General features: G+C 51.2%; 45 protein-coding genes, 4 tRNA genes and 1 pseudogene (2 of these 50 cut by a window edge). 30 read left to right on the top strand and 20 right to left on the bottom strand.

Annotated features, from left to right (window positions below; all coding sequences use genetic code 11):
* From AB1611_09875 to AB1611_09845, 7 genes and pseudogenes are all read right to left on the bottom strand, one after another.
* On the bottom strand, positions 1-852 hold the 5' portion of the coding sequence (locus AB1611_09875) for a hypothetical protein (GenBank protein ID MEW6379899.1). Its footprint begins 771 nt before the window's first position; the window shows 852 of its 1,623 coding nt (coding positions 1-852); its start codon is at positions 850-852; the stop codon falls past the left edge of the window.
* A 266-nt stretch (positions 853-1,118) separates the two neighbouring features.
* Positions 1,119-1,649 (bottom strand): transposase, encoded by a 531-nt coding sequence (locus AB1611_09870; GenBank protein MEW6379898.1) that lies wholly within the window; start codon positions 1,647-1,649, stop codon positions 1,119-1,121.
* Between the two features lie 158 nt (positions 1,650-1,807).
* Positions 1,808-2,041: pseudogene (locus tag AB1611_09865) on the bottom strand (hypothetical protein).
* Positions 2,042-2,364: 323 nt separating this feature from the next.
* Positions 2,365-4,914 (bottom strand): hypothetical protein, encoded by a 2,550-nt coding sequence (locus AB1611_09860; protein ID MEW6379897.1) that lies wholly within the window; start codon positions 4,912-4,914, stop codon positions 2,365-2,367.
* A 66-nt stretch (positions 4,915-4,980) separates the two neighbouring features.
* Positions 4,981-7,896 carry a CHAT domain-containing protein gene (locus tag AB1611_09855; GenBank protein MEW6379896.1) on the bottom strand — a complete coding sequence of 972 codons (2,916 nt, stop codon included), beginning with the start codon at positions 7,894-7,896 and terminating at the stop codon, positions 4,981-4,983.
* A gap of 436 nt (positions 7,897-8,332) precedes the next feature.
* Complete coding sequence (locus AB1611_09850) at positions 8,333-9,595, bottom strand: response regulator (GenBank protein ID MEW6379895.1); 1,263 nt, start codon at positions 9,593-9,595, stop codon at positions 8,333-8,335.
* 238 nt (positions 9,596-9,833) lie between these two features.
* Complete coding sequence (locus AB1611_09845; GenBank protein ID MEW6379894.1) at positions 9,834-11,675, bottom strand: sigma 54-interacting transcriptional regulator; 1,842 nt, start codon at positions 11,673-11,675, stop codon at positions 9,834-9,836.
* A gap of 120 nt (positions 11,676-11,795) precedes the next feature.
* On the opposite strand from AB1611_09845, the gene AB1611_09840 reads away from it, so the two are divergent.
* Positions 11,796-11,996 carry a hypothetical protein gene (locus AB1611_09840; GenBank protein ID MEW6379893.1) on the top strand — a complete coding sequence of 67 codons (201 nt, stop codon included), beginning with the start codon at positions 11,796-11,798 and terminating at the stop codon, positions 11,994-11,996.
* 10 nt (positions 11,997-12,006) lie between these two features.
* Here AB1611_09840 and AB1611_09835 read toward each other — a convergent pair whose 3' ends face one another.
* Entirely contained in the window at positions 12,007-12,255 is a 249-nt protein-coding gene (locus AB1611_09835) for a hypothetical protein (protein ID MEW6379892.1), read from the bottom strand.
* Positions 12,256-12,942: 687 nt separating this feature from the next.
* Between AB1611_09835 and AB1611_09830 the strand changes: the two genes are divergently transcribed.
* From AB1611_09830 to AB1611_09765, 14 genes are all read left to right on the top strand, one after another.
* The gene (locus AB1611_09830) at positions 12,943-14,301 is read left to right on the top strand and encodes a hypothetical protein (GenBank protein MEW6379891.1); all 1,359 of its coding nucleotides are present in this window, start codon (positions 12,943-12,945) and stop codon (positions 14,299-14,301) included.
* A 136-nt stretch (positions 14,302-14,437) separates the two neighbouring features.
* Positions 14,438-16,168 (top strand): NAD+ synthase, encoded by a 1,731-nt coding sequence (locus AB1611_09825; GenBank protein ID MEW6379890.1) that lies wholly within the window; start codon positions 14,438-14,440, stop codon positions 16,166-16,168.
* Positions 16,169-16,191: 23 nt separating this feature from the next.
* Entirely contained in the window at positions 16,192-16,824 is a 633-nt protein-coding gene (locus AB1611_09820) for a hypothetical protein (GenBank protein MEW6379889.1), read from the top strand.
* A gap of 615 nt (positions 16,825-17,439) precedes the next feature.
* Entirely contained in the window at positions 17,440-17,628 is a 189-nt protein-coding gene (locus AB1611_09815) for a hypothetical protein (protein MEW6379888.1), read from the top strand.
* Positions 17,613-17,903, top strand: a complete 291-nt coding sequence (locus AB1611_09810; GenBank protein MEW6379887.1) for a type II toxin-antitoxin system RelE/ParE family toxin — start codon at positions 17,613-17,615, stop codon at positions 17,901-17,903. The genes AB1611_09815 and AB1611_09810 overlap by 16 nt, the downstream gene beginning before the upstream one ends.
* A 134-nt stretch (positions 17,904-18,037) precedes the next feature.
* Positions 18,038-19,345 (top strand): adenylosuccinate lyase, encoded by a 1,308-nt coding sequence (purB, locus tag AB1611_09805; GenBank protein MEW6379886.1) that lies wholly within the window; start codon positions 18,038-18,040, stop codon positions 19,343-19,345.
* A gap of 41 nt (positions 19,346-19,386) precedes the next feature.
* Positions 19,387-20,103: a phosphoribosylaminoimidazolesuccinocarboxamide synthase gene (gene purC, locus AB1611_09800; GenBank protein MEW6379885.1), complete on the top strand. Its 717-nt coding sequence runs from the start codon at positions 19,387-19,389 to the stop codon at positions 20,101-20,103.
* Between the two features lie 11 nt (positions 20,104-20,114).
* Positions 20,115-21,515, top strand: coding sequence for an amidophosphoribosyltransferase (gene purF, locus AB1611_09795; GenBank protein ID MEW6379884.1), 1,401 nt, complete (start codon positions 20,115-20,117; stop codon positions 21,513-21,515).
* Positions 21,512-22,201 carry a hypothetical protein gene (locus tag AB1611_09790; protein MEW6379883.1) on the top strand — a complete coding sequence of 230 codons (690 nt, stop codon included), beginning with the start codon at positions 21,512-21,514 and terminating at the stop codon, positions 22,199-22,201. The genes purF and AB1611_09790 overlap by 4 nt, the downstream gene beginning before the upstream one ends.
* Before the next feature lie 15 nt (positions 22,202-22,216).
* Positions 22,217-22,855 (top strand): radical SAM protein, encoded by a 639-nt coding sequence (locus AB1611_09785; GenBank protein MEW6379882.1) that lies wholly within the window; start codon positions 22,217-22,219, stop codon positions 22,853-22,855.
* Entirely contained in the window at positions 22,852-23,571 is a 720-nt protein-coding gene (gene queC / locus AB1611_09780; protein ID MEW6379881.1) for a 7-cyano-7-deazaguanine synthase QueC, read from the top strand. The genes AB1611_09785 and queC overlap by 4 nt, the downstream gene beginning before the upstream one ends.
* A 132-nt stretch (positions 23,572-23,703) precedes the next feature.
* Complete coding sequence (locus AB1611_09775; protein ID MEW6379880.1) at positions 23,704-24,159, top strand: HEPN domain-containing protein; 456 nt, start codon at positions 23,704-23,706, stop codon at positions 24,157-24,159.
* Positions 24,134-24,532: a response regulator gene (locus tag AB1611_09770; GenBank protein ID MEW6379879.1), complete on the top strand. Its 399-nt coding sequence runs from the start codon at positions 24,134-24,136 to the stop codon at positions 24,530-24,532. The genes AB1611_09775 and AB1611_09770 overlap by 26 nt, the downstream gene beginning before the upstream one ends.
* Positions 24,522-26,933 (top strand): PBP1A family penicillin-binding protein, encoded by a 2,412-nt coding sequence (locus AB1611_09765; protein MEW6379878.1) that lies wholly within the window; start codon positions 24,522-24,524, stop codon positions 26,931-26,933. The genes AB1611_09770 and AB1611_09765 overlap by 11 nt, the downstream gene beginning before the upstream one ends.
* 42 nt (positions 26,934-26,975) lie before the next feature.
* Here AB1611_09765 and panB read toward each other — a convergent pair whose 3' ends face one another.
* Positions 26,976-27,794, bottom strand: coding sequence for a 3-methyl-2-oxobutanoate hydroxymethyltransferase (gene panB, locus AB1611_09760; GenBank protein MEW6379877.1), 819 nt, complete (start codon positions 27,792-27,794; stop codon positions 26,976-26,978).
* 481 nt (positions 27,795-28,275) lie between these two features.
* On the opposite strand from panB, the gene AB1611_09755 reads away from it, so the two are divergent.
* From AB1611_09755 to asnB, 11 genes are all read left to right on the top strand, one after another.
* A tRNA-His gene (locus tag AB1611_09755) sits at positions 28,276-28,353 on the top strand.
* Between the two features lie 14 nt (positions 28,354-28,367).
* Positions 28,368-28,441: transfer RNA gene (locus AB1611_09750), tRNA-Arg, on the top strand.
* A 71-nt stretch (positions 28,442-28,512) separates the two neighbouring features.
* Positions 28,513-28,588: transfer RNA gene (locus AB1611_09745), tRNA-Lys, on the top strand.
* A gap of 180 nt (positions 28,589-28,768) precedes the next feature.
* Positions 28,769-28,849, top strand: a tRNA-Leu gene (locus AB1611_09740).
* Positions 28,850-28,883: 34 nt separating this feature from the next.
* On the top strand, positions 28,884-30,146 hold the full coding sequence (gene tig, locus AB1611_09735; GenBank protein ID MEW6379876.1) for a trigger factor: 1,263 nt from the start codon (positions 28,884-28,886) through the stop codon (positions 30,144-30,146).
* A 35-nt stretch (positions 30,147-30,181) separates the two neighbouring features.
* Positions 30,182-30,766 (top strand): ATP-dependent Clp endopeptidase proteolytic subunit ClpP, encoded by a 585-nt coding sequence (clpP, locus tag AB1611_09730; GenBank protein ID MEW6379875.1) that lies wholly within the window; start codon positions 30,182-30,184, stop codon positions 30,764-30,766.
* 33 nt (positions 30,767-30,799) lie between these two features.
* Complete coding sequence (gene clpX, locus AB1611_09725; protein ID MEW6379874.1) at positions 30,800-32,044, top strand: ATP-dependent Clp protease ATP-binding subunit ClpX; 1,245 nt, start codon at positions 30,800-30,802, stop codon at positions 32,042-32,044.
* A gap of 11 nt (positions 32,045-32,055) precedes the next feature.
* Positions 32,056-34,464: an endopeptidase La gene (gene lon, locus AB1611_09720; GenBank protein ID MEW6379873.1), complete on the top strand. Its 2,409-nt coding sequence runs from the start codon at positions 32,056-32,058 to the stop codon at positions 34,462-34,464.
* Positions 34,465-34,470: 6 nt separating this feature from the next.
* Positions 34,471-35,811, top strand: a complete 1,341-nt coding sequence (gene der, locus AB1611_09715; GenBank protein ID MEW6379872.1) for a ribosome biogenesis GTPase Der — start codon at positions 34,471-34,473, stop codon at positions 35,809-35,811.
* A gap of 16 nt (positions 35,812-35,827) precedes the next feature.
* Entirely contained in the window at positions 35,828-36,562 is a 735-nt protein-coding gene (gene truA, locus AB1611_09710; GenBank protein MEW6379871.1) for a tRNA pseudouridine(38-40) synthase TruA, read from the top strand.
* A gap of 22 nt (positions 36,563-36,584) precedes the next feature.
* Positions 36,585-38,489 carry an asparagine synthase (glutamine-hydrolyzing) gene (asnB, locus tag AB1611_09705; protein MEW6379870.1) on the top strand — a complete coding sequence of 635 codons (1,905 nt, stop codon included), beginning with the start codon at positions 36,585-36,587 and terminating at the stop codon, positions 38,487-38,489.
* A 161-nt stretch (positions 38,490-38,650) separates the two neighbouring features.
* On the opposite strand, the gene AB1611_09700 is transcribed toward asnB, so the two are convergent.
* The 5 genes from AB1611_09700 to AB1611_09680 form a co-directional block, all read right to left on the bottom strand.
* Positions 38,651-41,482, bottom strand: coding sequence for a site-specific DNA-methyltransferase (locus tag AB1611_09700; GenBank protein MEW6379869.1), 2,832 nt, complete (start codon positions 41,480-41,482; stop codon positions 38,651-38,653).
* A 182-nt stretch (positions 41,483-41,664) separates the two neighbouring features.
* Complete coding sequence (locus tag AB1611_09695; GenBank protein MEW6379868.1) at positions 41,665-42,552, bottom strand: hypothetical protein; 888 nt, start codon at positions 42,550-42,552, stop codon at positions 41,665-41,667.
* Positions 42,553-42,614: 62 nt separating this feature from the next.
* A complete protein-coding gene (locus AB1611_09690; GenBank protein MEW6379867.1) occupies positions 42,615-43,034 on the bottom strand; it encodes a hypothetical protein in 420 nt (139 codons plus the stop codon).
* 5 nt (positions 43,035-43,039) lie between these two features.
* Positions 43,040-43,486 (bottom strand): hypothetical protein, encoded by a 447-nt coding sequence (locus AB1611_09685; protein ID MEW6379866.1) that lies wholly within the window; start codon positions 43,484-43,486, stop codon positions 43,040-43,042.
* A 149-nt stretch (positions 43,487-43,635) separates the two neighbouring features.
* The gene (locus tag AB1611_09680; GenBank protein MEW6379865.1) at positions 43,636-46,644 is read right to left on the bottom strand and encodes a BPTD_3080 family restriction endonuclease; all 3,009 of its coding nucleotides are present in this window, start codon (positions 46,642-46,644) and stop codon (positions 43,636-43,638) included.
* Between the two features lie 432 nt (positions 46,645-47,076).
* Here AB1611_09680 and AB1611_09675 point away from each other — a divergent pair, with 432 nt between their 5' ends.
* The 4 genes from AB1611_09675 to AB1611_09660 all read left to right on the top strand — a co-directional run bounded on the left by AB1611_09675 (position 47,077) and on the right by AB1611_09660 (position 51,177).
* On the top strand, positions 47,077-48,150 hold the full coding sequence (locus AB1611_09675; protein MEW6379864.1) for an ATP-binding protein: 1,074 nt from the start codon (positions 47,077-47,079) through the stop codon (positions 48,148-48,150).
* 31 nt (positions 48,151-48,181) lie between these two features.
* Positions 48,182-49,585 carry a sigma-54 dependent transcriptional regulator gene (locus AB1611_09670; GenBank protein ID MEW6379863.1) on the top strand — a complete coding sequence of 468 codons (1,404 nt, stop codon included), beginning with the start codon at positions 48,182-48,184 and terminating at the stop codon, positions 49,583-49,585.
* A gap of 393 nt (positions 49,586-49,978) precedes the next feature.
* Positions 49,979-50,425, top strand: coding sequence for a response regulator (locus AB1611_09665; GenBank protein MEW6379862.1), 447 nt, complete (start codon positions 49,979-49,981; stop codon positions 50,423-50,425).
* Positions 50,426-50,589: 164 nt separating this feature from the next.
* Positions 50,590-51,177: a hypothetical protein gene (locus AB1611_09660; protein ID MEW6379861.1), complete on the top strand. Its 588-nt coding sequence runs from the start codon at positions 50,590-50,592 to the stop codon at positions 51,175-51,177.
* A gap of 128 nt (positions 51,178-51,305) precedes the next feature.
* Here the strand turns inward: AB1611_09660 and AB1611_09655 are convergent, their stop codons facing one another.
* The 6 genes from AB1611_09655 to AB1611_09630 all read right to left on the bottom strand — a co-directional run.
* The gene (locus AB1611_09655; protein MEW6379860.1) at positions 51,306-52,553 is read right to left on the bottom strand and encodes a nucleotidyltransferase family protein; all 1,248 of its coding nucleotides are present in this window, start codon (positions 52,551-52,553) and stop codon (positions 51,306-51,308) included.
* Between the two features lie 358 nt (positions 52,554-52,911).
* Positions 52,912-53,286 (bottom strand): ORF6N domain-containing protein, encoded by a 375-nt coding sequence (locus AB1611_09650; GenBank protein MEW6379859.1) that lies wholly within the window; start codon positions 53,284-53,286, stop codon positions 52,912-52,914.
* 280 nt (positions 53,287-53,566) lie between these two features.
* A complete protein-coding gene (locus tag AB1611_09645) occupies positions 53,567-53,758 on the bottom strand; it encodes a type II toxin-antitoxin system HicB family antitoxin (protein MEW6379858.1) in 192 nt (63 codons plus the stop codon).
* 303 nt (positions 53,759-54,061) lie between these two features.
* Positions 54,062-54,853, bottom strand: a complete 792-nt coding sequence (locus tag AB1611_09640; GenBank protein ID MEW6379857.1) for a formyltransferase family protein — start codon at positions 54,851-54,853, stop codon at positions 54,062-54,064.
* The gene (locus AB1611_09635; protein MEW6379856.1) at positions 54,854-56,158 is read right to left on the bottom strand and encodes a tetratricopeptide repeat protein; all 1,305 of its coding nucleotides are present in this window, start codon (positions 56,156-56,158) and stop codon (positions 54,854-54,856) included.
* Positions 56,159-56,176: 18 nt separating this feature from the next.
* Positions 56,177-57,671: the 3' portion of a DNA topoisomerase IV subunit A gene (locus tag AB1611_09630; protein ID MEW6379855.1), read on the bottom strand. 422 nt of this gene lie beyond the right edge of the window; the window shows 1,495 of its 1,917 coding nt (coding positions 423-1,917); its start codon lies off the right edge, out of view; its stop codon occupies positions 56,177-56,179.

Genomic DNA, 57,671 nt, shown 5'->3' with positions numbered 1-57,671 from the left:
GAGATAGAGCTTGTTATCGCCTTCCTTCAGGGAGCAGACCTGGTTCAGGCAGTACAGGTTATAATTTTCCAGGCTGCCCGCTAAGGTCTTTTGCAGCTTCGATGAGGTTTGAGTTGGCCTGGCAGAAGCTTTATCGCCCCCCTGGTCAAGCTTTGTCGTCCAGGATTGCTGAATGAGCTTATCAAGCACGGCCTTGTTGAAAAGCTCCCGGCCATTGAATTCTATCCGCCGCAGGCCGTGCCTGGCCTGAATTTTTCCTTCCAGGAAAATCTGCCGGTATGGAGTGGTCAGCTTGGATTTCTGAGGGTAACTGATCGTGATGGCAATATCCTCGCTTTGCGGTGGAGATGTGGGGGCAGGGGGGACAGGCCGAGATGGGGCCTTTTGGGGCAATGGTATTAACTTGGGGCAGCGCTTTTCCCCCTCGCCCCTTTGGGGAGAGGGCTGGCAGAGAGTCTCTGTGGCAGGTGAGGGGCGTTGGTCGTGGATAATCCTTAAGTTAGTGACATTGGCCTTTCGGGGGGGCGAAAGGTGCCTTGGAGGAGTTGCCTCGGAAGCCGAAAGGGATAGGGCAATCGATAGGGCAGGGTGGTGCAACGCCTGGTTTTGCCCATAGCTGAAACTCAAGATTCCAGCCGCAAGGCAGCTAAGAAAGAGCAGGGCAGGGGAGATAAAGCAGAGGAGGATGCTGGCACCCTTGGCAGGGAGGGGCAGTTTGCTCTTTCGATTCTTGACCTTATCAGCTTTTAGCGCCTCATCTGTCTTTGTTGAATCACTGACCTTGCTGCCTGCGGGAGCAGGCAGCAAGGGATGTATTTTTTCCTTTTTCTCAGTATTCTCATCATTCTTCATATGCAGTTAACTTACAGCGCGATATATCTCCCGCCGGTTAGGCTTGACAATGAGATCGCGTGCGGTGTTTGGTGGGGCGAAAAGCCCCCACCCTACATTTTAAAGGGGCTGCCGCCGATTTGCAGTACAGTTCGTCCCAAGTCGGTTTTTTTTAACTTGGCCGCACATTGTATGATTGGGCAGTCAACTGTACGCTGAAGTATCCGGTACCGTAGGGTGGGGCTTGTGCCCCACCGGCAACCCATTAGGTGCTACCTGCAAAGTTTTTACTCCCCCCAGCATGCTAATCCCTTGATTGAATTCGGCTCCTGGGCACCCCATCCTGGATCATAATGCCCTAATCGCACATGCTTGCAGAATGTTGACCAAGGCCATTTTGCTGGTTCATCAACATGGCCGTGTTTTACAGGATTGAAGTGGATATAGTCAAAGTGCCTCTGAAAATCCTCTTCATCCAGAATCAAATGCTCCCAGAAGCGCCTTTGCCATAATGCAACTTCTCCCTTACGTTCCCGTGAATTGTTCCGCTTTGCCTCGAAGCCACCAGCAGCAAGATACTGCTTGGAAAATACACCTTTCATTATCCTCCACCGCCTTGAGAAATCCATATCACCTGGGGGAAGAGTCCAAAGACAATGCAGGTGATCAGGCAAAAGGCAAACCGCTTCCGCCCGAAACGGGTGATATCTTTGCACGTGCTCCCATGCCGAACGCAAGCATCGCCGTGCCAGCTCGGTTGTCAAAAACTGACGCCGGTTGAAGGTCACAACCGGGAAGAAGCGAGTTCCCCCCGGCATATAGGCACGTCTATATTGAGACATGAGTCCCCTGTTCCTTCATTTTTATGGTGGTCGGGTAAAAGTCCCACCTTACATTGAGTTCTGGTAAGCATGTTTTGGCCATGATGATTACCAGTTCTCGAAGGAGTATAACCATTGCAGAAATGTCCTTCCCTTCACAATAAATCGAAGGTGATCTTCTCCTTAGTAAAATAGTGTGTGCACAGTTCAAATCCAAATTGAACAAATGCTTTTGATCGTTGATATATCCAATCTACAATCTTATCAGCAGCTTGTTGCAGCCTATCATCAGTAATGCTCCATACTACCCTGCATGCAATGAGTTTCAATTCCGCCACCGTGAAAACTCCGGTCCGACTCCCATATTTGGCATGGAAATGGGGCGGCTCATGCTCACGGTAAAGTTATGGATCAAGATGACTTATATCCAATATTTATCAGGTAATCAAACCAATCTACCTTTAATTTTCGTATCAAAATAAAATCCAGGACTTCAGGAGTTCTGAAGTTAAGGACTACCCCACCAGTAACGCCCCTCACCCCGACCCTCTCCCCTTCAGGGGCGAGGGAGAAAAACGCTCTCCTGAGCTCTGGGCATGAACTCCGCTATCCCTTAATTTAAATAGCATTGCCCCTCAAGGGGGAGGAATTTAACGCTGGCAAATTCAATGTATTAACCAAAAAACTACCCTTGTGAGCACCCGATCTTCCCCTACCTTGTCCTCACCCGGTAACCCGGTTTGATTCTGTTCGCGCTCTCCCCTCCGGTAATCTCGGCCTCGGAGGCCCCTTTCCCTACCTCTCTGATATTGGCCCTGGCAATGAGCTCCTGCTCATTCTCAAAGATATTATACATCATCCCTGGAAAGATTCCCTTTTCCGAGCCAAAATCCACCTGGATGCTCTTTCCCTGCCGGGCGACGACCGATCCTGAGCATACGGGGAAGGAGTCCCGGAATTTCATGGCCAGGCCCGCGGTGATCGTCTCCAGGCTCTCCCTGCTCTCGGTGGGGGTAAAGACATCATGGTACAGGCGAATGAGGCCGGTTTTGACCTCAACAAATCTGGCCAGGATTTCGGTGCCATCCCCCCGCCGCTGGATATAGCCGCAGATGACCCCTTCGGCTGCTGCCATCGCGCCGATCTTCTGGGCTACATCGCTCTGGTAAATTCTGCCCTCCGATTGGCCTGCCGGTTGTCCTCCTGATTGTCCTGCTGTCTGGCCATGCAATTGGATGGTTTTTTCGATCAGCACCCAGGGAAGCTTTCCGCGCTCAACCAGGTTAAATCTGCCCTGATTGACAAAGGCTTCCAGGGATTTGGCATTGATGAAGCTTTGCAGATGGTTATTATTTCCCCTGCCTGATACTGTTTCATTCGCTGCTGCGGCCATCTCTGATGGCGGGGCCATGTCTGGTACTGCGGTATCGTCTGCCGCGGCAGCATCGTCTGCTGTGGCGGTATCGAAGGGGAGAAGTGCCAGGATCATCCGCTGCTCGCTCTTTATGACTTCCTCCCTGGGGATCTTCTCGATGCGGTAATGGCGTGCTCCCCGCATGCCTCCGGCATCCTCAACCACCAGGTCAAGGTCAGTGACTTCATTTATCAGGGGGATCCTCCGATTGAGATAATAGAGATTAGAGCTTTGAACCGCCTCCTGCAAAAGCCGCACGTAGTGCGCCGGGTCTTTCTTCTGCTCAAGGAGCCTGCGCTTGAGCTTCTCCATATTTTTTTCCATTATCTCCTGAAGGTCTGAAGGCTCAAAGAGCTTTTGTCCGTTCAGCTCGATTTTCCGGATACCCCTTCGGGTTCTGATTCTGCCTTCCAGAAATATCTCCGGATAATGAGTAGTAAAATTTTCTTCGGGGGGCTGGACAATATCAAAGGAGATGCCGTTTTCTTCACCTGCCGCCGGGGCACGAGGAAGGCTCCGGATCAGTCCGGCCCCCTCCCCCTCAAGGCTGCTGGCGCTGCCGCCGCTCCAGGCAAGGCGCACGGCGGCAGGATGCCGGACCGAAGGACGTTCAGGCCCCTGCCCCTCTGCCTCATCTGCGATAAGGGATATCCGGCCCTGAGTAATATTCCCCGCCCGGTCCTGGGCCTGGAAGGACAGGAACTCAACAGCAGGGGTAAGCGGCACGGCCTGCTCAATCAGGCAGAGCTGGTCAAGACCGATCCTGGCTGCTTCTTTCTGGTCCAGTTTGAAGGAGGCTATTCCTGAGCGATCGTAAACCACGGCGGTCAGGATGATCTGACCGGATGCTCCATCGGGTGTTCTCCGGGGTGATCCCCCGGATGTTCCGCCGGATGTTTCCTGTGACGCTCCCCCGGATGCTCCCCTGGTCCTGTCCGGTATGTTTTGATCCGGCCAGGCCGCTCGGATGGAATAGCCGATAACCAGCGGGCCTTGACTGTCCAGGGATATCCGGATGTTCTGCTGGACCTGTCGGTCAGCCAGGTCTCTGACCACAACCTGAACCATGTTTTCACCTTCGGTAAGATCGACAGGCACGGAAAATGGTATTGAACCCTCAGCCAGTTCGATGAACACGGGTTTTTGATTAACCGAGATGGAGGCTACATAGTGATCATCCTGCGCAGTGCCCTGGATAGGAAACGGGGTCTGATTGGTTAAAAGGACTTGATTGGTCAGAGATCCCCCTTCCTGGGAAATTCCCCCTGGTTCCAGGTCCGGATCCAGGCCCAGCTCCAGGTGAATGGCTGGCGGTGCAGTGTCCAGATGGTTGTCCAAAAGATAGGCGCGCCGGCCCTGGTTCAGATAATATTTAGCCCTGGCCGACGGGGTCTGGCTCAGGGACAGCTCAAGTTCCTGCACTGCATCCTCGATCCTTCCCAGGTGAAAATAGCAGATCCCAAGCTCGCGGTGAGGAAAGTATTCCTCACGAAAGTGCATGCCGTAAGCCCTGACCTGCCTCTGGTCCCCAAAACGAAGGGCAATGGCCTGATACAGCTCTTCAATGGCATATTCCCAGCATTGGCCTTCCATGCAGTTGATCGCGCGCCGGTAGCAGGCATCCCAGGTGATTACCTGGATTTTATCCGTGGTCAGACAATATTGACGGCCATCTCTGAGGCAGACCTTCGGTTGAACCTTTGAGCACGAGGTGAGAAGGAGGCTCAGAGAAAGCGCAAGGCAGGCAGACAGCAATGACAGGGGGGCACCGTATATGGCGCGATAGATACCTGTTGTTGTGGAATCATGAGCATGGAATTGGGTGAGTTGAACAAGACCCTGTTTCATCGGAAACTGCCCCCTTCACGCCTCCAGTCACTTACCCTTGCTTCTTGGTACGCCGCTGACCACTGATCACTGACCACTGCCCTTGCTGACTATCCGGTCGCCGGGCACAAATTCCTTATGCCGTTCCAGAACTTCGGCCAGGGCTGTATGTTCGGCAACGGACAGGATGCGGATATTCCCCTTCGGGGGATCATCATTCCCCTGGTTCAGCACGGTAAAAGACTGGTTCTTCGAGACCCCGATACAGGATCCGAGGTTGATTTCCGCCATATGACCCTTGAGCGACACAATCCGGCCCTGCAAGGGGTATTCTTCCTGGAGGGTTTTTACGATCCTGGTGACCAGGTCCGAGGCTGTCCTGTTGATGGACTCCGCTTCCGGGGTGAAAGACCCGGAGAAGGCGGCCATGATCTTGGTGCTTTTGGTTTCCACCAGACGAAGGCTGATCTGCGGATCATCGCCCTGATCGAACTGGTAAAAGACCGGTTCGGGAAAAAGAATTACCTGGGCCGCGAGAATGCTGCGGGCACTTTCGAGGGCATCGGGAGAAAGGTTCGCGATTCCGATCTGAAGCTCCTGGAGAATGGCTGTCAATCGCTCTCTTTCCAGAATGGACAGGCCAAGGGCATGCGTCTGAGTGAAGGTTTCAACCATTCTTTTAAAAAGCAGGTCAAAATGGGGCTTGGCAGCCCTGGCTGCAGCAGGATCGACCTTCTCCCAGTCGGGCAGGATCATACCCACGGACAAGGGAACCGAGGTCCAGGTATCCGGTGTCTTTTCCCTGATGAAGAACCCCCGCTCCTTAAACCGGCTGTTCAACCGATCCTGATAGGAGGAGAGGAGGCTGATGATCTGGACGCTTTTCTGGAAGTCGGAATCCGCTGTCGCTCCGCCCGGCGTCTGGGAGAGCAAGACCCCCGGAGCTGCCGCAGGAAAGGGCAAGGTCTGAAATGATGGCTGTGAAGGCTGCCAAAGTCTGGTCGTGAACAGGAAGAGAATTGCAAGGAGAAGAAGGCCGCCTCCGGCCGCCAGCAGCCACTGCTGCCTCAGGCCGGTCGCAGCCAGGGCAGCTTTCCCGGGGCTCTGTCTGCCCGGCTCCCCGGTTTCGATTCCTTCCCGGAAGGCAGAGGTGCTGCCTGCCGATTCTGACTCATCATCTCCCTCAGCCGACTTTATCAGATCAAGGTAATTGGTTGTGGGATCGCCATACAGCAGATAGCTTGCCCAGACAGCCGTTTCTTCGCCATATTTTCTGATCAGCGACAGTCTGGCTTCCCGCATGGCCTCACCCGTAGTCAGGCCGGATAAAAGGCACTTGTAGAACTCCAGGGCAAAGCGGCTGCTCGGCTCATCAAGTATCTCCCAGAAGGTGCCCACATAGTGCTTTACTCCGCTCAGCAGAAAGGCGTGGGCCAGGCCGAAAATTTCATCCTGAAAGTGCTCCTTCAGGACCCATCCTTCGGTGCGGGCCGATTGGCAGGAATTCGAGAAAATGAGGCTGGGCATGGCGGATGATCCTGCCATCTGCATGACATCCTGAGCGGTCAGATTGCCGCTGGTCAGACGCCAGCCGCCCCGCTCGGGGTTCTCCTGGTCGTAGTCCGCATGGCCTGCAAAGTGGATCAGGTCAAAGTATTTCATCTTTTCCCTGATAAAGGGAGGGGTGATACCCTGGGAGCGCAGGGCCACATTAATGAAATTCCCGTATTGAGCCATATGCTCCTGGATCTGTATCCCCTCCCGGTAGGCATCCTTGAGATCGCCGGTAGGATCGGCGATAATCAGCATCCGCAGGGGCCTGGACAGAACCCTGTCCCCGCAGGGGTTCAGCGGGGAACGGCCTTTGATCCCCTGCACCGATTGGCGGGTTTTCACCAGACGGCCCATATTGAACCGCTGGCAGAGGAATTCCTGACCGTCGTAGAGCAGCTCCCAGGGAACCTGAACCAGTTGATCGTCGATATTCAGACTCAGGTATTCGGCCCTGGTCTCCCGGAGTTTGGTTTTGACCAGAGGGGTCAGAAGCTCATTATAAAAGACCCGGCCCGTTGCCCGCAGCTTGAGCAGGACCTCGCGGCTGAACCGGCCCTGGCGGTTGACCTCGTTCAGGGTTTCGACCATCTCGTGGCACCGGGTTTTAATCCAGTCCAGGGATACCGGGACTTCCTCGTAGTTGCGTACCGTGCTTTCTTCGCCTGCAAGGCGCTCGTCGATGCTGATCTTGAGACGGCCATCCTGACGGGTAACCTCAAGCTGGATGATCCTGACAGGTTTCCTGGCTGGCTGCCGGGAAGGTGATGCTCCGCTCAAAGACCTGACCTTTGGCTTATCGCCCAGAATGATGTCTTCATCCCGCCAGACTACGCGGTACAGCTCCAGGGGCTCGGTCTTGCCCTTGACCTTCACGGTTCCGTGCGACCGGCACAGGATATCCTCGATTCCCCGCACCTGTTCGTAGACCCGGCTGGAGATGAGTATCTGGTCCGGCCCGGCCTGGGCCTGAATACGCGAGGCGACATTGACCACATCGCCATGAATATCCGCCTCATCCACCAGTGCCTGGCCGATATTGATCCCGATCTTGACCCGGATCCGGCCATCATCCTCAACCGTGGTATTGTACTCGTGCAGCTTTTTCTGGATGTCCACCGCAGCTTTGACCGCATCCAGGGGAGTTGAGAAGGAAATCATGACCGCATCGCCAATGGTTTTGACAACCATCCCCCGATACTGTTCAATGAGAGGCAGGACAATCTGGTTATGCCGCTGAATCAGGGCCAGACCGCTTACATCGCCGTGAGCGTCGATATACCCGGTGTAGCCGCAGATATCGGTAAAGAGGATGACTACCTCTTTCTCGAATCTCTCCCGGAGCATCTGCTCAAGGCGGTCCCGCTCACGCAGGATTTCTTCAATATTGCCGGACCGGATCTCGTGCGGCCCTTCGGATGACATTTCTTCTTCCCTGTCCATATGCTGCATGGATCAAATCTCCCTGGCGGCCATATCTCCCCGGCCAACCATCCGCGGCACTTTTCGGGGGGAAGTCAGTACCAGTTCTGAGGCTGGGTGAGGTGATGAGTGACAAATTCTTTCAATATCAGGCGGTGATTACCTCGATTACCTTATTATAATTATACATTATAATAATAAATCGGCTGCTGGTGATATGTCAAGAGTTGGATTATGGTGTTCGAATGTTGAATTCCCGCAAGGAAAGTAACCATCAAGTTGATGCACACTCAAAATGGTAGAGCCAAAAAACTTCATTAGATAAAGGATTCTTTTACCTTCTTCTGGATTCTGACTCCTGACTCCTGGCTCCCAACCTTATTGCTCTATATCTACACTTGATCTGCACGTGGAGACTTATGCGAATTTTACGTTATCACACCGGGTCAATTTTCGATTGCCATTTCTACTCTTCCCCCCTGCCAGGGGGTGGAGTGGGATTTTTGGGAATGACGACCGTGAATTCACTCCCTTCGTTGGGCTTGCTCTTCACCAGAATTGTTCCCCCGTACAATTGAATAAAGCTGAGGGAGGCAGAGAGCCCAAGTCCGCTTCCGCTCGAAAGAGGCTCTTTTCCTCCTGCGGGCCGGTAGGTTTTGGTGGTGAAATGCGGAGTGAAGATTTTTTTCAGGTTCTTGGCTGCGATTCCGGATCCGGTATCCTGAACCCTGATCAGGATATTCTGCTCATCCTGTTCGGTGATGATGGTCAAATTTTTGGTCAGAGAATCGTACATCGCTTCGATGGCGTTTTTCAACAGGTTATCCAAAACCTGGGAGAGGTGACTGTAAATCATTTTAACTTTGGGAAGATTGGGATCAAGATGCTTCGAGAGCTTGATATTGTGCTTGAAGTATAAATCGGACTGGAAAAAGTCCAGCTCATCGGTAACGAGCTGATTTATATCCAGTGGAGCAAGCTGCTCATACTGTTCCCGGTAGGACTTGGTCATGATGGTATCAATAATCATGGCAATTTTTTGAGCGTTTTTTACTATGACATGTACTTCGGCGATCCGCTTTTCCATTTCTTCCTGCAAAGCCGGACTTTGCCGGACTTGCGGCAGATTTTTCAGATCCTCAAGCTTGCCGGCAAGATACTCTGCCCTGCTTGAAACTACGGCCAGGGGTGTAGAAACATTATGGATAATGCCACTGACCCTGCTGCCGATCGCAGCCTGCTTTTCGGACTGAAGAAGCCTTTGGGTCCGGTCCTCCAGTGCCTGTTCAAGTCGGCTGATATATTGGGCTATTTTCCTTTTATTTTTGACCCGGTCTTCTGCACGTTTGATTGCGGAGAAAAGCTGCTGGGGACGGATAGGTTTGGACAGAAAATCCGCAGCCTGCAAGTGCATGGCCTCAATGGCCAGATCAGCCCGGTCATAGGCAGTAATCATAATGACTTCAGCATCGGGGTTAATCTTCCGTATTTTTTGCAGTAGTTCCAATCCATCCATATCAGGCATCATAATATCAGCCATGACAATCGGGGGAGTTTCCCTTTCAAAGTGCTGTAATCCTTCCTCGGCGCTCTGAGCCTTGATCACCTGGTATCCCTTCATGGACAGCATTTCACCGAGAGAATGGAGAATGAAGCGGTCGTCATCGATCAAGAGAACTCTTTTCTGTACTTTCGCTATCGGGCGAATGAGATCCTGGGCAATGAGCATAACTATTCAGGTCACCGAATTAAGTTATATAGTTAATCAATTTTGCATAAAATTATAATATATTCATACACACCTAGTCGGTCTTTTTTTCAATTATCCAGGAACTAATAAGGGTATTTTTTTACGCAAAAAATTTGCAGATAGAGAGAATGGAACTACCGCAGGTACAGAGAAAAGCTCAGGGTGATGACCTCCGGGCTTCTCTCTCCCTGCGGTTTGGGAAGACTATGGGATGGCTTTAGATCCTTTGATTCAGGTCATGCTGCAGGATCTTGTTATATAACGTTTTATAATCGATGTTCAGGATCTTCGCGGCTTCGGTTTTATGGCCGTGGGTTTTTTCAATGGTTTTCTGGATCAATTCTTTTTCCATGGCTGATAAGGCAGCCTTACAGGCTTCAGTCAGGCCGAGCTCACAGCACAGGTCCACACCCAGAAAGTGACGGGGGACTTCTTCCTCATAAATAGCCTTATTATCAATCTTATACTTTTTGGACTTCAGCCACAGGGTCTTATAATCGACCTTCAGTTTTTGGGCAGCGAAATATTTTTTCCCCTCTGCCTCACGGAGGGCTTTGATGATGATCCATTTTTCCAGTTTTTCCCTGACCTGGGAGGCTGCCTCCTGGAGGGTCATACCGGCAGAGAAGGTGATTTGCTCATTCTTTTTCTCATTCGGTTCCCTGGACTTGAGGCAGAGGTTATGCTTGTTGAGCTTTCCGTAGAGTGTCTTAAGGCCGATGCCAAGGAGTTTGCTGGTTTCATACTTCTTGTATTCAGCCTTGAGGAAGGTTTTCTGGATATAGGCCCTCTCCACCTGTTCAGCGGTGGTTTTCATAACCTTTTTCAGAGAGGCATTAACCGGAATATCGACTGTTAACTTTATCCAGGAAGAGGTCTTGCTTTTTACCCGGTAGTTAAGGTGTTCGGGCCGGATTTCATCCCTGGCCAGAATGGAAGCTCCGTGGATGACGCTTTCCAGTTCGCGGATATTTCCCGGCCAATCGTATTGAAGAAGGATTTCTATGGTCTCCGGGGCCAGGCTTTTGGCAGTGGCGCCATTTTTACTGACAGACCGTTCCAGGAAGAAGTTGGCCAGGAGGATGATATCCTCTTTCCGCTCCCGCAGAGGAGGAAGGTGGATGTTGAACTGGTTGATCCGGTAAAAAAGCTCTTGACGGAAGCCGCACTTTTGCATGGCCTCCTGAAGATCGAGGTTGGTAGCGGCAATAATCCGGACATCGACATCGATCAGTTCCTTCCCGCCGATATATTTGATTTTCTTTTCCTGAATCGCTCGCAGAAGCTTGATCTGGCTGGAGGGCTGCAAATTGCCGATCTCATCCAGAAACAGAGTCCCCCGATGGGCCATCTCAAACAGGCCATTCCTTTTCTGGTCCGCACTGGTGTAAGCTCCTTTTTCGTGTCCGAAGACCTCACTCTCGAACAGGGTCTCGGGAATGGCTGCGCAGTCGACGGGAATGAACGGCTCTGATTTTCGCGGGCTGTTTTCGTGTATGGCCCTGGCGACCAGTTCTTTCCCCGTACCGCTCTCGCCGGTAATCAGAATGGAAATATCTGAAGGGGCAACTTTTTCAAGCTCATGGAAGACCCGGAGCATTGCAGGCGAGGAAGTGATAATATTGGGAAACTTCGACCGGCCGTAATACTCCCTGCGCAGCTTCAGCACTTCTTCCCGCAGGGATTTCTCCTTGAGAGCCTTCCTCAGTTTTTCCTTCGTCTCTTTGATGTTGAACGGTTTTGAAAAATAGTCATGCGCACCCCCCTTGATCGCTCTCACCGCATCTCTGATGTCAGAATAAGCGGTCATGAGAAAAACGATAATATCCTCATCGTATTCTTTAATTCTCTTCAGGGTTTCCAGCCCATCAAGGTCGGGCATCTTGACATCCAGGAGAACCAGATCGGGAGGATTGTGGGTAATAAGCTCCAGTCCCTTGCTTCCCCGATCAGTCGTGGTTACCGTATAGCCTTCCGCTCCCAGTATCTGCGAAAGGCAATTGAGGATCTCTGTCTCATCATCGATAATGAGAATTTTCTCTTTTAGACTTTTTGTCATGTGAACCCCTTCTTTTCTAGGTAACACAGAGCGTTATACAGGCCTTCTACAGGCTATTACTATATTATATTTATGCCAATTTTACAACATAATTTTGAGATCAAAATACTATTTTTCAAGATGAGGAAGCTCTGCCGCTTACGGGCAGGAGATGGCGGGCATGACTGGGGGAGGTTGCAGGAGGCTTCAGGGCTCTGGCATTCGCAAGGGCCGCTCTTCATTTCGCCAAAATACACCGGGCTGCTTTTTCACCGCAGAGCTGCCGTGCCAGTTTCACGCGGAACCTGGCCGGCAGGATTTCGGACCGTCAACCTCTTATGATATTCCTGGTTCAATAACACAAATCCATTCTTCTGGCTTTTCGCTTCTCCTCCCTCTTTTCAATCTCTTCAGCGAAGAGATCAAGCTGCAGCGGGCAGGGAGGACTATTCTGGCCTGCATACTGGCAATCAACCTGATTGCATTGGATAAACAGTTCATTCGTTGGCTTTCGGCTGAGAGAAGGTTTGACTTTCAAGGCGATTTTGACATCTTCAGAAACAAGGGTACAAAAATAATCTTTCTTCCGCTGACTTGACATGGAACGTCCTCCTTGAAAAAATAACATGCTATGCCGCGCAGGCTACCCCCATGTATTGTTCGATTGGTCATAATCTCATAAAAAGTACTACCTGCTTAATATTACCAGCAGAATTTGATTTTGTAAAAGAATAAGAGACTGATAGATGAGGCCACGGACATTTATCTTTTATCTTCTTATCCACTGACTCGTGATTTCCCTTGATTTTGCCTTATCCTTGATCTATTATGTGAAGAGTTGAGTTAATGGTAACAGCTCACAACTTCCGAATAATTGGCAGTCCAAAAGTAAGATTCAAAAATCCCCCAGCCCGAAGTATGCATAAGCTACTGTTTTGCCTGATTAATGGTCTATAGGCAATTTATCCCTGTTTTATCCGGGCTTTTTATCCGAATACCTGCAATGCAAAGCCCTGACCACAGTTGTGGAGATGGTGACATGAGATCATGACGACAGATATAGTGTACACGAAATAACTCAATTGTGAATATCAGCGTCCGAACTTAGGGGGGAAGGAGATCAATAAGCTGGAATTTTGAGAAAGAACTTGAATATATTTACAACCAGCACCATTCACCCGGCGTCTGACAAAAGGTGCCTCCGGCTGTCAGGAGTACCTGGTAAAATTTCATCCTGGATCAGGTTCCGAGTGAAGACCGCTGAAGAGATTGGAGCGGAGACTCTTTTATGGATATACTCACGAAATCTCTCATGAATCCCTTAACGGAAAGTCAAAAGGAGCAGTTGAGAACAAATATGGCCCGTTTTCAAACGTGGATGGAAGAGCTCAGGCTGGAACAGATACAAAAGGCACTCAGCGAGGTATGCGGGTATGATGTATCGAAGTTTTTAGGGGTGATTTTCGGAAGAGAACAAAAGAAAGTCCTTATCCCCGTTCCGAATATCATTAAATCCTACTATTGCCAGGAAAAAATATCTATCAACGAGGCCAAAGCCTACCTGGTAAGCCTCTATATCTTTAAGGTCTGTCTGAATGCCAAAAGTTATGGCCTGATTACCTCGGATCCCGTTTTTGGCGAATCCCTTTATCCCCTCCTGAAAGCCAAAATGGGCTCGATCCTTTCATCCACTGACTGGGAGGCGATCAACCGCTTTAAAGACCCTTCAGACCTTCTGCGCCTGGTAGCCAGCCGGTTTTTGGTGAAGACTCCTCCCTTTGCCGTTCATTTGCAGCGGGAAGCCAAGCTGATCGAAATTATCGACCGGGAGGATATGCTCGGACTGTTTATCAACAGTATGAGCGCCCGGTGGGTAATTCAATTCATGTTCTCACAGGGCTTTTTCGGGCTTTCCCTGCTGTGTTCGGTTCAGCTTTTCCTGAATGCCTGGCGCATGGCTTATTTCCTCAGGTGGGCAGTGGGAGGATTGGCGGTTGTATCACTGGGAATTTCGGCGGCATTGTTCATCTGCTCCATTATCCGGGCATGCAAAGATCTGGCTGAGCTCGATATAATCAAGAGCGGGTATTTAAAATATCTGCCGCAGTGGCTGAGCCCGCAGGCACTGCAAAGGGCAAACCAGCAGATCGTGCCGCAGTTCATGGCTGCGGAGGAGTTCAGAGAAGCCAAGAAGAGCCGGTTTGCAGGTCAACCGGAGGATAAAAGCCCCATTCAGCTATTCCTCTTCGAGATGAGAAAAAGGATCCAGAAAGAAAACCCGTTGATTGATGAAGAAAACCTGCTGCTCCTGATCCAGGAGGGGCTGGAAAAGATGCATTCCTGGTCCGGATTTCAGGAATTTATCAAGCGGAACATCAAGAGCGATATTCTGCCTGTCATCGACCGCATAGTCAGCGGCAAAAAAAGTCTGGCCCAGAAAATTGTCGAGCTGCGAAGAATGATCAGGTCCATGTCCATCCGTATGCCCGAAAGCCAGATTCGTCAGATAATGATTGAGGGCGTGAAGGAATCCCAGGATATACGGCAGTTCCAGGCTTTCTTGGTCAAAAGACTCCAGGAATTGGGTTTGACCAGAAAGGAGAGCATGGCTGACCGCTTTGCCAGGATTTTCATGTTCATGGACTGAAGCCTGTTAATCCTATCCTGTTTTCTCTCCTGCTGCCGATGTAGCTGGAGGAAAAGGCTTGCCCCAAAAAGCGGTTCACGGTAGAATGAAGGAGCAGTGAATCGAAAAATCAGAATGAACAATCAGAGGGAAGAAAATGAGCAGTGTACGTCTGGCTATGGCCCAGCTTAACCCGATGGTCGGGGACCTCCAGGGCAACAGGCATAAGATTCTGCATTACCTTACCCTGGCCAAAGAGGCAGGTGCGGATATTGTGACCTTTCCGGAGCTGTGCATTTGCGGCTATCCCCCCGAAGACCTGCTCCTGAATCCCTCCTTCATTCAGGACAATCTCCATATCCTTCATCAGATCCGGGAGGCTGTTGATGGATCCCTCATCGCCTGCGTGGGATTTGCCGACCGGGGAAGTGACGGAAGGGTTTATAATGCCGCCGCCCTGATCTGCCAGCAGGAGATCAAGGGTATCTACCACAAGATTCATCTGCCCAACTACGGGGTGTTTGACGAAAAGCGCTACTTTCACTCAGGGAACAGGTGCTGCCTGGTGGAGATGGCTGGAATCACCGTGGGCATTACAATCTGTGAGGACCTGTGGTACCCGGATATTGTCGGGCAGTTGAGCCGCCAGGGGGCTGACCTGGTCATTAATATTTCCTCCTCCCCCTATCATCAGGGCAAAAGGCACCTTCGTGAGCGTCTGTTCGGCAGGATGGCCAGGGAAAATCAGGTCTTTCTGGCTTATACCAATCTGGTAGGCGGACAGGATGAGCTGGTTTTCGATGGGCACAGTTTTGTTTTGAATCCTGAAGGACATATTCTGGCCAGGGGCAAATCTTTCGAGGAGGAACTGCTGTTGGTTGACTTTGAGGTAGCCGCCCTGGTTCGCACCCGAACCATCCGGCAGGCACAGAGGCCGACGAAGGAAGAGTATGCGGTTCAAAGGCTCTCCCTGCCGATAGCCGTTGAAGAGCATCGCGACCCTATTCCTCCCCGCAAACCTGCCTGCCTTTCTCCTCTGGCTGAGGTTTACCAGGCACTGCTCCTGGGAATCCGGGATTACGTGCGGAAAAACAACTTCCGGAAAGTGGCCATTGGCCTGAGCGGAGGTGTTGACTCTGCCCTGACCGCCACTCTGGCCGCAGATGCCCTCGGAAGTGAGAATGTTGTCGGAGTGATCATGCCCTCCCAGTTTTCCTCTCCTGAAACCCAGGGGGATGCCCGGCGGGTGGCTGATAACCTGCATATTCAGCACCTTGAGCTTCCGATTCAGGACATCCATCAGACATATCTGCGGGGCCTTGCCGAAATCTTCTGCCACCATCCGCCCGATGTGACCGAAGAGAACCTCCAGGCGCGGATCAGGGGCAATCTGCTGATGGCCCTGTCGAACAAATTCGGCTGGCTGGTATTGACCACCGGCAACAAGAGCGAAACCAGTGTCGGCTACTGCACCATCTATGGCGATATGGCCGGTGGATTTGCGGCCATCAAGGATGTGCCCAAGACCCTGGTCTACCACCTGTCCAGATACCGGAACAAGAAAGCAGGCTATGACCTGATACCCCAAACCATCCTGGACCGTCCGCCCACGGCTGAGCTTGCTCCCAACCAGAAAGATCAGGATGTGCTCCCTCCCTACCCTCTGCTGGATGCCATCCTGCGGCGCTATATCGAAAAGGATGAGTCCCTGGCACAAATTGTGGCCGCAGGCTATGACCCGGAGATGGTCAGGCGGGTCTTGACCATGGTTGACCGAAATGAATACAAGCGCCGTCAGGCCCCGCCAGGCATCAAGATCACTCCCAAAGCCTTCGGCAGGGACCGGCGCATGCCCATAACCAATGGCTATTGGCTCAATAGGCATTAATTTAAGAGGAGGAACAGTGACTAATGACCACTCCAGGTACGCGGGGCACAGATGATGCTTTTTATCACCTGTTTCTTTTAGCTTCCAAGGTGGCATTATCCTGTGCTCAGGAGCGATATACCGGGCCGGTCATGGCTGGGATTATTTTCACCGACCAGGAATATCAGGAAGAGGCCCTGCCTTTCGAGCTTTCGAGCCTGGATGGGGTATTCTCAATTGAGGGGCGGTTCAAGGAGATCGTTTTGACCGGCTATTCAGAAGGCCAGTTAATGGCCATTGATTCCCGGCTGGTGGTCTTGGCCCCATTTACGGTTCCCAGGCGGTTGCCAAAAAATGACCTCATGGATCGAAGCCGTAAATGGGTAGATACAGCCTATAAGGTCTATCCGAAGAATCTCCACCAGGATGTTTTCAACGTTCTGTCTTTGTTTCTTCTGAATCGGTTTCGGGACCTGTCACGAGAGGAGGTAATACAAATGTTAGACTTTGATCTGGCCCAGACCAGGGCAGGACAGGATATCTTTCAGGAAGGCAGAGAGAAAGGAAGGCTGGAAGGCATGGAGAGAGGCAGGCTGGAGGGGCTTATCGAAGCTATCAAATTGGGTCTGGAATTGAAATTTGGATTAGAGGGATTAAAGCGAATGGCACTTACATAAGAATTAGTAATTTTCCCGCAGAGACGCTGAGACGCAGAGGATATCATTGAAAAGTAAAAGTAAAACAAGTTCCTCCTTGTGCCTTTTTACTTTTTGCTTGCTTCCAGGCCGTTGACACATCGATATATCCCGACTTTCATCAGGACCTTGCCGGATTGGTTGTTCTCTGCGTCTCTGCGTCTCTGCGGGAGATATTTTTTCCCTGTGTGCTTTGTGTCCTCTCTATATTATAAGCTTGGCTTATGTAAGTGCCATTCGGATTAAAGCTGTTACCGAGGGTAGAAAAAGAAAAGGACATAACCAGACTTGATACCATTAAAGAGGCAATAAGAATTGCCACGAGCGTAAAAGAGATAGAAGAATTGCTTATCGATTAAGCACACAGCGCGATAAATCCACAGCCGGTTAAGATCAACAATCAGATAGCATATGGTGACATAAGCAACGATGGAGGAAAAAGAATATGGTAGAGTCCTCTATGAATAGTGAAGCTGAAGCTATAGAATAGGAGAAATCGATAATCCCCTCTCAATGGGGAACCTGAGAGGAATAAATCGTTAACAAAGTGGTACGATAAGATAGTATTAATATATATTGCTTAAGGAGAGAGTAAGTATGCAAACAGCAAAGCAAGAGGTTAGCAACCTCCTCACCCGTTTACCAGACGATTGTTCATTAGAAGACATTCAATATCATCTCTATGTTCTTCAAAAAATTGAGCGTGGTTTAAAGGACGCGGAAGAGGGACGGACTTATACCCAGGAAGAAGTTGAGAAGATGATGGCAAAATGGCTAGAAAAGTAATCTGGTCTCATGAAGCCACTGCTGATCTTAAAGCACTTGCCGAGTATATTGCCAGGGATTCCAGCTCTTATGCAGCCGTATTTGTACAGGAAATCCTTGATGCAAGCCGCGCGCTCAATAAATTTTCCGAAAGAGGGCGCACTGTTCCTGAGCTTAGCAACCATAGCATCCGAGAACTTTTGATACGCGAATATCGCCTCATTTACTGTGTTAAAGAATCCCAGATTATAGTGCTGGGACTTATTCACGGGAAGAGAGACTTGAAAAGCTTATAGGAGAATGAGAAACGAGGAAACTGACCCTTAAGCTTACCTACCAATACTGTTTATATACCGGCTGTCTACCCTGATTATTTCAAGTATCAGGGCTACTTCCACGGTTCAACAGCCTACTAATGAGGTAACCACGCATGATCGAGCGATATACCCTGCCCAGAATGGGGAAAATCTGGGAGCCGCAGAACCGGTTTCAAACCTGGCTGAACATTGAAATCTGGGCTGTCGAAGCCTGGGCGCAGCTTGGGGAAATCCCGGAGGAAGCGGTGGAAAAAATCAAAAAAGGCGCCCGTTTTGATATTGACCGGATTCAGGAGATCGAGCAGGAAGTCAGGCATGATGTTATTGCCTTTGTGACCGCGGTATCAGAAAACCTGGGGGAGGAGTCGCATTTTCTCCACATGGGGCTGACCTCATCCGATGTTCTGGACACTTCCCTGGCCCTGCTGCTGGTCGAGGCCTCGGATATCCTGATCGAGGATCTGACGGGACTCCTGGCCGCTCTCGAGCGCAAGGCATGGCAATACAAAGACACAATCATGATTGGCCGCTCTCATGGGGTTCATGCCGAACCCGTAACCTTCGGTTTAAAGATGGCCCTGTGGCATGCGGAGATGAAACGGAACCTGCAGCGGCTTCGCCATGCCCGGAAGACCATCGGCGTGGGCAAGATTTCCGGGGCCGTGGGCACCTTCGCCAATGTGCCCCCTGAGATTGAAGCCATTGTCTGCCGCAAGGCTGGCTTGCGGCCGGCTGCCATATCCACTCAGGTAATTCAAAGGGACCGGCATGCGGAATTTTTCACCACCCTGGCCATTATCGGGGCCAGCATCGAGAAGATGGCCACCGAGATCCGGCATCTTCAGCGCACGGAGGTGCTGGAAGCGGAAGAGGCATTCGGCAGGGGGCAAAAGGGCTCATCAGCCATGCCCCACAAGAGAAATCCGGTCGTCTCCGAGCAGATGTGCGGCCTGGCCAGAATCCTGCGCTCCAATGCCCTGTCTGCCCTGGAGAATGTAGCCCTGTGGCATGAGCGGGACATCAGCCACTCCTCCGTCGAGCGGATCATAGCCCCTGACAGTACGATCCTGCTTGACTATATGCTTGCCAAAATGACCCAATTGATCGAAAACCTGCTGGTTTATCCGGACAGGATGCGCAAGAACCTCGAATTGACGGGAGGGTTGATTTTTTCCCAGCGGGTTTTACTCGAACTTGTGGCCAAAGGAGTGCTGCGGGAAGAAGCCTATAGAATAGTGCAGCACAATGCCATGAGAACCTGGCGGGGCGAGGGCGGCTTTCAGGAGCTTCTCAGCGCAGACCCGCAGATAACCCGCTATCTTACGCAGGAAGAACTGACTGCTTGCTTTGATGTGTCATATCATTTAAAATATGTCGATACCCTGTTTCAGCGGGTTTTCCGGGATCAGGAAGTGGACTGATCCGTTTTCAGGTTTTTCAGGACACAGCAGGAAAGAGAATCATGGAAAAACGAGAAAAGATTTACGAGGGAAAGGCCAAGATCCTCTATACAACCGAGGATCCGAACTTGATTATTCAGTATTTCAAAGATGATGCCACTGCTTTTAACGCTCAGAAGAAAGGCATCATCGTTGAGAAGGGAATCTATAACAACCGGATTTCCAGCCACATTTTCGAGCTTCTGGCCAGGCAGGGGATCGCCAGCCATTTTGTCCAGTGGCTGAGCGACCGCGAAATGCTGGTCAAGCGGGTAAAAATCATCCAGGTGGAGGTCGTGGTGCGAAACCGGATTGCCGGGAGCCTGGCTAAACGGTTTGGTCTGGAAGAGGGAGGGACGCTGTCCCGGCCGATTCTGGAATTTTACTATAAGGATGACGCCCTGGGCGATCCCATGATCAACGAAGACCATATTGCAGTCTTTGATCTGGCAGGTCAGGCGGAGATGGAAGAAATCAAAAAGACCTCTCTTTCGGTAAACGCTTTTTTGCAGGGCTGGTTCCGGGAAATCGGGATCTCGCTGGTGGATTTCAAACTCGAATTCGGCAGATTCGGCGATCAGGTTCTTCTGGCGGATGAGATTACGCCGGACGGGTGTCGGCTCTGGGACATCGAGACTGAGGAGAAGCTCGACAAGGACCGCTTCCGGAGGGATCTTGGCAAGGTCGAGGAGGCCTACCGGGAGGTCTACCGGCGCATCATCGGGCAGCCAGCCAGATGAGCAGCAGTATCATGGAAGGAAGATTGAAGGAATATTGCGGTCTGGTGGGTATATATGGGCATTCCGAGGCGGCACGGCTTGCCTATCTGGGACTCTATGCGCTGCAGCACCGGGGCCAGGAAAGTGCAGGCATTATTTCCTGGGATGGCCATGAATTAAAGACCGAGCGCAGCATGGGCCTTGTGGCCGAAGTGTTTACCGAGGAGCGGCTTGACCGGCTGCCGGGAGAGGTGGCGGTTGGACATGTGCGCTATTCCACTGCCGGTGACAGCAGCCTCAACGAGGCACAGCCTCTGGTGGTACGGTATAGCGGCGGGGTGATGGCCATAGCCCACAATGGCAATATTGTCAATGCGCTGCAGATCCGGGAGCGATTGGTGGAGGAAGGGTCCATTTTCCAGTCCACCTCGGACAGCGAGGTCATTGTCCACCTCATCGCCCGGTCACGGCAGAAAAGCTTTGCCGACCGCATTATCGATGCTTTGTCCAGAGTCAGTGGTGCTTATTCGCTGATATTTCTCAATGGCGATGAATTAATTGCCGTACGGGATCCCTATGGCTTTCGTCCTCTGGTTCTGGGATCACTTGGAGACTCGTCGTGGGTCGTGGTTTCGGAGACCTGCGCCCTCGATTTGATCGAAGCCCGATTTGTCCGGGAAATCGAGCCGGGGGAGATGCTGATCATTAACCGGCAGGGGATGTTCAGCCGAAAACCTTTTGCCGCCGAGCCTCAGAAATTCTGTGTGTTTGAATATATCTACTTTGCCCGGCCCGACAGTGACCTTCGCGGGAAAAATGTTCATCTGGTCCGCAAGGAATTCGGCAGGCAACTGGCCAGGGAGACAAAGGTTGATGCAGATCTGGTTATTGCCATACCTGATTCGGGAACCAGCGCTGCCCTTGGATTTTCGGAGGAGTCAGGGATAGCGTATGATCTGGGGCTGATTCGAAACCGCTACGTGGGCCGGACCTTCATCGAGCCCCGCCAGTCCATACGCCATTTCGGAGTCAAGGTCAAACTCAACGCGGTCAGGGATGTCCTGTGTGGAAAGCGGGTGATCGTCATTGACGATTCCCTGGTTCGGGCCACCACCGGACGGAAGATCGTGAAAATGATCCGGGCTGCCGGCGCCAGAGAAGTTCATATACGAATAGCTTCCCCGCCGATGAGATACCCCTGCTATTATGGGATCGATACCCCGACCCGCAGGGAACTGATCGCCTCAACCCATTCGGTCGAGGAGATTTGCCGCTACATTACCTCTGACAGCCTTGCGTATTTAAGCATCGAGGGTATGAAGAAGGCTATTGATTCGAAAGAGGAAGATATCTGCCTTGCCTGCTTCACCGGAGAGTATCCCATCTTTTTCCCGGGGGAAGAAATCATTCAGACTGACCGACATCGCGAATGAAGAACGAATATTCTCCGATCATTATTGTAGCTGCCCTGTATGCGGAAATTCAGGGATTAATCAGTAATCTGAAAAGGATCTCCTCCTGGCTGTGGGAGGGTGAGTACGCCGGGCATTTGGTCCGGGTCGTAAAGACCGGTGTTGGCAGAGCGATGGTTCAAAAGAACCTGGGCAAGGCCTTATTGGACGCTCATCGAGGCTGCCTGGTTATCAATATCGGCTGGGCCGGAGCGCTGCAGCCGCATTTGAAGGTCGGCTCGATCGTGGCCGCACGGGAGATAGTGGAGGTTTCAGGTTCCCGGAACGGAGTGGGGCGGGATTTATCGCTTCTGCCTGACTCTCCCCCGCTGGCTGCGCTTTCGGCCGGTGGCATGATCGCTCAGGGCACCCTGCTGACCGTAAGTCAGGTGGCAAATGTGGAAGAAAAGCAGGACCTGCGGCAGCGCTACCCGCAGGCTTTAGCACTCGATATGGAGTCTTTCCCTGTTGCTGAACTTTGTCAGAAGCGGCAATTGCCGGTTATGATCCTGCGGGCAATTTCGGATACGCTCCATTTCCGGCTGCCGGATCAATTAGGCAAAGAGACGATAACGGAAGATCATACCAGACTCTATCGCGCCTGTCAGCAGGCGGCCAAGGCCAATCTGGAGGCGTTGAGTTTTTTTTTGAAGCAATATATTCATTAAAGGGATTTCAATCAAATGCTGCGCGTAAATGAAATTTTTACCAGTATCCAGGGTGAGTCAACCTATGCAGGATGTGTCTGTGGAATAATCCGTCTGAGTGGATGCAATCTTCGCTGTCGGTATTGCGATACCCGATATGCCTATGATGATTATTTTCTCTCCTCGGTCGAGGAAATCTGCCGTCAGGTGAGACAATACAAGACCCATCTTCTGCTTCTGACCGGCGGAGAGCCCCTGCTGCAGGAGGAAAGCTACGAGCTTATGGAGCAGTTGTCCCGGTCCGGGCACACCATTTTACTGGAGACCAACGGGAGCCTGGATATTGGCAGGGTACCGTCCGGAGTTATCAGGATTCTGGATATCAAATGCCCCGGCAGCGGCGAGAGTCATCGGATCTATTGGGAAAATATCGAAAAGCTTTCTCCCCCGGATGAAGTAAAGTTTGTAATAGCCGATCAGGAGGACCTTAAGTGGGCTACGCGGATTGTAACCCATTATCAACTGGAGAGGGTCTGCCGGGTGCTTTTCTCTCCTGTTTTCGGCTGGATCGAGCCTTCGACCCTGGCTGAGTGGATTATCGAGCACAACCTGCCGGTCCGGCTGCAACTCCAATTGCATAAGTTAATCTGGGGACAGGAGGTCAGGGGCCGATGACGAACTGGAACGAGAAACCGATAATGGACCGCAAAAGAGCGGTTGTCCTCTCCAGCGGCGGAGCGGATTCAACCACGGCTCTGGCTGTTGCCTCACGGAAAGAAGGGTATGAGATTTATTCACTGAGCTTTGATTATGGTCAGAAAAACCGCTATGAGCTGGAATGTGCAAGGAAGGTGGCTGAGTTTTTTCAGGTCCGGGAGCATTTGATCGTTCCTCTGAACCTTCGGCTGATCGGCGGATCCGCCTTGACCAGTGATATTGCCGTGCCGCGCGACCGGACCGATGCCGAGCTTTCATCCGGTATTCCAGTGACCTATGTACCTGCCCGTAATCTCATTTTTCTGTCAGTAGCCGTAGCCTGGGCTGAAACAAAGGGTATCGCCGATATTTTTATCGGCGTCAATGCCATTGACTATTCCGGGTATCCGGATTGCAGACCTGCTTTCATCGATTCCTTTCAGCAAACGGCCAACCTTGGTACCCGCATGGGAGTGGAGGGAAGGGGCCGGATCACTATCCACACCCCGCTGATCAACCTGGACAAGAAGGAAATCCTGCGCACAGGGCTGGCTCTGGGTGTAGATTATGGCCTGACCTCCAGTTGCTATGAGCCGGATCCCCTGTCGGGCAGACCCTGCGGACGGTGTGACAGTTGCCGGATTCGCAGGCGGGGTTTTGAGGGCCTTGGCAAGGATGATCCCGTATATAAATGATCCAAAATGAGCTTTTGAGCCCAAAAGGAGGCGATTATTTCTTGACAAGGAATTATCTATTTGTGATAATTGAGCTTTCTGAGCCTGCGGCGAGAGGAAGTAAGGAGTTTTTAAAGTAAAGGAGAAAAAGATATGCACGATCCGAAAGATATTGCGGAGGCTTACCTGCTGGAGAGTGAGATTGACATCCAGGCTGCGAGACTGACCTATGTAAATGGCCTTTATAGCCGGACCATTCATTTTGCTCAGGAAGCAGTAGAGAAAATAACCAAAGGGTGTTTAACGCTGCGCAATGTGGTCACCCGCGATCATAAAACCTCGACCCTGTTTGTGGCTGTCTTTCAAAAAGATATCCCTGAAATCGAAAAACTCTACGAGGCGATTACCTCTCTGGAAAAACATGGAGCCAGAACGCGATTTCCCCTGTATCAGCGCAAGGACCTGCCGCTGTGGGTCCCCTCGAAGGTCTATGGAGAGGCCGAGGGTATGGATGCCCTCACCAAAGGGGAGTATGTATACCGGGTATTGAAAGAATATCTGGTTAAAAGCATTGGACGAAAAGATGAATCCACCCAGCAGCAGCCCTGATATCAGCCGGCCGTATATTTTAGTTGTTGATGATGATGAGGAGTTTCGTACCGCCCTGAAAACTCTTCTGGAAGAAGATGGATATGCTGTTTTGGCTGCCTGTGACGGTGAGGATGCGTTTTGCCTGGCAAAAAAACATGATGTCCGGCTGATTATCTCGGACCTGCGAATGCCGATCTTAAATGGAATTGCCTTACTCGAGTTGATCCGGGACCAGAATCCTCAGATCAAGGTGATTATTGTGACTGCTTATGAGGAAGTAGCGTCCTATATTCAAGTAATGAGCCTGGGCGCCTTTGAATATATGAAAAAACCCCTGGATCTGGATAAACTGAAAGAGCTTGTCGCCGGGGTTATGAGTGATGAGGAATAAGTTTGCCTGTTTAGGTTTTTGTGCCCTCCTGCTTATCGCCATTGGCATCGGTATTGGGGCGGGGTATATCTATCATGCGGCTCACACCCTCCCTGACACAGGCTTTCTGCGGGAATATAATCCCGGACAAACCACCCGGATCTATGCAGGAAATCGCGAACAGATAGCCAATTTCTGCCTTGAACAGCGGATTCCCGTTTCTTTGGCCGAGATCAGCCCGAACCTTATCAAAGCGGTCCTGTCCACCGAGGATGTCAACTTTTACCAGCACCGGGGCATTTACTGGCCCCGCGTATTGCGTGCTCTGGGCAGAAATCTCACCGCCGGGCGGTTTGTCGAAGGAGCCAGCACAATTACCCAGCAGTTGACCCGGCTGGTGTTTCTCTATCCCCAGAAGACCATCGAGCGAAAAGTCAAGGAAATCCTTCTGGCCTACAAAATTGAGGCCAAATATTCCAAACAGGAAATTCTGGAATTATACCTCAATCACGTTTACTTCGGGCATAGCGCCTATGGCGTTGAGGCTGCTGCCAGGGCCTATTTCGGGAAAAAGGCCAGGGATCTGAATCTGCCTGAGTCCGCCCTGCTGGCCGGGTTGATCCGGGCACCGAGCAGATATTCCCCTTTCTGCAACGAGGACCTGGCAAAGAGGAGGTGTGCTGTGGTTTTGCGGAGGATGCAGGAGGAGGGGGTCATTTCCCGGAAACAATATCAGTCAGCTCTGCAATTTCCCTTTCATTTTCAGAAAGAAGAGGAAAAAACGCCTGCCTCCTATTTTGTGGAATACATCCGTCAGGAACTGCAAAAAAAGTATGGATCACCCGGCCTGTATAAAGGGGGGCTCCAGGTTCACACTACCCTTGATCCACAGATGCAGAGAATCGCCCAGTCAGCTTTGCGCTGGGGGCTGGAAGAGCTCAGCAAACGGCAGGGTTTCCGGCCCCTTCCCCGTGACTGGGAGGAGGATGACCTGCCGGTGGAGGAGATCAATCAGGCTATCGAGGAGAAAAAACCCGTCTCCAGAAAACTGCCCGCACGGGTCAGGGCTGTCCTCGATGACCGGGTTTTGGTGGATGTACTTGATGACCACTGCGGAGAAATCTCCTGGGAGAGCATGAAATGGACCAGGGCAAAGAGTCCGGGTGCAATCCTGAAAGCCGGGGATAAGGTTCTTGTCCGGATAAAAAAATTTCCGGATTCCAGCGATGGCTGTTTGACTCTGTCCCTGGAGCAGGAGCCCGCTGTTCAGGGGGCCCTGGTGGCGCTCGATCCAAAGACCGGTCATATCCGGGCCATGGTGGGGGGGTACGATTTCTCGAAGAGCCAATATAACCGGGCGGTCCAGGCACGCAGGCAGCCGGGGTCGGCATTCAAGCCCTTTATCTATACGGCAGCTCTTCTCCGGGGAAGGACCCTGGCTGACATCGTGATTGATTCTCCCATTGTCTATAAGGATGGCATTCAGGCCAAAGGCTGGAAACCGGAAAACTATTCCGGAAAATTCAGTGGCCCTATCACCATCAGGAAAGCCCTGGAGCGCTCCAGCAATGTCGTTACCGTCAAGCTGCTGGATCAGGTGGGGATAGACGGGGTCATTAAACTGGCCAGAAGAATGGGGATAAACTCTCCCCTCGATCATGACCTCTCTCTGGCCCTGGGGACTTCGGGCGTTTCGCTTCTGGAGATTACCTCAGCCTATGGAATCTTTGCCAACCAGGGAATATTCAACCAGCCGGTCGCGATCAAATCTATTCTCAATGACAAGGGAGAGACGCTGGAGAAGCATGATCCATCACCCCGCCGGGTGCTGGATGCCCAGACCAGCTACCTTATCACTTCCCTGCTGGCAGGTGTCATCCAGCATGGCACCGGGTGGCGGGCCAAGCGCCTCGGCAGGCCCCTGGCCGGTAAAACAGGGACAACGAATGATTATATCGATGCCTGGTTTATCGGCTTCAGCCCGGAGCTGGTGGCAGGAGTATGGGTGGGATTCGATGAATACAAGAGCCTGGGAGAGCGGGAAACCGGAGGCGAAGCAGCCTGCCCGATCTGGGTAAACTTCATGAGCCGGGCATTGGCCAATCAGCCGGCCAGCAACTTCCCCGTTCCCGGAGGGATTACCTTTGAAAATATCGATGCAGACACTGGTCTGTTAGCTACCCCGGATTGCCGCAGAGTCATCCTGGAGGCATTCCGTGAAGGAACCGAGCCCGACAGGTTCTGCAACGCTCATCAAATAGCTGCCGACCGCTTTCTCAGCATCGATTCCCAGTCTCCGGAAAAAGTGCCCGCCCCGCAACAACCTCAACCTCAGCCTTCTCCTCAACCACAGTCATCGCAACAACAGGAACCTCCCGCCAGACGACTGGATACGGAGCAGCCTACCGATGGTTACCGTTGAGTGCGGCTGAGTATGGACTCGGAGATGGAACATCTGCACCATTCAGTGATAGCTGTATTCATCCGAGGGGAATTTTCCCTCAAGGACCTCTTGCCGGAAAGAACGTATGGCTGACAACATCACCGTATGCAGGGAAGCGTATTGCTTGACGAATTTGGGTTTCGGAGCATCCGAGAGCCCAAGGAGGTCGGGAGTGACCAATACCTGACCGTCGCAGTGCGGTCCCGCCCCGATGCCAATGGTCGGGATAGCGATCTGCCGGGTAATATTTCGCGCAAGGTCTGCCGGAATCCCCTCAAGGACCAGAGCAAAGACGCCAGCCTCCTCAAGTTTCCCGGCGCTCTCGCTCAGCAGGTCCGCACTCTCCTTTTCCCTTCCCTGAACCTTGAACCCGCCCATCTGATGCACCAGTTGCGGGGTCAGGCCGATGTGCCCCATGACTGCAATGCCTGCTTCCACCAGGCAGCGGATAGACCGTAAGATAGGCTCCATAGCCCCTTCCAGCTTGACTGCCCCGGCACCGCCCTCCTTGATAAAGCGGCCTGCATTTTCAATGGCGCGGCTGCTGTCCATGTTGAAGGACAAAAAAGGCATATCACCCACAATGAGCCCCCGCTTGCACCCTCTTTTGACCGCCTTGGTATGATGGAGCATCTCTTCCATCGTCACAGGCAGGGTATTTTCGTAGCCAAGCGCTACCATGCCCAGAGAATCTCCCACCAGCAGAATGTCAATTCCGGCCGTATCCAGCAGGACGGCCGTCGGATAGTCATAAGCGGTGAGCATGGTAATCTTCTGGTTATTCTGTTTCATTTGCTTTAAACCGGGGATCGTTACCTTACCAGTACTCTTGGTACTCAAGGTTTCTTACCTCCTTTCGGTCAGGACAGATTTGAATTATGGCGAAATGTTAAAGCAAAGTCAATAGTGAAATGAGGGAAATGGGGAACATCTGATTCTCATATTTTTCTCTTGACATCTCAAGGATTTCGCAATATTCTAACTTTTCAGACTCAAGGGAGATTAAAGATATCCGGATGTTTCCCCATGTTCCTTTTCTCAATGAGGAGGGTGAACATAACCATCACCCCCACCCAGCCTCCCCCCTCAAGGGGGAGGAGTGTAGTGGAGATTCCCATCAAAGATGGGGAACATCTGGAACAGATCAATTTGAGTTGAAAAATTGTATCTAAAAGTGTATACTAGTTTAGCTTTGCGGACAAAAGCGATTATCTTGAATGTCAGTTAAAGGAAACAGAGAGTTCGATGACCTGACGAATATGGTGACAATGTTGATATTTGATTGACGACTGATAATCCTTTTTGGTGACAGATGATCATGGTGAGTGTAGCTCAGTTTGGATAGAGCTCTGGATTGTGGCTCCAGTGGCCGAGGGTTCAAGTCCCTCCACTCACCCCAATACCACGAAGAATGCGCCCGTAGCTCAGTTGGATAGAGCGTCGGACTTCGAATCCGCAGGCCGCAGGTTCGAGCCCTGCCGGGCGTATAATGAATGTATTTGACGTATTGAATTGAGTATTATATATACTATATTATTATAAATGCTTTTGGGTATGTGGGCCGTTAGCTCAACTGGCAGAGCAACTGACTCTTAATCAGTAGGTTGAAGGTTCGATTCCTTCACGGCTCACCAATTTCCCTGGTTTTTCGATTTGCCAAAAACAAGAGAAAAAAATTATCATCTGGAGGAACTCCTTCAAGTAATCTCAGGAAAGCGCTGAAAAAGAGGCTTTATCCGTGAGAGGGGTATTCCTCCATTCATTTTTATAGGCATTGTAAGGGGTTCACAAATAGCGCAAGCATTATCCTGAAAGCGAGAGTGGCGGAATTGGCAGACGCGCTGGACTTAGGATCCAGTGGGTTGACCATGCGGGTTCGAGTCCCGCCTCTCGCATAAAGATGCGATATAGCTAGGCGGGAGAGAATCTATGAAAGTCGATGTGACCGACTTAGAGGACAGTAAAAAGGCAGTCACGGTTGAAATCCCGGAGGATGTGGTAACCAGGAAGATCAACGAGGCCTATCGGCAGGTAGGTTCTGCTACCAGGCTGAAAGGATTTCGGCCCGGCAAGGTGCCAAGGGATATATTAAAGGTCCACTTCTGGAAAAAAATCGAATTGAAGGTTATCAAGGATCTGGTGCCTGAATATCTGGAAAAGGCTGTTACGGAAACAAGGCTCCAGTTAATCGGTTATCCTGAATTTGAAGGTGAGCTTCACGTTCAGGAGCATGCGCCTTTTTCCTTTAAGGTGATTGTCGCTGCCTACCCCAGACTTGAGTTACCTGACTACCGGGGTGTTGAAATCGACCGGATAAACGTGGAAGTGACTGAAGAAGATGTCCAGAATGCCCTGAAGGACCTGCAGGAGCAGCATGCCAAATATCAGGTCATCTCGGAACGTCCGGTCCAGGAGGGTGATCTGGTGATCCTTGATTATGAGGCTTCGGACCGTGATAATCCGGCCTGGAGCGAAAGCAAGAAGGATGCCGTGATCATTCCGGGTGCCAGACAATTTTTGCCTGAATTTTCTCAAAAACTTGTCGGCATGATCAAGGGCGAGGAGAAAGAATTCGAAGAATCATTCCCCGGCAACTACTCGAACCGGGAAGTGGCCGGGAAAAGAATTTTATTCAAAATAGCGATTAAGGAAATCAAAGAAAAAGTTCTTCCTGAGATTGATGACGATTTTGCCAGGGACTGGGATAGTGCCAGTCTGGCAAGCCTGAAAGAGGAAATTGCCGAGAAGATAAAAGAACGGCGTGAGGAGGATGCGAAGGCGAAAATGGCCAATTCCTTACTCGGCAAGTTAGTGGCTTCTGTTTCAATTGAACCTCCGGAATTGATGGTCGAACAGGAAATCGATGAGCTTTTCTATGATCTGGAGCTTCGGTTATTGGCTCAAGGGCAGGCGCTCGATAAGGCTGAATCGAATATTGCCAGGGTAAGGCAGAACCTGCGGGAAGCAGCGGTCAGGAATGTCAGGGTGGCCATGGTCTTGCAGGAAATCGCCCTGCGTGAAAGAATCGAGGTTCCCCCTGCAGAGGTCGATCATCAGGTTCAATTGCTGGCCAGGCAATATCATAAATCTCCTGAAGAAATTGTCAAAAGATTATCCAAGTCGAGAATCGAACGAAACATCCAAGACAGAAAAACAACAGACTTTCTGCTGGAACACGCGGTGCTCCGGTAACAGGAAAGGAAATGGGATATAAGGTGACGGAATCGATGAGTCTGGTACCAATAGTAATAGAGCAGTCCAGCCGCGGCGAGCGGGCTTTGGACATTTATTCCCGATTGCTGAAGGATCGGATTGTATTTGTGGGAAGCCCTATTGAAGATTATATCTCCAATCTCGTTATTGCCCAGCTTTTGTTCCTGGAGGCGGATGATCCGGATAAAGATATCCATCTCTATATTAACAGTCCCGGCGGGGTAGTGACTTCCGGATTGGCTATTTATGATACGATGCAGTATATCAAGCCGGATGTCTCGACCATCTGCATCGGGCAGGCCGCCAGCATGGGAGCCCTGCTCCTGGCTGCCGGTGCCAAGGGGAAGCGCTATGCCCTCCCTCACTCCAGGATATTGATCCATCAGCCCCTTGGCGGATTTCAGGGGCAGGCCACGGATGTCGATATTCAGGCCAGAGAGATTTTACTCATGCGCAGGCGATTGAACGAAATCCTGGTCAGGCATACCGGCCAGCCCGTTGACAAGATCCAGGCGGATACCGAACGGGATTATTATATGTCCGCCGAACAGGCCAAAGAATACGGTCTGGTGGATGAAGTAATCGTTAAAAAGATTTAATAGGTATTTTTATCAACCATAAGGGAATGAAAAATGGCTAAAGGTAAAAGCTCGAAAAATGTAACCTTAAAGTGTTCTTTCTGCGGCAAAACTCAAAATGAAGTCAAAAAGCTTATTGCCGGGCCGACCGTATACATCTGTGACGAATGTATAGAGCTTTGCAACGACATCATTGAGGAAGAATGGGAAGAGGAGCGGATCGAGAACTTTAAGAAGCTTGCTAAGCCAATTGAGATAAAAAATTTTCTTGACCAGTATGTCATCGGGCAGGAGCGGGCGAAAAAGACCCTGGCCGTGGCGGTCCATAACCATTACAAACGTATTGAAGCCAATGTCGATCCGAAGGATGTCGAGCTTCAGAAAAGCAACATCCTGCTGATCGGACCAACCGGTTCCGGGAAAACCCTCCTGGCCCAGACCATGGCCAAAATGCTTGACGTTCCATTTATTATCGCCGATGCCACCACGCTCACCGAAGCTGGATATGTCGGAGAGGATGTCGAGAATATCATCTTAAAACTTTTGCAGGCTGCTGATTTCGATGTTGCCAAAGCTGAAAAAGGGATTGTTTATATAGACGAAATCGATAAAATCAGCCGCAAGACCGATAGCCCGTCCATCACCCGTGACGTCTCGGGTGAAGGGGTGCAGCAGGCCCTGCTGAAAATTATTGAAGGTACAATAGCCAGCGTTCCTCCCCAGGGAGGAAGGAAGCATCCCCACCAGGAATATATTCAGGTTGATACCAAAGATATCCTGTTCATTTGCGGAGGAGCCTTTATCGGTCTGGAAAAGATCATTGGCCGACGGCTGGATAAGAATCCGGTAGGATTTTTATCCGGTGTCAAAAGTAAAAAAGAACAAAGCGCCTCGGATCTTATCGGCAAGGTTCAGCAGATCGATTTGATAAAATTCGGCATGATTCCGGAATTTGTCGGCCGTTTCCCGGTGATTGCCACCCTGACCGAATTGAATGAAGAGATGATGATCTCGATTCTCAAAGATCCTCAGAATGCCCTGATCAAGCAGTATCAGAAGATTTTTGAGCTGGAGAATGTCAAGTTGAAGTTTACCGACGATGCGCTGTCAGCAGTTGCCCACGAGGCCATTACCCGGGGAACCGGAGCCCGGGGCTTACGGTCGATTCTGGAAGATGTCATGCTCGACATCATGTACGATTTACCCTCACACAGCAGCGGGATCAAAGAATGCGTGATCACCAAGGATGTCATCGGGCGGCATGAGACGCCGATTTTTCTGTACGAGAAGGTAGGATAAGGTTTTCCCCCATGTTTTTTAAGGATAAAAATAAGCAGAAGAATAATCAGCAAACACGGGTTTTGTCGTTATTACCCTTGCGGGATATTATTGTTTTTCCCCATATGATCGTTCCCCTGTTCATCGGCAGGCCAAAGTCGATCAAGGCTGTCGAGAAGGCCATGCTGAATAACAACCAGATTATCCTTGCATCGCAAAGGAATCCCAAGGTTGATGATCCCCAGGTGGAAGATATTTTTGCAATCGGTACGATTGCAGAAATTTTACAGGTGCTCAAGCTTCCGGATGGCACAATCAAGGTGCTGGCCGAAGGAATAGGCCGCTGCCGGGTTGAGGAATTTATCGAGAGCAATGAATTCTTCAATGTCGTGGCTTCCGATTGTGAGCGGGAAATCGAAAATTCTCCTCAGATAGAAGCTTTAATGAGAAATATCAATACTCAGTTTGAAAAGTATGCCAAATCAAATCCCAAAATTCCGCCTGAGCTGATCCAGTCGGCCTCGAATATTAAAGAGCCCGGACGTCTGGCTGATATCATCGCCTCTCACGTGGTTTTGAAGATGGACAATAAGCAGGCCATTCTGGAAAGTCTCGACCCTGAAGAGCGGCTGATGAAGCTGTACAATTTCCTGTCAGCCGAGATCGATATTCAGGAACTGGAAAAGAAGATCCGCAGCCAGGTAAAGACTCAGATGGAAAAAACCCAGAAAGAGTACTACCTCCAGGAGCAGATGAAGGCCATTCAGAAAGAGCTGGGCACGATGGATAACCGGAAATCGGAAATCCAGGAGCTTGAGGAGAAAATCCGGGAGGGCAAAATGAATGCCGAAACCCAGGATAAAGCCCTGCGCGAGCTGAAGAGGCTGGAGTTGATGCCGCCGATGTCAGCCGAGGCCACGGTGGTCCGCAACTATATCGATTGGCTCATCTCACTGCCCTGGGACAAAAAGACCCGGGACAAGATCAACCTGGAAAATGCTGAAAAAATCCTGAATCATGACCACTACGGGCTTGAGCAGGCCAAAGAGCGGATCCTGGAATATCTGGCTGTCCGAAGGCTGGTCAAAAAAATGCGAGGTCCTATCCTGTGCTTTGTCGGCCCGCCGGGAGTTGGGAAAACCTCCCTGGCCCGCTCGATTGCCAGTGCCACGGGCAGAAACTTTGTCCGTCTTTCCCTGGGTGGAGTCCGGGATGAAGCTGAAATCCGGGGACACCGCAGAACCTATATCGGTGCTTTGCCGGGGCGGATTATCCAGGGCATGAAAAAGGCCCAGTCCAGAAATCCGGTCTTTCTCCTGGACGAGATCGACAAGATGAGCACGGATTTCCGGGGGGATCCATCGGCAGCGCTTCTCGAAGTGCTGGACCCGGAGCAGAACCACTCCTTCAGCGATCATTACCTGGAGGTCGATTATGACCTTTCGGAGGTCATGTTCATTACCACGGCCAATGTGATCCACAAGATTCCCGGCCCCTTGCAGGACCGGATGGAGGTCATCCGCCTGCCCGGATACACGGACCTTGAGAAGGTCAAGATCGCCTCGCTCTTTCTGATCCCCAAGCAGTTGAAATCTCATGGGCTGGCTGCCAAAAACCTCGAGTTCTCCGAAAAGGCGATTAAATATATCATCTACCGCTACACCAGAGAGGCAGGGGTGAGAAACCTCGAACGGGAAATCGCCTCGGTCTGCCGCAAGGTTGCCAGGCAGGTGGTTCAGAAAGGGAAGGATACCCATGTTCAGATCGGAGTGCACAGTGTCCCCAAATATCTTGGACCTCCCTGGTTTCCCAAGAAAGACAAGGCCCAGGAGGATGAAATCGGCATCGCCAACGGCCTGGCGTGGTCTGAAGTCGGAGGAGATATCCTTCCTATCGAGGCAGTCATCATGGATGGCAAAGGCGAGCTTACCCTGACCGGACAACTGGGTGATGTCATGCAGGAGTCGGCGCAGGCCGCTTACAGCTACATCCGCTCCAAGGCCAAAGAGCTGGGTATTTCAGGAGACTGTTTCCAGAAAAATGACATTCATCTCCACATACCGGAAGGCGCTATTCCCAAAGACGGCCCCTCGGCCGGTATTACCATGGCCACAGCTATGGCTTCGGTCTTCACCGGAAAACCGGTCCGCAATGATGTAGCCATGACCGGAGAGATTACCCTGCGGGGGAAGGTTTTGCCCATCGGCGGATTAAAGGAAAAGGTCCTGGCCGCTCACCGGGCGGAGATCCGGACCGTGATCCTGCCTGAGGAGAATGAAAAAGACCTCAAGGAAATTCCGGACATGGTGAAAAAAGTCACCCAGTTTATTCTGGTCAAGAGCATGGACCAGGTTCTGAAAACCGCCCTGGTGGGGTACTCTGATCGGGCGAAGGAGCAGCAGCCTGCTAACCGGGGGTTGCAGGCTACTTCGATCGGCTAATTAACCATGCCAATTCCCGTAGTAGCAATCGTAGGCCGACCCAATGTCGGGAAATCCACGCTTTTCAACCGGTTGATCGGCAAGCGTCAGGCTATCGTCGATGGCCAGCCCGGCGTGACCCGTGACCGCATGTATGCCACCTGCACCTACGACGATCATAGTTACCTCCTGGTCGATACGGGCGGGCTGGAACTGGATGCCAGGGAGGAAATCGCTGTCCAGATGCAGCATCAGACCGACCTGGCTGTCCAGGAGGCAGACCTGGTACTCTACCTCATGGATGCACGGGATGGACTCCTTGGCATAGACCGGCAGATCATCCAGCGGCTGCACCGAAGCAGGAAAAAAATCCTGTTTGTGGTCAATAAAATTGACATTTCTCCTTCCCAGCAGGTGCTGGCGGATTTTTATGCTCTCGGGGCACCATTTGTCACCATCTCGGCAGAGCATGCCGTGGGAATTTCCGATCTTATGGATGCGGTCGGGCAGGAACTGCCCCATCATGCCGCCGTACGCCCGGAAGCGGAGGAGGGAATCCGGGTAGCGATCATCGGCCGGCCGAATGTGGGCAAATCCTCTCTGGTCAATTCCTTCCTGCGTCAGGAGCGCATGCTGGTGACCGATGTGCCCGGAACGACACGGGATTCGGTTGACAGTTACCTCCGGTTCAACCGTCGGCAATACATTCTGGTCGATACGGCCGGGATCCGCAGAAAAGGCAAGACGGAGCAGGCCCTCGAAAAATACAGCATCATCTCCGCTCTCAAGCACCTGCAAGCTTGCGATGTTGCGCTCATCCTGATCGATGCGGTCGAAGGCGTCACCAGGCAGGATACCACCATTGCCGGATATGCCTATGAAGCTGGCAAGCCCTGCATTCTGGTAGTCAACAAATGGGACCTGGTGGAAAAAGACGATAAAACCCTGGGCTCCTTCGTTGACCGTATCCGATATGAATTGGCATACTTATCGTTTGCTCCGATTGTTTTCGTTTCCGCTCTGACCGGCCAGCGGGTCTTCAACATTCTCCCCCTGATTGAAACCCTGTATGACCAATACACCAAGAGAGTGCCGACGGGAGAGCTCAACCGGATTACCCGCCAGATTATCGAGAGCAAGCTTCCTCCACTCCACCACGGGAGGAAAATCAAGTTCTACTACCAGACTCAGGTTTCTACCAAGCCGCCGACATTTCTCTTCTTTGTCAATTATCCGCAGGCTATTCATTTCTCCTACGCCCGCTACCTCCAGAATCAACTGCGCAGCCTCCTGGGAATGGAGCAGATTCCGGTCAAGATCCATTTCCGGGAACGGGAAAAGAAAACCAGGTCCTCGTCGGCCACATGATTATGATACAACCCGCATGCGCACCATAAAATTGACCATTGAATATGACGGCACCCTCTATCATGGCTGGCAGGTCCAGCCGGGGCTGGTCACTGTTCAGGGAATCTTGCAGGATCGCCTGGCCAGGATTCTGGGCCATCCGGTTTGTGTTTACGGTGCAGGAAGGACCGATGCCGGAGTGCATGCCAAGGGGCAGACAGCCCATTTTCTCACCGAAAGCGGCCATTCTTCGGCAGTCATCATGCGCGCCCTGAATGCCCTTTTGCCGGACGATATTGTCATTCACCAGGCTGTGGACATGCATCCCACCTTCCACGCTCAATTTGATGCCAAAGAGAAAGAATACCGCTACTATCTCCTTCGCCAGCCTGAACGGTCCCCCTTCTTTCGCCGCTATGCGCTCTTTGTTCCGGTTCCCCTCGATCTTGAGCGGATGAGGGAGTCTCTGGCAGAGTTTGTGGGAACCCACGATTTTTTTTCTTTCAGTACAGCCGGTGACGAAAAGGAAAATACGGTCCGCACTATCACCTGTGCTGAGCTTGGGCAGGAAGGCCCATTGCTGGTTGTTATTGTGCGGGGCGAAGGGTTTTTGCATAAAATGGTCCGGCGGATCGTCGGCACGCTGCTCGAAGCGGGAAAAGGGCGAATCACGGCTGAGCAGATCGCACAGGTCCTGCGGACCAGGGATAAGCGCCTGGCAGGGCCCACGGCTCCGCCTCATGGACTTTTTCTGATGTCGGTAAGGTATTGACTATATTCAAATAGGACGAAAAATGTGCGGAATCTGTGGCTTTATCAATTATGACCTTCACCGGGAGGAAGCTTCCCAGGTCATCCACCGGATGTGTCAGGCCATGCATCACCGGGGGCCGGATGATATGGGCACGTATCTGGATCAGGATGCGGTGATTGGCATGCGCCGCCTCAGCATCATTGATCTTGAGACCGGCCATCAGCCGATTTCCAATGAAGAGCGGACCCTGTGGGTTGTGGCCAATGGGGAGATTTATAATTTCCGGGAACTGCGCGAGGGGTTGCAGGAAAGAGGCCATATCTTCAGGAGCGGCTCGGACTCCGAGGTGCTTGTTCATCTCTACGAGGAAAAGGGTGTCGAGTGCCTTCATCAATTGGTTGGCATGTTTGCCTTCGCTATCTGGGATACGAGAAACAGAAGCCTTTTTCTGGCCAGGGACCGGCTTGGCATAAAGCCCCTGCATTTTGCCCGCATCCGGGATGCCGTTGTCTTCGGGTCCGAGATCAAGGCGATTCTCGAATACCCTGGATTTGTGCGCACGATTGACCCGCAGGCAGTCAATCTGTATCTCACCTATGAATACATCCCTGCTCCGCAAACCATTTTTCAGTCTATTCAAAAGCTTCCCCCCGGCCACTTCCTGACCGTGAATCAGGGGGGCAGCATCCGCATTCACCAGTACTGGGACCTTGACTATCGCTCCAAGATCCGCCTGGCCAGTACGCACGAGTACCGGGAGGCGCTGCTTGACAAGCTCGCCGTGGCGGTCCGGCGAAGGCTGGTCAGTGATGTCCCTTTGGGGACGTTTTTAAGTGGAGGAATCGATTCAGGGATGATCGCCGCCCTGATGAGGAATTTCGCCTCAGACAGGGTAGACAGCTTCAATATCGGCTTTCGGGAGAAATCCTTTGATGAATCGGGGTATGCCAGAATTGTGGCTGACCATTTGAGGATCAATCACCGCAGCCAGACCTTCGATACCGGAACCCTGCTGACTGTTCTGCCGCAGGTGGCCGATAATCTGGATGAGCCTCTGGGGGATGCCTCGATTCTGCCCACCTGCCTGCTGTGTAAATTCTGCCGGAAATTCGTGACCGTGGCCCTCAGCGGCGATGGAGGAGATGAGCTCTTTGCCGGATATTACACCTACCAGGCCCACCGGCTGGTCAAACTCTACACCCTCATTCCCCGCCTGATCAGGCAGGGGGTGCTGGAGCGATTCATCAACCGGCTGCCGGTTTCCACTGATAATTTCAGCTTTGATTTTCGGGCCAAGCGGTTCATTGCCGGCATCGGCTATCCTGATGAGATCCGTCACCAGGTGTGGATGGGTTCCTTCACTCCGGATGAAAAGAAGAGCCTGCTGCACCCTGATTTTCGGGCAGCAATCCAGGGCCATGATGAATTTTCCCTTATCCGCTCTTACCTAAGCTCCGCGCCGGTAGAGGACTGGCTGGATGCGCTCCTCTACCTGGATATGAAGCTGTATCTCCAGGAAGACCTTCTGGTCAAGGCTGACCGGGCCAGTATGGCCAATGCCCTTGAAGTCCGGGTCCCCTTCCTGGACCATGAGTTTGTCGGTTTTGTCACCCGCCTTCCCTCTCGCCTCAAACTGCACGGCCTGACAACCAAATATCTGCTCAAGCAGAGCGCACAGGGGCTTCTGCCGCCATCGATCATCCACCGGCCCAAAAAAGGGTTTGGCATCCCCGTGGCCAAGTGGATCAAGGCAGAGCTGAAATCCCTGTTTGCCGAAGTCTTTGCCCCGGATAAAATCCAGGCCCAGGGAATATTCAACCCCGACTGTATCCAGCAGCTTTTACAGGAGCACTGGAGCGGACGCTTCGATCACCGGAAAAAACTCTGGACCCTGTTCATGTTCCAGATGTGGTACAGCCGGTATGCGGGCCAAAGGTCTTCATGAGACCTGTCTCTTTTACAGGTTATACTGCAGACGGGTTAAAACTTTACTTTTTGTCGAGAATTCAGGAGTCAGGAGTCAGGAGTCAGAATAAAGGCTATCTTTTCTTCTGACTTCTGACTCCTGGCTTCTGACTCCTAATAAGAAGTTCAATATTCACCCGTTCACAGTATATATACCTTGAGCACTTCATCACCATAATGATTGATGACCTTGACCGCGATTTTACCGCTTTTCGGACGTTCAAAGGGGCGGCTGGTCGTGCTGTAAAGCGAAAGCCAGGCGCTTTCGTCGATTTCCGCCCGCAGGGCCCGCTTAAGTTTGTCGTATGGTCGATCAGCGCCGCTGAAGTAAGCATGGCGGACAAAAAAACTTTCGCCGTTATAGTCGGTGTCTATAAACCAGCAGGCGATATCATCGGTTGAACTGCTGCGGATCTGGCCGGTTGTGGGATCGTATATATCCACACCTTTGAGCTTGACTATGATGGACTTTCCATCCTGCTGCGGTTGAATGTCTACATCCGGTTCGCCAAAAATCATGAACAGGTTGCCTGCGCCGGTTTTCTTGAGCAATTCATCCCCCATAGCCAGATCGGGATTCATACGGGCCAGGAGCACCTGGAGCTTGCCATACTGTCGCTGCTGCTCGGCTGTAATTCCCGCAGATGACTCTTTTGTTTGAGGGCTGAACTCAGTGGCCGTTTCACCGGCATGGGCATCAAAGGCGAAGCCGCAGACGACGAGCAGGTCAAAACCCACCCCCTGCAGCGCCTCTTTGGCTGCTTCCTTCACCTGATACGGGCCGACAGTGCCATGCTCCGGGCCTATGGAAACTGCTGCCCGCCTCACCTTGCCGTCGGCATCAGTGTACTCTCCGGCTGCCTGGATCCATCTACCGGCAAAAGGACTGAGGCAATCGAACCTGAGCCGCTCATTTTTCCGGGTATTCTGCACTCCGGCCTTGTGCAGGTTCTCAATAACCATTGTGGCAAAGTCGATCGCGGCGCGACGGGCGGTACCTTCGGTGGCCGGAGGGTCAGCATCGGCATCGGTACTGAGCACGCGGTGAGGTGACAGGCTCTCCACCGTGAATGGGCCGGTGACGCGAACGCGCTTGCTGTCTTCATAGGGCTGATCGTACAGCGTTTCCCTGTCAGCATGGCGGGCTATGGAAGCATCGATTGCCTGTTGCCGCTCCCGGCGCAACTGCCACCACCCGCCATGCAGGGCTTGGGCCTCTTCAGGCCACTGCGCTCCGGCCTCGCGCGGTATCTGCCACTCCTCCCAGGATTGCCCAAGCAGGCGATTAAGCCCGGTGCGCAGAGGCTCGGATTGTGCCTGAAAGCGGCTATGGATCTCATCGATCTCCGGGTTATTGGCTATCGATTTCAGCGTGACGTGCGGAACACGCTTATAGACAAAGCCCTTACGGATGTCGCTGGAAGTCCTGCAAGGCGGCGGCAGCTTGCCGGTCAATTCAGCTTCCTTGAGGGAGCCTTCGGGTGAGTCAGCCAGCAGGTAGTAGGAATACCGGGCCGACATGAGCCGCGTACGGGCCAGGGCCAGAGCCACCCGGCTGGTGTCAATGGTGATCCATCGCCGACCCCACTGCTCGGCAACGTATGCCGTGGTGCCGCTGCCGCAGGTGGGGTCGAGGACCAGATCGCCAGGGTCAGTGGTCATGAGGATGCAGCGCTCAATGACTTTGGTCGCGGTCTGGACGACGTACGTAGTTTCCGTGCCGATCATTGTCGCCTCCCATTTATTTTTCAATGGTACAACGGGAAAATCATCAGCAAAGCGCCTAAATTGCAATAGATTTCCGATTTCAACTACACGCCTACATTGCCAAAGCCTGTTGAATCCCTCCTTGCTTGTGCACCAGTGGCGGCCAGGTTTTGGGTAATAAGTCTTACCGGCAAGGCAAATAGGCTCTCCAGTTTTGCCTGCTGATTCACCTTGTGATAGCACACTTGTGTCACGCCATCGGCGTCCTTGCGGAATCGCATCGCTGCCTGAGAGTTGAGCTTTTGTCAGTTTAATGCTTTCGCCTGTAGGTAGCTCTACATAGTTATAGCGCTCAAGACCAGTGGTTTCATCACGGGTTAAGTAAAGTTGACGATATTTCACAGTATCTTTATTCTTTGCATAAAAGAGAAGCACATCAAAAACATTATCCAATAGGCCACTCGTCTTCGCTCCGGTCTTCTCAAAGACAATCTGACTTACAAAATTCTCCCCCCCAAACACCTCATCCAGCAGACACCGCACCAGATGTACATTCTCATCCCCGATCTGCACGAACACGCTGCCTGTCTCGGTCAGAAGCTCCCGCGCCACTACCAGCCGGTCGCGCAAATACGCCAGGTACGAGTGAATTCCCAGCTTCCAGGTATCGCGGAAAGCCCGGATCTGTTCCGGCTGGCGGGTGGCGTCTTCTGGCTTGCCGTCCTTCACATCGCGTTTTCTGGTGCTTACCTGCCAGTTGGAGCCGAATTTGATCCCGTAGGGCGGATCAATATAGATCATCTGCACCTTGCCCTTTAAGCCTTCTTTTTCGGCCAGCGAGGCCATTACCAGCAGTGAATCGCCCAGGATCATGCGGTTGGACCAGTGCTGCTCGTGGTGGTAGAAGTCAATCAACTGCTCGAAGTCGATGCCATTGAAATCATCGAACAGGCGCATTTGCCGCTCAGCCGGGCGACTGCCGGTCTTTACGCGCCGCAGGTCTTCGATGATGGCCTGTGGATGAATCTTCTCCTGGATATAGATAGGGACAACCGGCACAGCCAGGTCGGTCCGGTCCTGCTCATCCTTGCCTTTCCACACCAGTTGCGGGTCCAGTGACGGATCACGGGGATAGAGCAGAGTCTCAGGGGCCTGCTCATCCTCGGCCACAAAATCGCGCAGCTCTTCGGTGGGGATGTTGATCCGCGTATCCTGATGACGCAGAGATTCAACCGAAATCGTTCGGGTGTTCTTTTTCTTTTCCATTATGTACTTTCCTTACAACTACTCAGGTTGTTGAGGCTGTTGTAGTCTGTAGTCTGTAGTCTGTTAGTCTAAAAGCCTTCCTTGCGGTCGGGACGCCCTGTGTCTCCTCCTACAGTTTAAATGCCTGCAATCTATCTAACTGAGTAGTTGCCTTCCCTTATGGCTTATTGTAGCCAAAGAATTCATCCCAGCATTCGGAGAATTTTTCTAAATTCGGCTAATGACTTTACCACAACAGCTTTCTTTAACAACTCATGCAAGGCAGAAATCTCATCGATCTTTTTTATTGATTTAATCAGTTCGACCGGAACTAAATCAAACCGTGTTTCCAGGACCTTTACGATCGACTCCTGAGCAGTTTCCCTCGCACCCTGCTGGATTCCCTGCTGGATTCCCTTCTCGGTTGCCTCATCAATCCATTCCTGGAAAATATTGGCTTCCTTAATCATGGCTATTTCCTCCTTAAATAACTCTTTTACCCACTTCTCTTTAAAGTGACGAAGAGCCAGGGTCATGGCTATTGATAACAGATTTGCCCTTTCCTTCTCATCCTCCACCTGCCCGATCAGTTCCTTTTCCCTGCGCAATACCTTCTCATCGGGATGGTCGGCCATCAGGATTAAAAAGGGCGCAAGCTCTTTCCTCTTCCCGCTCTCGATCTCTTCCCGGTACTCCCACAGGTGTATGGTTTCAAAGCGGTATTGATTCGAGCGGCCATGCAGACTGACCTCATAGCTGTGCTGACAAGTGCTCCTGGTCAGATAGAGAATCACCCCAACGACTGGCAAACCTGTGTCCCCGTGCAGGAGGGCACACTTGATGAAGGCACTCTTTAACGCCTCACGGTCAGGCTTGAGTTGAAATTCAAAGATAAAATACCCTTCCTCATCACCCCTGCTCACGTGCCATGCGTAATCGCACCGCATCTCAGGCAGATTAAGCTCAGGGTTTTCAACCGTGATCTCCAGCCCCTCAACCTCGGCAGGATCAATCAGCAGACTGAGAAAGATATGAGGATGATACTTGGCCAGAATCTTGAGGCTGCGATCATACGGCTTAACCTTTTTCATTTTTTGTTCCTCGGTTCTCCCCCCCGGTAGAATGCCCAGCCACAAACTTACACGGTGGAGACTTACAGGAGTATCTTCACAATACTTTGAAACTCCTCCAGTGAATTAACCACGGCTGCTTTCTTCAGGAGCTTGTGCAATATGGCAAGCTCATTGACCTGCCTGATTGATTGTACCAGCTCATCAGGAACAAGGTTAAACCGTGCTTCCAGTACCTCTTTGATCGACTCCTGCGCACCTTGCTGAATTCCCTGCTGGATTCCCTTCTCGGTTGCCTCATCAATCCATTCCTGGACAATATTGGCTGATTTGATCATGGTCATTTCCTCCGCAAAATATTCTTTTACCCACTTCTCTTTAAAGTGACGAAAAGCCAAGGTCATGGCTATTGATAACAGATTTGCCCTCGCCTTCTCATCCTTCACCTGCCCGATCAGTTCCTTTTCCCTGCGCAGTACCTTCTCATCGGGGTGATCGGCCATCAGAATTAAAAAGGGCGCAAGCTCTTTCCTCTTCCCGCTCTCGATCTCTTCCCGGCACTCCCACAGGTGTTGGTTTCAAAGCGGTAGGTATTGGTGCAGCCATGGAAGCCGACCTCATAGCTGTCTTTATGGGAACCCTTCTCCCTCAGATAGAGGATGACCCCGATTGCAGGAAGCCCCATAGCCTCATGTATCAGGGCACACTTGGCGTAGGCGCTGCGCAAAGCCTTCCGACTGGCCCGAAACTGGAATTCAAAGACAAAGTAAGCCTCCTGCTTACCATCGCTTACCCTCCATGCATAATCTATTCGCTTCTCCGGCAGGTTAATCTCAGGGTTTTCCACCCTGATCTTGAAATTCTCGACAGATTCGATTAAAAGGCTCAAAAATATTTTCGGGTAATGCCTGGCCAGAACCTTGAGGCTGCGATCGTAAATATCTACCTTTTTCACTCTTCACTCCTTCGCTCTCTAACACGCTCGGTTCCACCCTCTCTTGAGAAATGGGGCTTCCATTTATTATTATAACTCAAGGCAGGTTCTTTTGTTTACACCCATTCCACTCCCAGGAGAATCCCCACTGATATCCAGCTTCTCTCCCCTTATCTTGAGCCGACCGGTTCCCTGAGATAATCTCGGATGATATGCCGGGCATTCCAGGGATCGGCAATTTCAAGAAAGGCCCAGCGGCCAAAGCCGCCGTGGTTATTGATCGCCGGGACCCACAGAGTGCGGGCAGTCATCACCTTGGCTGCCTTATCCTTCTTCTTTTCGCCGGTAACCTCGATGATGAGGTTGAGCAGGTCCTCATTCCCCCGGCCATCATCAATGCAGGCAATGAAATCCGGGATATATTGCCGCTCCTCACCGTTGATCGTATAGGGGATGGTGAACCCGAGGTTGTGGTTCTTTACATAGCGGATTACCTCATCCATCGCCTCCAGCGTTTCTTCCATCTTTGCTTCCCAGTTGCTGTCCAGCACAGTATGAGAGACATGGCACTTATCGGCCAGGGTAGCATATACCGGACGGGTGGTATCGAAGTCCACGAAGCGGGTCGATCCGAGCGTATCATAGGGTCGAAGGATAGGCTTAATCGTCAGAGTACTGTCGGTTGACTGAATGATGGCCTGATAAATAAGGTCAGCAGCGTCATGGGCAAACTGAATGAGCAGCAGCAGTTGCAGGAAGGTGCTGTCTTTTAAAGTCAGGCACTCGGTCAGCCACTGCCTGGCGATGCCAAGCAGTTGAGGAAAGAGCCAGGGTTTGTCATAACCGCCGTCATCACGGAAATACTTTTCAAGGGTGAGTTTGGCCAGGAGGAAGGCAACTTCATTTGGCCGCCGACGCTTCAGGTCATCGAGAGTGTGGATGCTGCTTTCACCGACAATGGGGGCGTTTTCGGTCCTGGTCGGGACATCGGCAGTTGACAGCGTGAGTCTGGTGTTCTCGGTGAAAGTGGCTCTCAGCCGCTCGCAGGCCACATTGTATCGGTAGCCAAGGAGTCGCGGAAAGGTGATCTCACAGGCGATTCGCTCTTCAATGGCATGCACGCGGGTCGGCATCGGACCCGGCCTGGGATTCGGGCTGGAGCCGGAGCAGGGGATAAACGAAAAGGGCACGCCGTAAACTTCGGCGTATTCCGGGTCGAACCTGCCCTGGTCATTGACAGCGTAACGCATGCGCCGCAGTGCCCGTCCGACCACCTGCTCGCACAACAGTTGAGTGCCAAAAGCACGCACACCAAGAATGTGGGTAACGGTGTTGGCGTCCCAGCCTTCAGTGAGCATGGATACACTGACCACACACTTGATCCCTTCTCCCAGCTTACCCTGCTTGCCGACAGTATTCATTACCTCGCGCAGCAGCTCTTCGTCGGTAATGCTTTCGATGCTGCGACCAGGAAAACGCAGGCAGTATTCAGCTTTGAACTCCTCAATTTCACGGGCAACGATTTTCTTGAACTCCTGGCTCATGGCCTCCCCGGATTCAAGCTGTTCACTATCGACCAGGATCGTGTTTGGGCGGTGGAGCCAGTCGCCACGGCCGTCATCGTTGCGGAAAATTTCCAAAGCTCCAGCCTGAATAATTCTGCGTTCTCCGACCTGTTTTTCCCATCCGGCAATATAATCAAAGACAAGCTTCGAGACATTGGTATTGTTGCAGACCACGATAAATACCGGCGGAGTGATGCCCTTGGCCCTGGCTTCGGCATTGCTCTCCCACAGGCGGTAATATTTTTCGTAGTTGCTGGAGAGGCTGTGGAGTGCACCTTGCAGTTCCAGCGGAAGTTTTGGCTCACCGCCCAGCTTTTCGGTTCTCCTGCCTTTGCGGGGCAGGTGCTCACGGATGCGCAGCCAAAGGTCACGATAGGTGGGCTGCTCTCCGGTCACGGAATCGTCAGCTACGGGCACGCGGGGCACCTTGACAATACCGGACTCTATGGCATCGATAAGGGAAAAGTCGGAGACAACCCACGGGAAGAGCGTTCCTTCGGGATACCCGGAGCCGCGCAGAAAAAAAGGCGTAGCTGACAAATCATAGATGGCCTTGACCCCGATCTTGGACTTTACAGCTTCGATGCCTGAAATCCAGATCCGGGCTTCTTCATCACGCTTCTGTGCTTCCCTGCGATCTTCAGCGGTAAGCTTCTCACCCGCTCCATCAAGGGAATTATTGGCAATAAGGTCATCGGGTTTGCGGCGATAACAGTGATGTGCCTCATCGTTAATAATGATGATGTTCTTTTTATTGCCGAGCTCACGGCATACGCGGCGCACCATCTGGTCCGGTGTCTCGGTGAAAGCTCCGGTGGCATTTCCGGCCAGGATAGCTTTGGTGAGTTTTCCGGCAGTGACTTTCTCCCGCAACAGAAAAGCATGAAAATTGGTGATCAGAATCCTGGCCCGGTCAAGCTGCTCCAGGAGATAACGGGGAAGAATATCCCGCTGGCGGTAATAGTTATTGGGATCATTGGGCAAAAGCACACGCAGCCGGTCACGGATAGTTATGCCCGGTGTAATCAGCAAAAACGTATCGGAAAAACGGGCATCATGGGGATTGGCTAATTTGTTCAAGGCATGCCAGGCAATAAGCATGGCCATGACTACCGTTTTCCCTGCTCCTGTAGCCATTTTGAAAGCCATGCGGGGCAGGCCGGGGTTCGATGTGTCGTTTGCCTCACGCAGGGTGTTTTCAATCCAGGCATCACCGTATTTCCGGGCGACTTCGGTGATGTAAATCGCTGTTTCAAGTGCCTCAATCTGGCAAAAAAACAATTTCCTGTCACGGTCAGGATCGGTCCAGTGGTGCAGAAGGCGACTCGTAACAGGCGTCACGCCGACATAGCCGCCTTTGCGCCAGATACCGACCCGTTGGCGGATCTGATTAATAACCTGGTTTTCTACAATGCGGTCCTGTGTCCATTCAGTCTCGAACAGTGATTTTTGCCTGCTCTTCTTCCGTGGCCGTGCGATAGGAACAAAATAAGAGCTGGCACGGCGGCCATCAATAACTTCATTGGATATGCCCTCATCGGTAAAACAAAAATGCCTATTGGGTTCGGTAAAGGGCGAGTTTAAGATCGGATTCTCTATGACTACTTGTTTCATATGGCTTTTCCTGAGCTAATGGTAATATCTTGGATCAGGCTAAAAGCTTTCCCAAAAATCTCCACGAAATTACAGGGAGAAATTACAGTTTTTCAATCCCCATGCAAAAATATTATCCATCCTGGATCACGATCTAGTCAAGAAGAATCGATTATAGTGGCTGGTTTGGGCCAGATGTTTCCCATCTTTTTCAGGCTACCTGTATTCTCCTGGAGGGGCAGCCCCTGCCAGAGAGTCTCTCCTGCTGTAGCCGCCCAAGGCAAGCAAGGGGCCTGTCCCTTCAATGATGTGTCGTTGCCAGATTGGGAAGATGGGGAACATTTGGGCTTGGGCATCTTGCCTTGACATCTGTTTTGAAGAAAATATAATTATAGTATAAGGTCTTCGAGGAATACCCTTTCTTGTTGAGGAATGGAGCCAGTCGGTTAATTTATGGATTACCGGGATAGATTTAAAGGCATTTTCTACGGGGTGGCTGATATTGTATCGCTTATTGACACCGACTACACTATCTTAATGGTCAATAAGGCTTATGAAAAATTATTGACCAAATCCGCTCATGAATGCATTGGAAGTAAATGCTACGCTATCATCCGTGAGCGGCAGGACCCGTGTGAAGATTGTCCGATTCTGCATACGAAGATTGAGAACGGGACTGCTGAGAAGTTATTGATCTCTATTGGAAATGACAATGTTTATATCACCCGGCATCCCATTTATAATGAACAGGGATCGTTGCAGGGAGTATTCGAGATTGGCCGGATTGTAACCAGGGAAATAAAGATGCAGCAGGAAATCCAGCATCAGGGAAGACTGAAAATCATGGGCGAGCTTGCCTCCTCCATCGTCCACGAAATCAAGAACCCCCTGGCAGGCATCGGACTGATGGCCGTATCCGTTATGGAGCGGTTAAACCAAAAAGATACGATCTATCAAGATATTGAAAGCATCCTGCACGAGGTCCAGCGGCTGGAGAGTCTTCTTGAAAATCTCATGAACTTTGCCAAACCCAGCCCTTTTGCCTTGAAGAAAACAAACATCCATCAGCCGATTGACAATACCTTAAGTTTATTGAGCAGGAAGTTAAGCTTGGGTATGGTCAAGGTCAAAAAGGTCTACGACCTGAAGATTCCCAAGGTCATGATTGACCCCTCAAAAATGCAGCAGGTTTTCTTTAATATATTTCTCAATTCCTTAACAGCCATGCCGGGTGGCGGTGAAATCACCATTACAACAACTGCCCTGCCTGAAAAGACCGGCGGGCATGAAGGACGGCGCGGCCAAACAGGGCAGGTACAGATAACCATTCAGGATAATGGGTCTGGTATCAAAGAGGAGGACCTGCCTTACGTATTCGATCCATTCTTTACCAAATCCCCGCAGGGCACAGGATTGGGGCTTTCGATTGCCTTCAGAATAATAGAGCTGCATAAAGGCTCGATAACTATCCAGAGTCAGGAAGGACAAGGTACTACCGTCAGGATAAGTATCCCTGTCAGCTTATGAATTGTCTGGAAGATGCAGGTGTGGGAGAGCTATGGCTTACCGGGTTCTCATTGTTGACGATGATCAATTGATGGCCAGAAGCTTAAGCCGCTGCCTTGAATCCGAGGGTCTGGCCGGTTTTCCTGTCCCCAGCGGGGAAGCTGCCCTGGCAAGGCTCACCAGGGAGGACTTTGACCTGGTACTGCTTGACCTTTCCATGCCCGGAATCAATGGTTTTCAGACCCTGGAAGGCATCAAGGCCGATCATCCCGATCTGCCGGTTATCATCCTGAGCGCCTCGCAGGACATCCACGATGCGATTGAGGCCATGAAGCAAGGTGCAGACGATTATCTCATCAAATCATCGAGTATGGACGAAGCGGTAAGGCTGGTGGCAAAAAAAGCTCTCAAAGCCCATAACCTGGCAAAGGAACATGCTCTTCTGAAAAGGCAGGCCCAGGAGAGAATCAACCAATATCATCTGATCACGGAAAGCACCGAGATGAAGCAGGTTTATGGATTAATTGAAAAAATTGCCAAAAAAGAACACAGCACGGTACTCATTACCGGCGAGAGCGGTACGGGCAAAGAGGTGGTGGCCAGGACAATCCATAATCTCAGCCCGAATCCGGACAAGGTCTTTGTCGATATCAGTTGCTCAGCCTTACCCGGCTCACTGGTTGAGAGTGAGCTTTTTGGTTTTGAAAAGGGAGCCTTCACGGATGCCAAGAGTGCAAAGCAGGGCTTACTTGAGCTGGCCGATGGCGGGACCCTGTTTCTGGATGAAATCGCCACCTTAAACCTTTCCGTACAGGCCAAGTTGCTTCGCTTTCTTGAACAGCGGACCTTCCGGAGAATCGGAAGCACGGTTGACCGCAAAGTGGATATCCGGGTGATAGCGGCCACAAACCGGGACCTGGCAAAAAAGGTTATCAGCGCTGAATTCAGGGAGGACCTTTTTTACCGGCTCAATGTATTTCCCATTACCATCCCGCCTTTGAGAGAGCGCAGAGACGATATCATCCCTCTGTCCGATTTCTTCATCCAAAGATTTAACCGGGAGTTCCACCTCAATATTCAGGGACTCCATCATGAGACTGGCCAGCTTTTGGTTCAGTATACCTATCCCGGAAATATCAGGGAACTGAAAAACATTATCGAGCGGGCCATGATTATCGAAGAGAGCGACCGTATTACCCCCGCTTCCCTGCACTTTCCCAAGGGGGAAATGTTTTTTGCCGAACCGATAAGTACCCGCCCAGTGCATCTTTCATCTGGCGGAAACCAGAGTCAGGGGGAGTTTCAGACCCTGGCCGACATGGAAAGGGACCACATCCTGAAAGCCCTGAGACATACCGGCGGCAATAAAGAACAGGCCGCCAAACTCCTGGGGATCGGAAGGTCCACACTTTTCCGGAAACTGGCCGGTTTCGACGATACGAAGCCGGAGCGATGATCTCTCCAGGCTCCCGGCATCAATCATTCCATTTTGGGATGCTGAGGGACTGGTAACCATCTCATTCCGGGACTTTGCGCCTCTGCATCAAGGAGCGCTCCTGTCAATCATCCCCTTAATATACCGGGAAAATATAGCAGGAAATTTCCAAAACCCACTTTAATCAAGTCTGGCCTGATAAATGCATTTCTCAATTGCAAGAATACGTCAGGTTGCTTCCCGGCAAATTGAAGGATCAGGATCCACCAGAAAGGCAACAAGCATGAAATGATGCCTGTATGGATCCCTGAGCTGCACTGAACCGAAATGCTGAGAGAAATTGTCAGACAGACAGGCTCCTTCCGTGTGACTAATCCTTAAATTTAAACAACTTGGTGAAATGAGGAGGTATTTTTGCCTGCACCTCGTTTCTCTACCGGAACTTTTACAAGAGCTCCAGGTATGGTATGTGGACGTGTGGACATCATGGTTAGTAAGATTAGCAGAATTTTGATTGTGGATGATGAAATTATCCTTTGTAATGCTCTAAAGTATCACCTCATCCAAAAGGGTTACGAAGTCGAGATCAGCACTTCAGATAAAGAATTTCAGGACAGGATAACTGCTGGCAAATTTGATCTCTTGTTGCTTGATCTTCATCTCAATGGCATAGATGGGCTTGATCTTCTCCGGACAGCCAGAGACATCAATCCTGATATGAAGGTAATTATGGTTTCTTCTTACCTTGATCAAAGCAACGTTTCGAAGGCCAGGGAACTTGGTGCCTATGAATGTGTCAGTAAAAACAGTCAGATGTTTCAAGTGCTGGATCAGGTGATTGCAAATATAGAGGCATCATAATTCAGGTTTCACTATAAGGAGGGTAAAGAGGGGGCAGAATAAAAGTTTAAGTGCAGTAATAAAGTAAAGCGGTTTTGCGAAGTTTATCGGTGAGTATTTGGTTATTTAGGTTTTTAAAGTATATTATATTATGATAATCAGGTAAGCAAATGAGGTTAAAGAGTATGTGTTGTAAAAATGAAGTTAGATACGGAGTATTTACCTTAGTTGTCTTTTTTGGGCTTTTCCTTTTCACTAACCTTTCACAGGCACAATATACTGCATCATACGGATCGTATCCGTCCTATTCCACCTACGGAACCTATGGAAGTACCGGTTATGGATCGTACCCAGGCTATTCTTCATATGGAAGCAGCGCGTATAGATCGTACCCAAGCTACTCCACCTATGGAAGCACATACGGTACCTACCCAAGCTACTCCACATACGGATCATACCCAGGCTATTCCGCATACGGAGGAGCCGGGTATATGTCATATCCAGCCACATACGCCGGTTATGGAATGTATGGCGGCGGTCTGTATGGCGGATTAGGTGGCGTGTACGGTGGCCTGGGTGGTTTATATGGCGGTCTGGGCGGCTTATATGGAGGCTTAGGCAGCATGTATGGCGGTCTGGGCGGCCTCTACGGCGGCGGACTGTATGGCGGCCTGGGCGGTGCGTACGCTGGTCTGGGTGGCTTGGGAATGCTTGGTGGCCTAGGCGGTTTGGGCGGAATCGCTGGTCTGGGTGCTGGAGGTCTTGCTATCTAATCGGAAATCTCAAGTCCTAAAGGGATGCAAAGCTCAGGGGCATCTTCACTGTGCCCCTGAGCTTTTGCTCACTCCAATGAAAAAGCCTGCATGAGAGATACCATCTCTGCGGGCTTTTTAAATTTCACTCAGCGCGACATGAGCCAGTCTCTGAGGGCAAGCTGGCTGCTCTCAAGCCTGGCCAGGGGTACTACTTGGGCGTCACGGCGAAACAGCCGCCACAGGGTATATCCGTAGCGAAGGAGCAGATCCTTCATACGCACCGGATAGTAGAAATATATCCGGGCTGAGTCCTGAGGCACCTGATATATCCTGGCCAGGTATTCCCGGGAGGGGAATGCCTTTTTCACAAGAAGGGCTATCCTCTCGGTGGGGCTTTCTGGTCTCCAAAACCGGGCGACATCCGTCGTCAGGGCCAGGCAGTCGCTCGTCTTCATCATGGTATGAGCTTTCAATCCAGCCACAAACTGCGGCTCGACAGGATTTGATTTGAGAATGTCGAGGAGATTTCCCGAAGCAGCCTGCCCCCCCAATTCCCTGATGAGAGAGAGCATGAGATAGAGGGGCCTGTCCGTCCCCCACTCCCTGGAGCGATCCAGGAGCTTCTGCCAATCCATTTCAGCCTGATAGCGCTTCATGGTTTCGGTCAGGTCACACAATGGCCTTAACCCCACACCTTCCAGGATATGCTGGACCGCATGCAGGCACAGATGCAGCATCAGGTCCTCGGGGGATAAGACCGGCATTTGGACGTCATTGACCACCATTGGCCGTGCTCTTTGCCACAGCCCGTCAATATCTACGGTAAAGGGAGTATCGGGAGGCTCGATGTGCCAGTGAATCTCGATCGGGACGGACTTGTCTTTGACAAAGGGAGGCAGATGGCGACTTTGGGTACATACCTCCTCGATCTCAAAGGGCCTGGCGGGATGATAGCCAATGCCCGATAATACCTTCACCGCTGCTGCCAGGTCTTTTCTTTTAACCAGAAGGTCCAGATCACACATCCGCCGAAGAGCAATATTACCGTAAACAACCTTGGCCAGGTGCGCACCTTTCAGGACAATGACCGCAAGGCCATGATCCTGGAATGTCCGGACAATGGTTGATAGCTCCTCGTACAGGTGCATATTCTTCAAGGCATTGGCGTGGTAACTCTCCCGCAGCTTCCGGGTAACAGGAAGGGGAATGACGGTTTCGGAACCGGCGGCTTTCAGCCGGTGATAGAGCAGGGGAGCCACTTGAAACCTGATCGCCTGCCGTACGATCCTGTCCCAGTCAGCGGGCGATAGCTCCGCGAACTCGTCCGCTGCCGGATATCCGGCCCCCAGGCCAAGACAGGAGATTAATGTTTCACCGATGATGGTCGGATTCATGATTGCCTGATGTTACGATAAGTCATCCTGACTGTTTGAGGTCACAATTTGTGACCTCAAAAACACTTGTCACTTAAAGACAGGGGGCAATGATTTTTTGTTGTATAAGTCTCGTTCCGGATAAACGCTTCGCATCTTGAGAAAATTCTCTGTCTTCTCGAATCCAGTTTAGATTTCTTCCAATAAGAAGCTCATATTTTTTCTCATGATGAGTATTTTGCATGGGAATGTTCTCTATGTAAAATTACTGATCTGTTTCCTTAGCCATTCACCGCCGGTTTCGTCTTCAATAATGGTTTGCCATACTGCTGCAACATCTTCATCAACTTCAGCCATAATAGCATTTTTTACCAGCCGCTCAGCCACAGCCGTTAAGGTAACAGTACCTTCGTTCCATATCATCAATTCTCTGCTTGATCTCCTGATAGTTTATGAGCATTTCCCGCATTTTGGTAAAGATTTTCATGATCTGGATATTTACTTGTATGGCTCTTTCGCTGTTGAGCACACTGGAAAGCATAGCAATTCCCAACTCTGTGAAGGCTAAGGGTTTGTGTCTCAAGCCCATTTTGTCAGAATTGGAAATCACAATTTGTGACCTCCAATTTTCCATCTCTTCTTTGGTTAGCCGAAACATGAAATCATCTGGAAAGCGGGCTATGTTCCTTCTCACTGCCTGATTCAATACTCTGGTCTCTACTCCATACATCATAGCCAAGTCCCGGTCAAACATTACCCTTTTCCCTTTTTATTTACCAGAGTATCTATTATTTCAGTATGCCTGGAAATGGCAGACCTTGTGTTCAATACTGGATTATACCACCAAGAGTGGAGACCACCTTCCCTAGGTACGCTCTATATTATATCCCTTTCAGCCACCTTTGAGGTCACAATTTGTGACCTCAAACTTCCAAGCTCTTCTTTTTGTAAGTAGAAGCTCATATCATGCCTTGATCCATGCCTTAAAAGAATACATCCGTCTTTCAATAGCTTACGAACTAATCCCCTTTGATTCATATACTTATTTCTTTCGTTTCATATTCTTCTGGTACATCATCCAAGGCCATCGTTATATAGGCATCTTTAATATTTTCTTCTAATTCTTCCAATGTTTCTCCCTGAGTCATGATTTCTGGATGTTCCAGAAGTTTCCCAAGCCAAAATTCCCCCTCCTTCCAATAAATCATAGTCATTTTGATTTTCATTGTTTATTTCTCTCCTTAAAATTTCAAGCAATTGTGTTTTGATGCCTTTCAAATTTACATTTCCCCATATTTCTAAAATGATAAGTATATAACAATAATAATACCCATTGTATAGATAGTCAAAAGGTATTTTGGAAATTTAATTGCAGGTAGTGTATTGCAGACTTGAGGCAGAGCACGAAATAAGGTTTATGAATTAAGAAACGGTGTGAGTAGGACATATCAGGTGCCAATGCGACCTGACTGAAGAATAATGCCGCCCTTTCAGAACGTCATACGCCTATCCTGTCAGGCAATCATGCCTTACTTCTCGAGCCTCACCCCTCGCGGTATCGGCTGGCCGTCGAAGAAAAGTTGCCCTTCTTCATCCTGGGCGTATCTTCCTTCGGCGATATACTGCAAGGTCCTTGGGAAGATGACCCAGTCGCCGGCCTTTTTCAGGCGCTCCTGATAATCGTGCGCCACCTTCCGGATCAGTTCCGGGCTCCTGGGATCACAGCCCCCCTCCGCTCTGACCGGCAGGGGAGGAGAGATCATGAGGATTCGCCCGCCGTCAACGGTAGGTTCAACGATATGGGTAGTCGAGCGCAGGAAAGGCTCACCGGCCAGGATTGCATCTCTCACCGCCTGGCTGCCGGTAAACCTGCGCCTTCCGCCAACCTCGATTGACAGGTCAGCAGGATGGACATTCACTCCAAGGTATGCTTCTGTCAGCGGCCGGGTGGCGATACTCATATACCCGGCATAGACGGCCGCCCTGGCTTCAAAGGGGGAGAGTGCTTTGACCGTCTCGCGGTCAAATTCCTCCCTGAGCTGTAAATCGCTTCGGGGCCTTCCCCGGTGAGCATAAAATCCCTCAAGGTCCCGGATTACCACCGGGATGTCATGGCATTTTCCGATTTCACCCGCCCTGCTGCCAGCGGTGTCAGTGAAAATAGCCACCACCTGGTACACAGCCTGCCCCCTCTCACTTTTGAGCGATTCTCCCCATTCGATGATCTTTTGCAGATTGGAGCCGGTTCCGGACATCAGGCCGACCACTCTGAGCACACCCACGGAGGGATCATGCAGCGGTTTCAGCTTCAACCCAGGCATTTATTCTTCACCCTCACAGCTTTCGAAATTGATCTGCGGATCGGACTCAGCATCGGATGATGCCTCCTCCTGCTTCTCGGCCTGGAGCTTTTTGGCAAACAACTGATAGCGCCGGGCTTCCTTTTCATTCCCCTGGGCTGAATAAATCTGGCTGATCTTCCGGTAGTAATGAACCCTGTTGTCGGGATCTTCGTGAACCAGGGAAAGGTACAATTCCAGGATCTTGGTCGTGCACTCTCCTCCGGACTCAAGCCAGAGGTCTGCAAATTTTTGCTTGATGAACGGGTCGATCCGGAAGCCGCAGCCGCGGCATTCATCCATGATTTCGCCAAACAGATTGCGGGCTTTTTCCTTTTCTCCCAGCACTTCATAGGTTATGGCTAAAGCACGGGCAAGATTTTCATCCCAGCCGAAGGATTCCATGCACTCGAGGTAGAAAGATTCCGCCTCCTTATATTGCCCGGCCCGAAACAGTGTTTCTCCGCGCAGCAGGTGAGCGGGCAATGAATCGGCCAGTTCATCGGGGAGGGAGGAAAGCGTCTTCTGTGCCAGGTCAAAATTTCCCATTCCCCAATGTGCCTCGCAGAGGAGCTGATACCCCTGCATAAGATCAGGATGAGCTTTCAAAAGGCTCTCCAGCAGCGGAATCGAAACCTCATATTGATTGAGGTTGAGATGCACCTTGGCCATCTCCAGGGGGATAAAGCTGGGATAGGGGTTGTCCTGCATGGCCTGCTCAAGCCTGGCCAGCGCAAGGTCGAAATCTCCATGATTCAAGGCTACATAGCCTATCTTAAAGTCATCTCCATAGCCCTGGTAAGCCTCAGCCATTTTTTCGGGCAATGAGCCGCACAGGATAGTGAAATACTCATCCACCCGCTCCTGATAATCCGGATCTTCAACATCCCCTTTGCTCAGGTCAAGGTGAGGAAAATCATCGATCTCTTCAGTCATGCGGTTTTCAATTTCCCGCAACTGCCCTTCGATCTCAACCACCAGCTCGGGATCCTCGGCCAGTTCCAGAGCCAGGCGAAGCTTTTCCTCAGCCTGCTCGAAATTGTCGGAGTCCAAAAGCTCCTGTCCTGTCTGCTGATGCATCCGGGCCAGACTGTCTTTGGCCTGGATGAGCTTTTGGCCGAGCCTGGATTTGAGGTCCTCGTTGTCCGGGCATACCTTCTCCAGCCTGTCCAAAGCAGCCTCATACTCTATCTTGGCAGCTCCATATTCTTTCGCCGCAAACAGCGCATCCCCTTTTTGCTCATACTCTTCAGGTTTTTTGCCGGAAAAAAGTTTTAGCAGTCCCAAGTCCTCTATCCCTCCTTTTTACACTATTGTTTCCTGGACAAACTTTTCAACCACCAGACTGATGTGAGCAATTTCTTTAGTCGATACCCGGTTTCCCACACTGGTCACTCCCTTGACTAACTGGCCTCCAAAATCCAGTACTTCGGAGGTTATTTTCATCCGCGATTGCGGACGGTATTTTACTTTCACCCGAAACTGCTCGCCAGCAGCAAATGCCTGAACCTTGCCTCCGGCCTTAAAGAGCGGGTATTCTTTATCCAGGATAAATTTTTCAATCCGAAACCTTTTACAATAGGACAGTCCTGAATCAGGATCGCAGTAGATGAGATTGAACAGGACATCCTTATCGAATTTGTCTACATAGAGCAGGTCAGCACCGATAAATTTTTTCTTGGGAATCGCGGTCACGATATAGGTGCCGTTGCGCTGAATACACAGGATACGGTCATAGTCACTGACCGTGATGATCCTGCCCTCTTTTACTTCCGTTCCCAGATACCCCTTCTCCTCGTCATACCGTACTTTGACATTGGCCAGGGCGACCTTTTTGGCGTCAATGCTTCCGAAGGTCTGGATCCTGGTTCTCCGGGGGTAGAGATGGCCGTACTTTTTCAAAAGTTTCTGGATATAGCGGATGGCGTAACCGGTCAAATCATCCAGATCTTTTTGAATTTGCTGGATATTCTTTTGAATCTCCTGGATTTCCTTAAGGTTCTTGTCAAGATCGAACCGGGAGATCCGCTTGATCTGAATCTGGAGCAGAAGCTCGACATCTTCCATGGTTACATCACGCTGCAGCAGATGGCGAAAGCGGTTCACCCCCTGCAAAACAGCCTGCTGCACTTCATCGTAACTCTTTTTCTCTTCGATATCCTTATAGATGCGGTTTTCGATAAATATCTGGATCAGCGTCTTCTCATGCCACTTTTCCTGCTGGTGGTGCAGGTTGATCCGCAGCTCCCGCTCCAGATAATCACGAAGGAGCAGGGTATTGTGATGCAGCACCTCATTGACCGTAAGCTGCCGGGGCTTGTTATCCTGGATGGCGATCAGGTTGGTCGAGATCGAGACTTCGCAGTCCGTAAAGGCGTAAAGGGCAGGCAAAAGCTCTTCCGCACTGATTCCCTTGGCCGGGATAACCTCGATTTCCACCTGTTCGGCGGTAAAGTCATTGACCTGGACGATCTTGATCTTTCCTCTTTTGGCCGCATTTTCAATCGAGCTGATCAGGGATTCGGTGGTTGTTCCAAAGGGGATTTCCCGGATAACCAGAGACTTCGGCCCGCGGATGTCAATGGCCGCCCTGACCCTGACCTTGCCATTCCCCTGGTTATACTCGGCGGCATCCATGATCCCACCCTGGAGGAAGTCCGGATAGATCTCCACTTCCTGGTTTTTCAAAATCCTGATCTGCCCTTCGAGAAGCTCGACAAAATTGTGGGGGATGACTCTGGTGGCCATACCCACGGCAATCCCTTCGGCTCCCATCAGCAGGAGCGCAGGAAGTTTACAG

Source organism: bacterium (genome assembly GCA_040755755.1).
Lineage (GTDB): Bacteria > SZUA-182 > SZUA-182 > DTGQ01 > DTGQ01 > DTGQ01.
The sequence above is the reverse complement of the archived record's forward strand: the minus strand, read 5'-3'. Positions and strand labels throughout refer to the sequence as shown.

Coding starts and splice junctions, on each gene's coding strand:
- AB1611_09855 (MEW6379896.1), bottom strand. CDS start 7,896: ATGCAGCATATGGACAGGGAAGAAGAAATGTCATCCGAAGGGCCGCAC.
- purB (MEW6379886.1), top strand. CDS start 18,038: ATGATCGAGCGATATACCCTGCCCAGAATGGGGAAAATCTGGGAGCCG.
- AB1611_09840 (MEW6379893.1), top strand. CDS start 11,796: ATGAGGAAGCTCTGCCGCTTACGGGCAGGAGATGGCGGGCATGACTGG.
- purC (MEW6379885.1), top strand. CDS start 19,387: ATGGAAAAACGAGAAAAGATTTACGAGGGAAAGGCCAAGATCCTCTAT.
- clpX (MEW6379874.1), top strand. CDS start 30,800: ATGGCTAAAGGTAAAAGCTCGAAAAATGTAACCTTAAAGTGTTCTTTC.
- AB1611_09675 (MEW6379864.1), top strand. CDS start 47,077: ATGGATTACCGGGATAGATTTAAAGGCATTTTCTACGGGGTGGCTGAT.
- AB1611_09695 (MEW6379868.1), bottom strand. CDS start 42,552: ATGAAAAAGGTTAAGCCGTATGATCGCAGCCTCAAGATTCTGGCCAAG.
- AB1611_09645 (MEW6379858.1), bottom strand. CDS start 53,758: ATGAAAATCAAAATGACTATGATTTATTGGAAGGAGGGGGAATTTTGG.
- queC (MEW6379881.1), top strand. CDS start 22,852: ATGACGAACTGGAACGAGAAACCGATAATGGACCGCAAAAGAGCGGTT.
- AB1611_09660 (MEW6379861.1), top strand. CDS start 50,590: ATGTGTTGTAAAAATGAAGTTAGATACGGAGTATTTACCTTAGTTGTC.
- AB1611_09820 (MEW6379889.1), top strand. CDS start 16,192: ATGACCACTCCAGGTACGCGGGGCACAGATGATGCTTTTTATCACCTG.
- AB1611_09830 (MEW6379891.1), top strand. CDS start 12,943: ATGGATATACTCACGAAATCTCTCATGAATCCCTTAACGGAAAGTCAA.
- AB1611_09700 (MEW6379869.1), bottom strand. CDS start 41,482: ATGGAAAAGAAAAAGAACACCCGAACGATTTCGGTTGAATCTCTGCGT.
- AB1611_09655 (MEW6379860.1), bottom strand. CDS start 52,553: ATGAATCCGACCATCATCGGTGAAACATTAATCTCCTGTCTTGGCCTG.
- AB1611_09775 (MEW6379880.1), top strand. CDS start 23,704: ATGCACGATCCGAAAGATATTGCGGAGGCTTACCTGCTGGAGAGTGAG.
- AB1611_09810 (MEW6379887.1), top strand. CDS start 17,613: ATGGCTAGAAAAGTAATCTGGTCTCATGAAGCCACTGCTGATCTTAAA.
- AB1611_09650 (MEW6379859.1), bottom strand. CDS start 53,286: ATGTTTGACCGGGACTTGGCTATGATGTATGGAGTAGAGACCAGAGTA.
- AB1611_09670 (MEW6379863.1), top strand. CDS start 48,182: ATGGCTTACCGGGTTCTCATTGTTGACGATGATCAATTGATGGCCAGA.
- AB1611_09680 (MEW6379865.1), bottom strand. CDS start 46,644: ATGAAACAAGTAGTCATAGAGAATCCGATCTTAAACTCGCCCTTTACC.
- asnB (MEW6379870.1), top strand. CDS start 36,585: ATGTGCGGAATCTGTGGCTTTATCAATTATGACCTTCACCGGGAGGAA.
- AB1611_09870 (MEW6379898.1), bottom strand. CDS start 1,649: ATGCCGGGGGGAACTCGCTTCTTCCCGGTTGTGACCTTCAACCGGCGT.
- AB1611_09640 (MEW6379857.1), bottom strand. CDS start 54,853: ATGCCTGGGTTGAAGCTGAAACCGCTGCATGATCCCTCCGTGGGTGTG.
- clpP (MEW6379875.1), top strand. CDS start 30,182: ATGAGTCTGGTACCAATAGTAATAGAGCAGTCCAGCCGCGGCGAGCGG.
- AB1611_09770 (MEW6379879.1), top strand. CDS start 24,134: ATGAATCCACCCAGCAGCAGCCCTGATATCAGCCGGCCGTATATTTTA.
- AB1611_09790 (MEW6379883.1), top strand. CDS start 21,512: ATGAAGAACGAATATTCTCCGATCATTATTGTAGCTGCCCTGTATGCG.
- AB1611_09825 (MEW6379890.1), top strand. CDS start 14,438: ATGAGCAGTGTACGTCTGGCTATGGCCCAGCTTAACCCGATGGTCGGG.
- AB1611_09835 (MEW6379892.1), bottom strand. CDS start 12,255: ATGTCAAGTCAGCGGAAGAAAGATTATTTTTGTACCCTTGTTTCTGAA.
- der (MEW6379872.1), top strand. CDS start 34,471: ATGCCAATTCCCGTAGTAGCAATCGTAGGCCGACCCAATGTCGGGAAA.
- lon (MEW6379873.1), top strand. CDS start 32,056: ATGTTTTTTAAGGATAAAAATAAGCAGAAGAATAATCAGCAAACACGG.
- AB1611_09845 (MEW6379894.1), bottom strand. CDS start 11,675: ATGACAAAAAGTCTAAAAGAGAAAATTCTCATTATCGATGATGAGACA.
- AB1611_09765 (MEW6379878.1), top strand. CDS start 24,522: ATGAGGAATAAGTTTGCCTGTTTAGGTTTTTGTGCCCTCCTGCTTATC.
- AB1611_09785 (MEW6379882.1), top strand. CDS start 22,217: ATGCTGCGCGTAAATGAAATTTTTACCAGTATCCAGGGTGAGTCAACC.
- truA (MEW6379871.1), top strand. CDS start 35,828: ATGCGCACCATAAAATTGACCATTGAATATGACGGCACCCTCTATCAT.
- AB1611_09690 (MEW6379867.1), bottom strand. CDS start 43,034: ATGGCCGATCACCCCGATGAGAAGGTACTGCGCAGGGAAAAGGAACTG.
- AB1611_09850 (MEW6379895.1), bottom strand. CDS start 9,595: ATGCTCATTGCCCAGGATCTCATTCGCCCGATAGCGAAAGTACAGAAA.
- tig (MEW6379876.1), top strand. CDS start 28,884: ATGAAAGTCGATGTGACCGACTTAGAGGACAGTAAAAAGGCAGTCACG.
- purF (MEW6379884.1), top strand. CDS start 20,115: ATGGAAGGAAGATTGAAGGAATATTGCGGTCTGGTGGGTATATATGGG.
- AB1611_09860 (MEW6379897.1), bottom strand. CDS start 4,914: ATGAAACAGGGTCTTGTTCAACTCACCCAATTCCATGCTCATGATTCC.
- AB1611_09815 (MEW6379888.1), top strand. CDS start 17,440: ATGCAAACAGCAAAGCAAGAGGTTAGCAACCTCCTCACCCGTTTACCA.